This is a genomic window from Mesorhizobium sp. M1312 (assembly GCF_040318115.1).
Taxonomy (GTDB): Bacteria; Pseudomonadota; Alphaproteobacteria; order Rhizobiales; family Rhizobiaceae; genus Mesorhizobium.
In genome coordinates this window covers 1-47,354 of the sequence record NZ_JAMYLQ010000041.1, presented here as the reverse complement: position 1 = coordinate 47,354, position 47,354 = coordinate 1, and the positions used below count along the sequence as shown (strand labels likewise).

Genomic DNA, 47,354 nt, shown 5'->3' with positions numbered 1-47,354 from the left:
TGCGCGAATCGAAACCGCGCGGATCGACGAGTCCACTACATCTCGTGTCCCTTAGGGCATGGCCCCACCTTTCGGAAAAACACCCACTCAGCCCTGTCCAGATCTGGCGCTCCTTGCTCGCTCCGCTGGCCTACACAGTTGATTGCGAACGACCCAGAACGGCTCTCGAAAACGAGCGTCGAACGAAATCAGATCACCGTTTGTTCTCCCTTAGCGTTGTTTGGCGTACTTTAATCGCGATGCCCTCCAGTGTTGGATGGTCCAAATTACGCAAGCTCGGTCGAGTGATCGCGGAGAAGGTTAATGTCGACTACATCGAAATTCATGGAGCGGTTCGGACAACGGGTGCGAACCCGGGACGTCGTGCCGGTGTCGTCAGGCTCTCCCGTCCGACTGAGCCTCGGTTTTCTTCACGGCGCGAATACTCCTGAGGCCGCCCGCATTCGCGGTAAGAGACAGCTGCCGCTCAGGACGGCCCACGCGATACTCACGGAGATGGTCGATCACGGCAAGGCGTTCGTGACGGTTCCTTGCGTCGACGACCTGTTGGCACTGAAGAATGAACTGTCGTCCGCAGGCGTGATCGCGAAGGTTCATGCGCCGCGGCCGATAAGTGTTCGCGAAGTCCGGGATCGCACGAAGCTGTCTCAGGAGGCATTCTCCGTGAGGTATGGCCTCGATCTGGCAACGCTTCGAAACTCGGAGCAAGGTCGCTCGAAACCGGATGTAGCGGCGAATACTCTCCTTTGGACCATCGCCCGGAATCCGAAAGCGGTCGAAGAATCGCTGGACATGGAGGACGGAGTGGCTGCCCCATCACCCTGAGGGGGCCGGTCACTCCGGCGCTCGGCTATTCGGCCGCCAGCGCGATAGCCGGCCGCCGCGGGGTATCGACAGCGCGCGAGCCTCAAACGTCCGACGCCTTCCTTGGCATGTCGCACGCCAGATCCCAAACATGGTTCCACCGCAACGAGGTGGTGACGGAAGCAGTGTCTGCACTTTGGAAACGAGCCAGGCCTTTGCGTCCTCATGTACGTCGCGATCGTCTCGTCCCAGTAAAAGTCGCAATCATTGTCGATGCGACGTTCCGCGCCAGCTGGCCGTTTATTTTCCTAAGATCTGCGTTACAGGCCGGGGCGTTGTCGCCGTTTCGGCGGGTAAAATGGGATAGGCGAGCTCGGGTGCCTTTCCGGTCAGCGAGTTGAGGAAGGCAACAAGCAGGTCGACTTCTTCGTCCGCCAGTACCACGCCAAGCTGGGTGGTTCCCATGATGGCAACGGCCTGTTTCAGATCCCAAACCTTGCCCGAATGAAAGTATGGCGCGGTGAGTGCAACGTTGCGCAGCGGCGCCACGCGGAAAACATAGGAATCGTCGGCAGTATTGGTGACCGCAAATCGGCCCTTGTCTTTTTCCGGCAGGACCTCGGCGCTGGGCTGTTCCACGAGGCCGAATGGGTAATAGGCTTCCCCACCAACGTTGATACCGCCATGGCAGGACGAGCAGCCTTTGTCCATGAAAAGCGCCAGGCCCTGTTTCTGTTCGGAAGTCATGGCGGCGTCATCGCCATTGAGGAAGCCGTCGAAGGGGGCCGGCGTGACCAGTGTCGCCTCGAAGGCTTCGATCGCCTTGGCGACGTTGTCGAAGGTGACGCGATCGGCTTCAGCCGGAAAAGCTGCATCGAACCAATCGACATATTGCGGCATCGACTTGAGGGTGGCGATGACTTGACCCGGTGTATTGGCCATTTCGACGCCGGCTTGGACCGGTCCCTTCGCCTGAGCCTTCAGGTCTTCGGCACGACCGTCCCAGAACTGGGCGATGTTGAAGACAGCGTTCAGTACAGTCGGCGCGTTGCGCGGTCCCTTCTGCCAACCATGGCCGATCGAGGTTTCGTGATTGTCGTCGCCGCCGGTGGCCAGGTTGTGGCACGAGTTGCACGACAAGACGCCTGACGCCGAGACGCGTGGATCGAAGAACAGTGCCTTGCCGAGGGCGATCTTCTCCGGCGTGATCGGATTGTTAGCGACTGCCGGCGTGGTGGGTGGCAAAGCCTTGAAAGTGGCCAATGCCGTTTCTCTGAGGTCTGCGGGGATCGAATCCGCAGCAAAAGCGGTGGCTGCCAGCAAGGCGACAGCCATCGTACTGAATAGGATTTTCATAAATGATCTCGCTGCGTGGTGCACGCAGCCACTCTGGGATATGCGGCTCATGAACGCCCTGCGCTAGATCAGCTGCGGGAGAGGACCGGGGATCCGACACCTCTCGCGGCAGAGATGGGACCGTCTCGGAAGTGAACGCTCTTCTCTATTGGATTTCATGGAGGCGGAGGATCGCTGCTCGCCAAGCGGCGGTGCCGGAGCCGTGCTCCGGTTCTCTCTGCGCCTTCTACCATGAAGAAATCGGGTCCGCCGCCGTGTCAGATTTCGGTTCGGGGCCGATTATCTGTTCCTCTGCAGGTCGGCTCGATTTCCGGCGTGCCTTCGCCAGATCGACGTTGGCCCAAATCGATCCGCGATCGCGTCTTGCAGCACCCTTTGCGGGACAAACTTATTTCGACTGTGGAGGGCCGTTCGGGGTGAGCGAAATTAAACGAATTTCAAAGGGCGCCCGAGTAGCTGTTTTGATTGGTTTGTGAGGCCTATAGCCTCCATCGAGCGAATATTAGCAGACGACGGAGCACAATCTTTGCTTCGCCTTCAATCGGACAACTGCTTTGCAATAATTACAGGGTAATTTGCCATCATGAATTTGAGAGAATCAAGTGACACGCAGTTGATTTTCACACGATGCGTTGCAGTCCTGTCGCGAGAAGCTGATTTACAAATACAACAAGATAATTAACATCGCCATAGCGACAAAATATTCTTTGTTCGCTATAGTACGCTCCAGATGCCGGCGGAATCTCGATACAATAACCTCGACGGCGTAACCCGCTCCAGCCTCACACACGACTGCGACGCCTATACTTGCGCTTTTCCACTGCCCGACATGCAGGCAGCGAGCCATTGCATCGCGGAGGTTGCATCTTCCAAGATGGCGACCTGTTGCGCAAAGCACAAAAAAGTCTTGCGCGCTGCGCTCGCAGGTTTTCGTCCGTTGTATGCATCAAAGCACGCCCTGAGGGCGTCTTCGTAGATCCGGTCTCTGCGATCTTCTGGCCATTCGTTGAGAAAATCGATAGCATCCGCAGGACTGGCAATCTCTTGCACGATGTGCGCTGCACGCCTTACGAAAAGTGGGCTGCTGAAACTCCCTGAGCTCATTGGTTCCTCCCGACCTGCTGAACCGCTGGTTGCGTGAACAAGCGCCGCCTCTACACCCGCCCACCATTGCGGAATGTGTTGTCACACCCATAGCGGTTCAATAGCAAAGCAGCGGCGTGATGTCCTCGGTTTACCAGCGGGCCAATCCCTAACATCCTGCTGCGAGAGCGGCTCACTGGATGAATCTACATCGTTTCGACCATTGCGAATCAAGACTTGATAGTTCCTCCACGCGCCACCAGGAGCGGCCAGTGCTCTGCCACCGATTTCACAGCCAAAGAGAGGATGGCGAAACAGAAATAGCCCGCTTCGTTTCGAGATTACTTGGTCATTTCGGCGCAAAGCTTACGGCCGAGACGCCCTGAAAATGCGCAAGCACCGCGGCAGGTCGCCAACAACGGACGGATCAACGGTCACGACGGCGGGATACCGCGCTATAGATCTCGCTGCTGGACGAGCATCCCAATAATCCTGTCGAGACCTTTGTTGCTTTCAACGGCGACCGCCACTATGAAGCGACGCTTCGCCGACTGTGTTTCACGCCGCCTGGAGAGTTTCATGACAGAAGAAGCCGAAAAAAACATCGACACCCTCATCGAGCTCACCGCCGATGTCGTCTCAGCCTATGTCTCCAACAATCCGATCCCGGTGGGGGATCTCCCTGCCCTCATCGGCCAAGTGCACGCGGCTCTGAAAGGGACGGCCGGAGGTGTCTCTGTAGAAGAGCCGGTTGCCCTTACGCCTGCAGTCCCGATCAGGAAGTCGGTGACACCAGACTACATTATCTCCCTTGAGGACGGGAAGAAATTCAAATCGCTAAAGCGCCATCTGTCGACCCACTATGGGCTGACGCCGGATGGATATCGGGCCAAATGGGGCCTGGCGGCGGATTATCCCATGGTCGCGCCGAACTACGCCGCAGCGCGCTCGGCATTAGCCAAGACGATGGGCCTCGGCCGCAAACCGAAATCGCCGGAAGCGCCGGCGCCGACGAAGCGAACCCGCAAGAAGGTCGCAGCTTGATTTCGGCAATCGAGATACGTTCTGGAGCGTTGCAGCCATCGGCTTAATCTGCGCGTCATATAAAAAGGCGGGGCCAACCCCGCCTTTCTTTCAAACAACTTTGTTCATGAGGAATTCGCGACGCCTTGCAGCAAACTGCTGCCCCTCAGTTTTGCTCGCCCCTATCGAGCGGCCGTGAGGACCTCCGGACCTACGCGCCCACTCTTGCCAGGACGCAGGAGAAAATTTCAACCAGCTTTGCTGAGGCTGCCAGCGGAGGATTTGCCAGTGCGTCGGTCCTGCTCGATCTCATAGTTGATCTTCTGGCCGTCAGCGAGGGTCGAGAAGCCCGCGCGTTCGACAGCTGAAATGTGGACGAAAACATCCGGACCGCCATTGTCGGGCTGGATAAATCCAAACCCCTTGGTGCTGTTGAACCACTTTACCGTTCCAGTCGGCATATACGTATTCCTCTTTAACAATTGCAACGTGGGCAGGCCATTAGGCCTGCCCGACTCATAGCCGAGACTTGGCCGCAGCAAAAAGCGAAAAATTGTTAAGCCCCGATCAGCTGGCGCACTCCATTGTGGCCGTGGTCGCCACCAAGCATTGTCCTACACTACCGCTCGAGCATGGCCGGAAGCACCCCATCCTTCCAACGCTCCTCAGCGCCACGTCTATTGCTGGTGCTTGGAGGCACGGGACGTATGGCCGACCGCTGCTCGTGCCGCCAGGTCAAGGCCGGGTAGTTCACGGAGCTACCTTCGTGCATAACGGCTTGGCAAGCGCTGTGAAGGAGTTTCGAATTGGATTGTTTCAAGAGGGTCGAGGGGTTAATCGATGCCATCAGCGTGGAAGCGATTGATAACGCGCGCGTATTGCTGAACCGATTCAAGGGCAAGTCAGAAACAATCGCTCAAGCGATCGACGACTTCCTACTTGATTTCATGACCTTGCTGTTTGTGGTAGAAGCTACCCGCGAGCGGTTCCACAATCCGGCGAGGCGGTTGGCGCGATCAGATTGAGCAGGATCAGGCTGTTACTCACCCGATGCTCTTGACCTAAGGGACCACGCCGCCAGCGATTCGTTTGCAGCCGCAAAGAAGGCGAAATCTGTTCGCCGGCAAACCGAGCACAGCCAGGCGGTATTTACGCAGATGAATTCGATCGCGACCGCCAAATTCTCCTGTTAGGTACCCAGCGACGACGGCAAGCCCGGACAGCTTCCGTGCTGCTGTCCTCCAGCGACAAACGTGCCTGCATGTCCCCATCCACGGCGAGCTCGACGGTCGTTTCTTACGTTTGACCAAGGTCCCGCGCAAACACTCCCCTTTCCCGCAGCAACTCATCACGCTCAACGGCCTCGCGGCAGGCGCATTACGCCAGAAGCGCGCAACCTCATCGTTTTTGTCCCGCCCGATTCCTCGATCTTCGTTTTCCAGCGCCTCGCGGATATCGCCCAACTCGCCGATCTTTGATCAGATCCGTCTTCGCGCGCGAGCAGGCTCCGCGCTTGAGTTCGCTGCGCTGCTCACGCCTCTGCCGTTCAGCATCGACCCGGTCTTGCTGTGGAGGACGGGAGGCCGCGGGGCGACCAACATCTCCATTCTCACCGTCAGTGCAGCGGCCAGCGAAGCGCATCCTATGCCCCTCCCCCGGCAGCGCGCCCAATCGTCTTCCGAACGAAGAAGATATCCTCAGCCGCGCGCGCGTCTCGTTCGGCCCTGTCCGATGTCCGACAATGTCGGATGCGCAACATGGCAGAGCCCGATTTGTCTACACGCCTCGACGGTTTTCTGATCTGGCACGGTGCGTGCTTGGTCATCCGCAAGGCGACGCGGACCAAGGAGAATCCGTCCCATGATCACCTCACCAAGAAGTACGGCCGCAGGTCTCCTGGGTCCATCCAAAGATGAGGCTCGAGTAAGGCCTGGCACCGTGAAGAGCTTATTCATCTGGCTCGGCGCTGCCCGCAGATCCTCCCACGGGGGGAGACTGGGACGCAGCGCCTTCATCAAAATGAGGAACAAATCACTTTGCCCCGAACCTTGCTTTTCGACCAGCCACCAAAACCGGAGCCATCGATCGTCCCCCTGGCTGCGCAAGGCGTTCATTGCCACCGCGCTGGCCCTGGTTACGACCTCTCCGGCTCTGGCCGCCACTGACGACGGCAAAGTGACGGATTTCCTGCTCGACAACGGCATGGAAGTGGTCGTCATCCCCGATCACCGCGCGCCGATCGTCACTCATATGGTCTGGTACAAGATCGGCAGCGCCGACGAGCCACCCGGCAAATCCGGCCTTGCCCATTTCCTCGAGCGTCTGATGTTCAAGGCGACGACCAACCACGCCGCCGGCGCGTTCGACCGAGCCGTCTCAGCCATCGGTGGCTACAATAACGCCTTCACCGCCTATGACTACACCACCTTCCTCGAGACGGTGGCGCCCTCGGCGTTGGGTGAGATGATGGACTTCGAGGCCGATCGCATGTTCAACCTCATCCTCAACGACGATATCAAGACCGAGCGCGACGTGATCCTGGAGGAGCGCCGTTGGCGCAGAGAGATGAACCCGCAGGCTCTGCTGGACGAGGAGGTCAACGCGACGTTGCGGCAGAACCAGCCCTACCGCATTCCGGTCATCGGCTGGACGCAGGAGATAGAGAAGCTGAACGGCACCGACGCATTCACGATCTACAACAAATACTACCGACCGAACAACGCCGTGCTGGTGGTGGCCGGCGACGTAGAGCCTGAGACGGTGAAGGCGCTGGCCGAGAAGACCTATGGCAAGGTTGTGCGCGGGCCGGACCTGCCCCCGCGCAACCGCCCGGTCGAGCCGGAGCAGAACACCAGGCGCACAGTGACGCTGACCGACGCGCGCGTTTCGGTGCCGAGCTTTTCCACTCGATGGGTGGTGCCGTCCTATCATACGGCAGAGCCCGGCGAGGCCGAGGCGCTCGACCTGCTGGCCGAGATCCTCGGCGGCGGTAACCGCAGCCGGCTATATCAGGAGCTTGTCGTCAAGCAAGGCATAGCCTCGGCGGCCGGCGCCTCCTTCCAGGGCACCATGCTAGACGACACCAATTTCACCATCTCCGGCTCGCCGCGCGGCGATGCAAAGCTCGTCGATCTCGAAGCGGCGGCCGTTGCCGAAGTCGCCCGGATCGCCAAGGATGGCGTCACCAGCGACGAGCTGGACAAGGCCAAAGACGGCTATATCCGCTCGGTGATTTTTGCGCACGAGCTGGACCACATCGCCAACATTTATGGCAAGACGCTCACCACCGGTGGCAATGTGAAGGACGTGCTCGAGAGGCCGGACCGCGTCCGCAAGGTCACCACCGACGAAGTCAAGGCGGTCGCCGCGCGTTATCTGGTGCTCGACCATTCGACGACAGGCTATCTTTTGCCGCAGCAACAGGCGGGGAATTGATCATGAGTTCCATCCCCATGCAAATGCGCCGGCCGGTCTTCCCTCGGCGCGCCTTCGCCACCCTGTTGCTCTCCATCCTCTTTCTCATCTTGCGGGCGCTCGCCGGGTAAACGGGATCTGTTTAAAGCCGCGAGGAGCGGTTTTCGCGGGCCTTGCCAGGCATTTGCCGGTTCAGGCGTCATTATTGGGGTGCGCTCCTCCTCAGGCCAGCCTCTCTTCGAGGGGATAGAGTCGCCGATTCGTGGTCCGCAGATTGTAGGCGCAGGCCACCAGCTTCCACTCCGCGCGGCTGGCGAAGCCGATGTCCGTTGTTCAATCGTTCGACTAGTAGAACCGCGAGGCATCTTCTAGCGTATTCAGGTATTCTCCCTGTCCAGTCGGGTACCGTGGTCCACCAGCTGTCTGGCCGAGGCCCTATAAGGAACCCGGACGTCGCGGAGTACACACCGCACCTGCTATATATACCTGCTGCGTTGAGGAGGAATCCGGTATTGCCCCTGCGCCTGCCGATGATCCGTCACCTGAGATCCTCCGACCTGTTTGGACCCATTGATCGCCTGCCGGCACTTGGCACGCGGATTAGCGAGCGGACATTCGAGGTCCTCAACCCGTCGACTGGCGAAGTGCTGGCAGAACTACCCGACATGGGTGTCGAGGAGACATGCGCTGCGGTCGACAAGGCCTATGTCGCGCAGCTTGGATGGGCAGGGCTGACCGCACGTGAGCGCAGCGACGTTCTATGGCGATGGCATCAGTTGATCATCGACCACGCCGACGATCTCGCCGCGATTCTTACCGCGGAGATGGGCAAGCCGCTTGCCGAAGCCAAGTCGGAGATATCGCATGCTGCGGCGTATCTGCAATGGTACGCCGAGGAGGCCAATCGCGTCTATGGCGAGACGATCTCCGCGCCATCGATGGACCGCCGAATGCTGGTAATCAAGCAGCCCATCGGAGTTGTTGGCACGATAACGCCATGGAATTTCCCGGCCTCGATGGTGGCGCGCAAAATCTCGCCAGCCTTGGCGGCGGGCTGCACGATCGTCCTCAAGCCCGCTGAACAGACGCCGCTCGTGGCGGGAGCAATGTTCGCCCTCGCCCATCAGGCTGGCTTTCCCGAAGGCGTCGTCAACCTGATCTATGCGTCCGAAGGTGACGCGGTCGGCCGCGAACTTTGTACCAATCCCAAGGTCCGCAAGATCAGCTTCACCGGGTCGACTGAGATCGGGCGCCTTCTCATGCGCCAGTGCTCGGACCAGATCAAAAAAGTCAGCCTTGAGCTCGGCGGCAATGCACCTTTCATCGTCTTCGATGATGCCGATATCGATGCCGCGGTTGACGGTGCGGTCCAGGCGAAGTTCCGCAATGCCGGCCAGACCTGCGTTTCGGCGAACCGCCTTTACGTCCAGTCGGGCGTTCACGACGAGTTCGTCGAGAAATTCGTGCAACGGGCTCGCCAACTTCAAGTTGGTGACGGTTTCGCTCCCGGAGTGGACATCGGACCGCTCATCGACAAGCACGCATTGGCCAAGATCGAATCCCATATTGCCGATGCCGTCGCCAAAGGCGGCGCAATTCGATGCGGGGGCAAACGCATCGGCACGAACGGCACGTTTTTCCAACCGACAGTCCTGACCGGTGTCTCCAGCGAGATGACCGTCGCGCAAGAAGAGACATTCGGGCCACTGGCACCGATTATTCGCTTCAAAGATGCGGATCAGGTCGTGCGTGAGGCCAACGACACGATCTACGGCCTCGCGGCCTACTTTTATGCCTCCAACCTGAAGCGTGTCTGGCGTGTGGCCGAGGCCTTGGAATATGGAATGGTCGGGGTAAATACCGGCCGGATGTCTTCGGAAGCGGCGCCGTTCGGTGGGATAAAACAGTCCGGCATCGGGCGGGAGGGATCCCGCCATGGCCTCGAGGACTACCTCGAAATGAAATATCTCTGCATGGGCGGCGTCTGAATTTTCGGCTTGCAGGGTTCACAGCCGGGTAACCTAGCGAGCGATCTCCAAATATGTGAATTGTAGGATCGCTCCTCGATTGGGAACTGAGGGGCGGCTCCGTACCCGAGCAAACACGCAATCCTGAAGGAGCACCCTGGCTGGACTTATCTCTCGACGAGACAAGCGTCTGCATTGTCGGCGAAGACGGCGTGCATGTGACGGAGGAGGATACGCTTGCGAGGGATTTGGCGGCCCTCGCCGACTATCTTCAGGCGACGGGCTGTCGTTGCGCGGGTATGGTTGGAAGCTTGTGCACCATCCCGATCGTGAACGCTGGTTGTGCGCGATATCCGGTTTCTGGGGCAGAATTTTGAACCTGCTACCTTCCGATTGTCAGTAGCTCAGTTGTTCTTCGGCCGACTGCCGCGCCGAGTACAGGCTCGGACAGAATCGAAGATACCATCAGGCAGGCATTCGCATTCGAGATTTCCGGTGATCGGCGCACGGTCCAGGGCGCGCCAGGTTGACCAAGCGCCTCGAACCGCATGACAGTCTTGACCGGCTGGAGGACGGAAATCCCGCGATGCCGAAGAGGTTGGTCAGCGCAGTCGAGCCCACACGGCATTTGCGGCACGAAACAGCAAGGGCTGTGAAGCGACGGCCGAGCGGTCCTCGAAGGCGCGGGCCAGGGTGTCGACGATGCGTTGGTTCAGGTCCGCCAATCTGGTCTCTACCGTCTGATAGCGGGTTCGGTCGCCAGTGACAGCGAGCAAAGATATTTGGCATCATCGGCTTTGATTGCCGCGCAGATCTGGTCGAGATTGGGATAGCTCACTGGTGCACCTTTGGGCTCATAGTGCTTCCTCCTCATCGAGATGAGGATTACCGGATTTAGCGTAGAAAACCAACACGGGTCCGAGATCAAAGCGCGTCCCGGGCGCAAGGCGCTGGACGGACCGGGGCCATGTTTCGGTTGAGACGCCATCGATGCCTCGCGCCAGCGTTCTGGCGAATCGGGGCATCAGCGGAGCGAGTGTCGGTGCCAGGATCGCAGCGGCCGTCGTCTGAAGGGCTAGCGAAGTCCGATTGCGGGCGGGATAGAAATGTCGCGCCGCCGCATAGTCTCGCGCCCGACGGTAGATCACGCAATCGCGCACGAAATCGCAGACCTGAGCGGCCGCGCGCCGGACCGAGAAGCCTTCGTCCGAATAGGCGCGCTCCATCGCCGCGCGATAGATCGCTATCCGAGCAAAGAAGGCGCGGTCGGCCGGGCTCCAGTCGCCTGCATCGGGTACACGGCCGCCAAAATCCTGCTTGATTTCCTGGTTCAACGCATCGAGCCAGTTCAGCCAGATCCCTTGGAACACCTCGTTCTCGGTGCGGCGCAGCGCGTCCGGGGTGAAATCCGTCCGCTCACCTTCCGGGCGTGTCAGGCCCAAATGGAGGCGCACGACGTCGACTGTCTCTGGGCTCAGAACCTCCTTGCCCCAAACCGCATGGCGGCAGCTGGTTGAGAACTTCTTGCCGTCGAGCAGGTAGAACTCGTTGACGTGATAGTGGATGCGTGGCGTCCAGTGGGAGAAAACCTCGGCGTAAAGAGCGGGGTAGAGTAGCGCGTGGTAGAAGGAATTGTCGAAGCCGAAGAAATGGACAATCTGCCAGTCATTGCCGGGCATGGCCGCCTTCCAGTCGCGACCCAGCGAGCGGCCGAGCGCCTGGATGTTGTAAAGAAAACCGAAGGCCATTTCCGGCCAGACCCAGATCACTTGCCCCGGGAACCCTTCGGCCGGCAGGCCCCAGTCCGAGGGGTGGGTAATGGGCACTGAAAAGTTGCCGCGCCGGCGTAGGCGCGCGAAGAGATCCAAGATCCGTAGCGGGACGCCCGACGCCGTTAGATGCCGGTCGATATTGGCGTAGCATCGGTCCAGCGCAAGTTCAGCGCGGCGGACGGAGCCGACCAGCGGCGCCTCGTCAGACTGCCGTGACCGGGCTGCACGCAGGTCGTGGCAAAGGTTTGGGGCGCCGCATTCCTCGCAGATGTTTCCGCCGGCGGACCCGCCGCAATCAGGGCAGAGGCCGCTAACATCCGGTTCGTAAAGATAATGACCTGTCACGGCATCGAAAAGCGCAGGGCTCTGGCGCAGATCTATCGCCGTGCTGCTCAGAAGACTGCGGAAACACGCGGCTTGAAACTCGCCGTAACCGTCTTCGCCCGTCGTGAGTTGGAAGCTGTGGACCTCACAATCGAAAAGTGCAAGCGTGGCGCGAATCTCGTCGGCGTAATAGCGCGCCACCTTTGCAGACGTCGATTGAGCGGCATCAGCGCGCGCGGCGACGTAGCTTTGGTAATCATCGCTTCCAGTCAGATGATAGGCTTCGACCCCTTTCATGCGCAGGAAACGCGTGTAGACGTCGGCGCCAAAATAGGGGCCAGAAAGATGCCCCAGATGCAGATCGCCATTTGGCGTCGGCGGTGTGGAGAAGACGAAGGTCGGCCCGCGGGGAGCCGTGACCGTTGCAGCGACATGATGAGCGGCATCGTCGTCTCGCCAGCAGACATCGACGAAATTTAGGTCTTCGTCCCCATCGTTGTGCAGCACATGCGCTTCAAAAGGGTGGAACAGAACGACATCGCCCGCCTCGACCGAGATTTCCCCACGGTCGGTCGTGACCTTGCCCGCGCCAGAGAGGACCACGAAGGCCTCGATTTCGTCGTGCCGATGGGGCTCGGATGTGACGCCGGGTCCAACCTTTCCGAATGAAAACCCCGTGCGAGCGCTTCCCGTTCCAAGCGTGGCCATGTCGATACCGAACGCCCGCGACAGCTCCGTTCGAGAAAACCTGTATTTGCGCATGACGAACCTAAGCTGTTGGAGCAGTGGGATCTTCGGCTGCCAACGCAACAGCCTCTTGTGCAGTTGCGCAGAGAAACGGTAGCCCGACCCGTTGGCGGCCCCGGCCAGGATAATTCAGCTCTGGGCCGCCAAGCGGGTGACGAGGGGGGCGCCAGTCGGGCTGTCGTCACAGAAGACCGCCCTGCGACCACCTCCACAATCCACGTGCCGAAGCGTCGTAACGGGCTGCGGTCGATGCTCCGCGAGCCGGCAAATCAGGACGCCATACTGTCCGCGCATTTTTGAGAGGTCGATCAGTTTCGTGTGCATGCCTCCACCTGGCTGCGTGAGCTCAATCGCGATAGAAAATGCCATTTGGGGGCTTGAGTTTGTCGAGATCGGCCACTTTGCCCTCGGGCGGGTTAAGGGCGCGCTTAAGCACGTTATATTCAGCGCGGGTCGGTCCACCGGTTGAAGCACGCTGGAACACCAAGTAGAGTGTCCGGCGCGAACGATTGCTTTTGTTCGGTCGTGAGTAGTGCGGTGCGTAATCGTCGAAGATGAAGATGTCGCCAGCCTTCCATACTATGGGTTCCCAGGAGAACATTTCGGCGACTTGAGGATCGATCACCCCACCGGCATCCATGGGAAATACCCCCTTCTTGTGGTTGCCGGGGCTGAAGAAAAGCCCGCCGTTTTCCGGGTCGGAGTCGTCGATGCCTATGGCAACCACCGCATGGACCATCCGGTCGGGGAGTTTGTGTGGAATGTGATAAATGTCCTGATGCGGGCGATAGCCGCCGCTGTCGGGGTAGTGGAAAATCAGCAACTCCTTGAGCCTGCGCGAATCTTCGCCAAGCAAATCCTCGACCGCTGACTTTATGCGCTGATCTTCTAAGAGCAAACGACGCAATGGATCATGGAAGTCGAGAAAATTCTCGATCTTGGAGATGATCTTTCGATTGTCCGTCGTCTTCTCGAACCACATGAGCCATTTATCATCGCTGACATCCCAGCGTGACATATCTTCGACAAAAGTAGAGATATCTTCCTGAGCCGCTGGAGCGAAGAACCTTTCGAGCCTGACGTATCCGTCTTTCTGCCACTTTTCTCTTTGTGCATCAGTCAACATGCGAAAAGCCTCCTGTTGGAAAGACTGGTTGGGCGGACATCCCAATTAGGGCAGTCGGGCGCTGGTCAAGTTGCGGGTCCACGGAGACGGACTCACTTCATGTGGGACGGCGATGCTAAGTGCGTTCCGCTCCGGCGGATTTTGTCCGCAGAAGCTCGGCGCGAGACTGCCTATGTCAGGCTCAGCCGGGTCCAGGGGTTCCGTAAACTGGGCCGGATCAATCGCTTCATCCGGTCCAGCCACGACACGCATCGCTAAAGGCCGGCACCATCCGCTGACCGCCGACCCAGCCATGGCCGCCAAGACCACGGCGCTCTTTCGAGTGAGCGACCTAGTACGGTCTTGACAACCGTAGGGGAAATGCACGCCCCCAGAATAATGCGATGCGCCGCTTGGTCCAAGGGCTTGTTCGGTCACGATGGTTTCGGAGAAGCCTCCGGCCTTCGCCGCAGCGGAGGCGGACATCATTCCTAGGATGGTACCGCCGATAATCAAAAGTCTACGAGTCATATCCCGCTGCCCATTTCTTCGGCTGCGGGGGCGGGCCAGCTCTCGATCGAGGTATGGCTGATGAAGCCAGGATGCTCGGGGTTCGCGCATGGCGCGCGCCCAAGAAGGCTATCGAGGATGCGGCGCGCGCGCCAGGCCAGCAGGCTTAGGTTCGGATCGGCCAGGCCGCGCTGCCCGAGGCTCGCGTTTTGTACGAAGATGCGTCTGTCACGCGGTCCGTCCCAGCTCACCGAAAAATCCTCGCGAATAGCTAATTCATTGTCGATCTGCTCCAGCCGATGCGCGATGGGTTCCAAGAAGTCTGGCACCGCGTTCTCGTAACCGGTGGCCAGGATGACGATGTCAGCCGTGACTTCTTCGACCTCGACCATGCCGTGCTGCAGGGTCAGCCTGTGACCCGGTCCGGCGTTGATGCAGTGCGAGACGGTGCAGCCTGGCCGCAGTGTGATTTCGCATCGGTTTAGCTCGAAAAATGCGTGGCGGTATAGCGCCTGATAGATCGCGCGCAACGTCCTTTCCGAAATGCCGTCCGAGGCAAGCACGAAAAGCCGCAGGAGCAGCTTACGCTGCGACTCGCTCATCGCCGCGAAACGATCCGAGAAGCAGGGCATGAACAACTCGTTTGTGAACGGGCTGTTGTCGAGAGGCAGGTAGTTCTCACGCTGCGAGACCCAAGTGATCGAGGCAGGCCGCCGTTCTTTCGGCAGGCCGACAAGGTGCAACATCACCTCGGCTCCCGACTGGCCTCCGCCAACCACGCAGACATGCTTTCTCCGCACTTCAGGATGGATGTGCAGTAAAACAGATGAGTGGAACAGGTTGCGTCCAGTCCAGCCCTGAAACTGAGGCGGAATTTGCGCCTGCTTGCCAATGCCGACCACGACGTTTCTGGCGCCGAGAGCCGCCTTATCCGTCCGCACCCGAAACTCGCCGTCAAAGCGGATTTCGCGCACCGTCTCGCCGCCACGCACAAGCGGGTTCCTGTGGAAGGCCCAGTTCAGATATTGTTCGAACTCAACTCTGAGCACGGCTTCGAACTGTGCGTTCAGGAAGTGGTACAGACGTCCGTTCTCGTACAGGTAGTTTACGAAAGTGTAGGCTGATCGCGGATTCACCAGCGTGACCAGATCCTTGAAGTGGCTCACCTGGAGCTCTGAGGAATCGAATGCGATGCCTGGATGCCAGCGGAAGTCGACCTGCCGATCCAGGAACAGTGCCCCCTGCCCAACTTGCTCGTGTATCTGACACGCAAGGCTCAAATTAGACGGCCCGGCACCGACCCCAACGCAAGATAACTCCACTGCTTTCCTCCTATAGAGTCTTCCCACTAGCCGGCTTGTTCGCGGCGAATATCGGCCATAGCCTTTGGGCCCCTCGCGGACGTTTTCGAGCCTTGGTCCCGACCAGTTCGCGAGAATTTGTCCAGCGCGTTCGGATCGTCGAATGTAGACCCAAGCATTCCAGCGCGGTGACAATCGAGGGTCATGCCGGCGACGTGGGGCAACAACGTATGTCCTATCCGCCCGTCTGGATGCCCGCGTCGCCGTCACGCGAGACGCTTTCCAAGCCCATGAGATGTTGAAGCCGGCGCAATCGCCCCGCCTCAACCATCACGCCTTTCGGGGCTTGATGGCAGGCGAGAGCGCGGTTTTCACTGCGGCGACGGCATTTTCGGTGCGGATGATCATGGACGACCTCTCTTTGATGCAGAGTCCCCTGCATCGGCCGTGCCAAAGACGGAACATTTTATTAAACAATGGGTTGGCGGATTTGCGATCCTGTCGGAAATCCGACATTGAGGGGGACGCCTCACGGCGGCGCCCGATTTGCACGTCGATGTCGCCTTTTCCGAATAGCTAATCGGGGCACCTTCTGCACCAGAATACTTCTCTTATGGAGACCAGCAGGAAGTCTTCATGAACGGACAGTGCAGAACCTTGTGTCTCTGCCGGACAGATCGCGATTTCCTTCTCCCATCGAGGTCGGCAGTTGCAAGAGCTGCCAGATCCTTCGCCCTATCGTGCCGTTCACTGGCTCGATCCCGACATCCTCGGAGCCCGCGATCATGAAGAGTGGCGCACTCTCATGTCCGCCGCGACGCCTCTCTCATGGGGAAGCAATTCTCTATGTTGGTGTCGGATCGATGCTCTTGATGAGATGGTTGCGGATGGGGGCATGCCCAGACCTAAGCACATCAATGATTGGGCGATATGGGACCTTCACCAACTGGATTGTCGAATCTCTGGAACGATAGCCGGAAGACAATTGCGTGATGACCACTCTGCCGGTTCCAAAAGCACGTGCGCCGTTCGGTCCCTCCGACTCAATCCAGGCGGAGGGATGAGGCCGCAAAGCAGTCCTTTGCGCGCCCACCGGTGGGCCAGGATGGAGGCAACGTAAACGCAGTTATTCGATGATCGCGCCGCGGTGTCCTCAGGCTGTGCCGCGCCCGACACCGGCGACGCAGTGGCCGTCGATCGCCGCGTCGCCGATGTCGATCCGAAGTTCGGCCAGTTTCGCGGTGAGCTTCACTGCATATTCCGCAGTGCCCACCGATCTGGCACGGGAGGTTCTATCAGGCGGTCACGGCTGCATTCGTTGTCGGATGTTCGACGCTGTCGGACATGAGACACAGCGTCATCAGGGTGATCGCATTGTTTTGAAACGATTTTCTTATTTGGCACGACTCCTGCGAGGCTGTCCGCAAAACGCGCTGCGGCACGGACAGGGGAGAAATCATTACATGATCATGCGCGCCAAACATGCGGTCGCAGCCGCGAAAGCGGAGCTTTCCCGGGCCGACGGAAGACTTTGCGCCTGTTTTCCAGGCGACTTCACTCTTCGGGTTAACCGGACATGACCGCATTCGATTGCCGCCCAACGCTGAATGCTCCCGACGATGATCCCTATCTTTGGCTCGAAGATGTAGAAGGCGAACGGGCACTTGACTGGGCCGCCAGCCAGTCTGCCAGGACCCTGGAGCAGTTCGGTGGATCGCAATTCGAGCGGGACCATGACGCCCTGACAGCGATTTTCGATCGCCCTGACCGGATTCCCTTGAGCAGGCGCCACGGCCAGTACCTCTACAATTTCTGGCAAGATGCCCGAAATCCGCGCGGACTGTGGCGCCGGACCACCCTTGCCGCCTACATGAATGTTGATCCCCAGTGGGAGCTACTGCTCGATCTGGACGCCCTCGCCGCTAGTGACGGAGAGGACTGGATCTGGGGCGGCGCGTCCCTTGAGCCGGAGAGACGGGAAAGAGCCGTTCTGCGCCTGTCGCGCGGCGGCAGCGACGCGGTCGTGCATCGCGAATTCGATCTGGGATCTCTTAGCTTCGTCGCCGATGGTTTCAACCTCGCGGAGGCCAAGGGCGAGGTCAACTGGCTCGACCCTGACACGCTGCTGCTTTCCAGTGCGCTTGGTGATGGCATGGCCACCCGCTCCGGCTACGCGCGCACCGTGCGGCTGTGGAAGCGTGGCGCGGATCCGCTCACCGCGCCGGTAATATTCCAAGCCGGTTCCGAATCCATCCGCGTGTCCGGCCATCTGGACCGCACCGCCGAGAGCGAGCGCCTCTGGTTCATCGAGGGGTCGACCTTCTTTGAGACGATCGTCAGAATCGGCGACAGGAGCGGGCCGAAGATGCGGATCGACCTTCCTCGGGACGCCTGGTGGAGCGGCTTCGGCGACTGGCTGGCGGTAAAGCCGCGCAAGCCCTGGACAGTCGGAGGGATGACCCATGCCGCGGACGCGCTGATCGGCATCTCGCTTTCCTCCTTCATCGCCGGCGAGCGCAGTTTTGCCATCCTCTTTGAACCAGGCGACAGGCGCTCCCTGCAATCATTCTTCTGGAATAACGGGAAGCTCGTTATCTCCTACCTCGTCAACCTCGATCCACGTTTCGAGATGTTCACCCCCAAGGGCCACGAATGGACGCGCCGAGCGCTGGACACCGTGCCCACCGAAGGGACTGTTCACCTTTGGTCGCTCGATGCTGAACCTCACGAGACCAATGGAGAGGTCCTCATTTCGGCTCAGGACCCGATCACGCCGCCGAAGCGTCTCCTATTAGACCTCAATGCCGCAGCGCCTCTCGGCGCTCCAGTAATCCTGAAGCGCGATCCGGAGAATTTCGACGCGTCAGGGCTGGTGGTGACGCGCCACGAGGCAGTCTCGACCGATGGTGAGATGATCCCCTATACGCAGGTCGGTCCGGCGAATGGGAACGGGGATGCCCCGGTTCACCTCACCGCCTACGGCGGGTACCGCAAATCGGTCCTGCCCCACTACAACTCCTCGCTCGGCAAACTGTGGCTCGAACGCGGCGGCACGTGCGTGGTGGCGAACATCCGGGGCGGCGGCGAGTTCGGCACCCGTTGGCACGAGGCGGGGCGCAGGGCGGGCAAGCGTCTCACCCATGACGATTTCGCGTCCGTTGCCGCCGACCTCGTGCGAAGAGGCATTACGCTGCCGAGGCGGATTGCCGCCCAGGGCGGCTCAAATGGCGGCCTTCTGATTGCCAATATGCTTACCCGCTATCCTGAGCGTTTCGGCGCGCTGTTCTGCAGAGTCCCGGTTATCGATATGCGCCGCTACACCAAGCTTTTGGCGGGCGCGAGCTGGATTGACGAATATGGCGATCCCGACAAGCCGGAGGAATGGATTTTCTTAAAGGAAATCTCGGCCTATCACGCCGCGACGCCGGGACAGCCCTATCCGCCGATCCTGCTTGCCACCAGGAAGCGGGATGACCGCGTCCACCCGGGCCACGCGCGTAAGATGGCAGCAAAGCTGCAGGCTCTTGGCTATCCCGCCTACTTCTACGAGCCCGGCTCGGGCGGGCACTGCTCCGGCAAGAACAATCAGGAGCGGGCCGCATTCATTGCCCTGGGCACCAATCTCCTTCGCAGTGCGATCGGCTGGCAAGCCGATGGCGTTCGATAGGGGGACGGAGACAAAGGGCAACGTTTCAACAAGTGAGTACAGATCGATGATTGCGAGCACGGCGCAAATAATGTGTGCGCTGTCCCACGCAAACTGCGCACGAGCGCTCCGTCGATTCCAGCAGGATTTCATAGTGCATCGCATCATTTCTGAAGAGCAAGGAGAGAATAGCATGGCGAAAAAGCGAATGGGCGTGGCGCGGGGGGTAACAGCGGCCGTCATCCTCATGGTGGTGGGACAGCAGGCCGTCGCGGCGGACCTTGCGCACCCCGCGTGCGTCCCGCAGGAAGGAGCCTTGGTCACTGAAGCGCCAAGCCCTTGGCAGATCCGCCTGCGTGCGTTGGGGGTCGTCACTGAGGATTCGGGCTACGTCAATGCCATGCCCGGCTCCGGTCTTTCTTATTCAAACACTGTGACGCCGGAACTCGATATCTCCTATTTCTTCACGGACAATATCGCCGCGGAGCTTATACTCGGCACCACCTATGCCAACATCGAGGGCCAAGGAACGATCGGCGGACTGGGCAATATCGGTAAGGTTTGGCTGCTGCCACCCACGCTCACATTGCAGTATCATTTTACCGATTTCGGCGCATTCAAGCCCTATGTCGGTGCCGGCGTGAACTACACGATCTTTTATAACCAGGACGTCGGCAGTGCAGATGCTCTCCATGTTAAGAACACGTTCGGCACCGCGCTGCAGGTCGGGTTCGACTACATGGTGGATCAGCACTGGGGCGTCAACTTCGACGTGAAGAAGGTTTTCCTCAAGCCAGACTTCGACGTCACGGTGGACGGCGCGAAGCTGACGGGGAAGGCGAACCTCGATCCCTGGTTGATAGGCGCAGGTGTCACCTACCGCTTCTGATAGCGAAAGGCGAAGCGGATTCGCCATCCGAGCTGAAATGAAGGGCGCCTTGTGCGCCCTCTGCCGTCGGCCATGCCTCTAAGTACCGAAAAGACCGTTTCCCCGGCGACTGGCGCTCCGCGGGTACTAGGACGCCTGTCAATGCCCCCGGGCGGCCTGCACCCAGTTTGCCGATCCCTTCGGCAACTTGTCGGTAGCAGCCGACGGGTGCTCACGCTCGATGAAGCCTTGGCGACAGCGCGGGAACCTGCATCCTCCCCAACGCTGGAAAGCGTCCTGTGATGAACCTGCCACCACTTGCCGCAATCATGCTAGAGCCTCTGGTGCGGGCAGCACTTCTGAACGATCTCGGCCGGCGGGTGATGTGACGACCGACGCGATCGTGCCGAAGACCCATAGCGACGACCGTACTGGCAGCGCGCCAAGCTGGAGTTGTCGCCGGTCTCGATCTGGCGATGCCGGCTTTCAAGCTGATCAACCAGAATGTCGAGATGACAGTGGAGAGAGCGGACGGCAGCGACGTCGCGCAAGGTGAGGCAATTGCATCGGTCAGCGGTTCGGCCCGGGCCATTCTCACCGCTGAATGGACCGCGCTCAATTTTTTATGTCATCTGAGTGGGATCGCCACGGCGACCGCTTCGATCCAAGCGGATCGTCATCACCGGAACAGACACCGGAATTGGCAAGACGGTGTTTTCGGCCGGGCTCGCCGGGCTGCTCGACGGTTTCTACTGGAACCCGGTGCAATCGGGCCTCGACGGCGAGACCGACAGCGAGGTGGTTTCGCGACTTGCCGGCCTGCCGTCGGGGCGCGTGCTGCCGGAAGCCTACCGCTTGAAGAGCCCGCTTTCGCCGCATCGTTCGGCCGAAATCGACGGCGTTTCGATCGAGGCTGCCGATCTTTCATTTCCGGTCCTGCCGACACCGCTCGTCATCGAATGCGCAGGCGGGCTGATGGTGCCGCTGAACCGACAGACAAGGTTCATCGACATATTCGAGCAATGGCAGTTGCCGGTCATTTTGTGCGCCCGCACCGCGCTCGGAACAATCAATCACACCCTGCTGTCGATCGAGGCCCTGCGGGTGCGCTCCATCCCGCTGGCTGGCGTCGCCTTCATCGGCGATGAGATGACCGATACGCAACGGACGATCGTGGAATTCGGCGACGTGCCGCAACTCGGCAGGCTGCCGCACCTCGACCCGCTGACGGACAAAACGCTGAGACAAGCGATGATTGCCGGCTTCGACCTCGCTTTGATTGCCGGAGGCGAATGATGTCGCATTCCCGTGTGTGGCATCCCTTCACCCAGCACGCGCTCGAGCCGGCGATCCCTGAAATCGTGCTGACGGAAGGCGCCTATCTCCACAAGATTGACGGCACGCGGATCCTGGACGCCATTTCGTCCTGGTGGGTCGTGACGCATGGCCACCGCCATCCCCGTATCATGAAGGCCATCGAGACGACCGCCTCGAGCCTCGACCAGATCATCTTCGCGGGCTTCACGCACAAGCCGGCCGAACGCTTGGCCAAGGCCCTTGTCGGACTCGCTCCCCCCGGACTCGACTGGGTGTTCTATTCCGACAGCGGCTCGACCTCCGTCGAAGTGGCGCTGAAGATGGCGCTCGGCTATTTCCGCAACATCGGCGCGCCGCGCTCGCGCATCGTCGTCATGGAGCACAGCTATCACGGCGACACGATCGGCACGATGAGCGTCGGTGCCCGTGGCGTGTTCAACGCCGCCTACGAACCCTTGCTGTTCGAGGTCGACACCATTCCCTTCCCGGCCGCCGGCCGCGAGCAGGAGACGCTGGATCGTTTCGAGGCTGTGACCCGCGATCGGCGAGCCGCAGCCTTGATCGTCGAGCCGCTGGTGCTGGCTGCCGGCGGCATGCTGATGTATCCAGCATCGGTTCTGGCCGAATTGAAGAGGATCACTGAGGCCTCCGGCACGCTGCTGATCGCCGACGAGGTGATGACCGGCTGGGGGCGCACCGGAACCATGTTCGCCTGCGAGCAGGCATCGATTTCTCCAGATATCCTGTGCACCTCGAAAGGCTTGACCGGCGGCACCATCCCGCTGGCCGCCACGCTTGCCACCGATGCCATCGTGGCATTCTCGGCGCTTCGGGGATTCAGACGGCTCGCGCCACGGGCTGATCCAGATTCTTGCGGGAGGAAGCAACAAGCCGCGGCGACCTTGACATCGGGCAAACCCGGAAGACGATCACCGACGGCCTTGAAGTGTTTGCCAAGGCCGTCGAGATGATGACTGCCTGCTCGCAAGACTCCCTCGCCGCAGCCCAGATGCAGCCGCAGAACATCGATCGGTTCGTGCCGCATCAGGCCAATGCCCGAATTTTCGATGCGGTCGGGAGGAACCTCGGCATAGCAGACCAAGCAATCGTCAAGACGATCGCCGAATACGGCAACTCTTCCGCCGCGACCACCATCTACGGTCTTGCAGCCTACTTCTACGCCTCCAATCTCAAGCGTGTCTGGCGCGTTGCCGAAGCCCTCGAATACGGCATGGTCGGCATCAATACGGGACGCATGTCCTCCGAGGCCGCACCCTTTGGCGGAATGAAGCAATCAGGGATTGGCCGGGAGGGGTCGCGCCACGGCCTCGAGGATTATCTCGAAATGAAATACCTCTGCATGGGAGGCCTTTAACACCGCAGCATACCCGGGCCTATCGACAGCTCCGTTGCAGCCGCAGGCGACCCGATCATCCGGAGCCATGGCGTCGAGTCCGGCCGGAGGCGGCGCGCATTGTTAGATGTCCACCCCTCCCTCTGCAACGTCTCAAGAATGGCGATATCAATCCTGTCGAGCGGCATTTTTGCGAATTCCTGCGACAATTCCAATGTTTTGCGCAACGATTATCGAAGAGTCGCCTCTCAGGCAAGCGCATTCGCAAACACTTATCGAGCGATTCGTGGTTCACTATCTCTAGACAGGGAACGAGCCCCAAGGGCCGGATCAGGAGAAAAAAGATGCGCGTCGATTGCCCCCGGGAAATCAAAAATCACGAATACCGCGTCGGCCTGACACCGGGCTCGGTCCGCGAGTATGTCGCGCATGGCCATGAAGTGCTGGTCGAGACCGGCGCCGGTGCAGGCATCGGCGCCGATGACAACGCGTATCGCGCTGCCGGCGCCACGATCGCCAAGACGGCAGCCGACGTGTTTGCCAAGTCCGACATGATCGTGAAGGTCAAGGAGCCACAGCCCGACGAATGGGTTCAGCTCCGCGACGGCCAGATCCTCTACACCTATCTCCATCTCGCGCCGGATCCGGAGCAGACCAAGGGCCTGCTGGCCTCGGGCGTGACGCCATCGCCTACGAGACCGTCACCGACGACCGCGGCGGCCTGCCGCTGCTGGCGCCGATGTCGGAAGTCGCCGGCCGCCTGTCGATCCAGGCCGGCGCCACCGCGCTGCAGAAGGCCAATGGCGGTCGCGGCGTGCTGCTCGGCGGCGTGCCCGGCGTGCTGCCCGGCAAGGTCACTGTGCTCGGCGGCGGCGTCGTCGGTCTGCATGCCGCGCGGATGGCGGTCGGCCTCGGCGCCGACGTCACTATCATCGACCGCTCGATCCCGCGCCTGCGTCAGCTCGACGACATCTTTGGCGGCCGCGTTCACACCCGCTACTCGACCGTCGAGGCGCTGGAGGAAGAATGTTTTTCGGCTGACATAGTCGTCGGCGCCGTGCTGATCCCGGGGGCAGCAGCGCCCAAGCTGGTGACGCGCGAAATGCTGTCGGGCATGAAGAAAGGCGCCGTGCTGGTCGACGTCGCCATCGACCAGGGCGGCTGTTTCGAGACCTCGCACGCCACCACCCATGCCGAGCCGACCTATGAAGTCGACGGCATCATCCATTATTGCGTCGCCAACATGCCGGGTGCGGTGCCGGTCACCTCGGCCCACGCGCTCAACAATGCGACGCTGCACTATGGCCTGCAGCTCGCCGACAAGGGCCTCAAGGCGCTGGTAGACCACCACCATCTGCGCAACGGGCTTAACGTCCACAAGGGCAAGATAACGAATCGCGCGGTGGCCGAAGCGCTCGGCTATGAGTTGGTCGAGCCGAAGGCCGTTCTCGCCGCCTGATTCCAGTTACAACCGTTTCCTCCCGTCTCGCCCGCCGGTTCGTTCCGGCGGGCTTCTCTTTTGGGGCTGGGTTTGTCAAGCAAGGGATCCTCACCGTGGCATACCATGTGCGGCGTTGGTCGTGGTGTTGACGGCTGATGCGGAAACGGTTTCGGTGCGCCGGAGATGATGAGTGCCCGCCAGGGGTCTGGCTTCTCTTCGAAGTCGGCGCGCGACCGCTCCATGATCGGGTCGGTGGAGAGGCATCTCAATCTTTTTGCCGAAACTGTCAGCCTGACCTGACGTCCAAGCCCGCCTCGAGATTGCCTACCCACTCGTCCCTGAACGGGACCTCTATCCGCGCGGCGACGCGGAACCCTTAATTCGAACTCTCAGGCGGCATTGGCCTCCCAGCGATAGGGTATGTTGTCGACCCACATCCGATGCAGGATGATCGCCAGACGCCGCGCCACCGCCACGGTAGCCTTCGCCATACCTCGCCGGCGAGCGACGGAGAGACCCCACGCCTTCAGTGGCGAACTCCGCTTCGAGGTACGCAGAAGAATCCCGGCGGCTTCAACCAATACCCATCGAATCCTGGCATCGCCGCACTTCGAAATGCCCCTATCCTGGTTGATCTCGCCGGATTGATAGCGCGAGGGCGTCAATCCGAAGTGGGCTGGAACGGAGCGCGATCGGCTGAACCGCGCCGGTTCGTCGACGCCGGCTCGGAAACTCAGGGCGACCATCGGTCCGACACCGGGGGCAGTCATGAGCAGTTTGCAGGTGTCGTCGCTCTCGGCCAGCCGTTCCATTGCCTTGTGTAGGCGCTGGAACTGCTCTCTCAAAACGCGACGGACTTCCAGCAGGGGGTCGATCACCAAGTGCAGATGCGGGGATTGTTCGAGCAACTCGATAATGCGCCGCTCGAACTGCAGCCGGGTTACGGCTCCGACCTTGAGGCCAAAGTTGCGCAGCAGGCCTCGCAGGTTGTTCTCCGCATCGAGAATCTTCGTCTGCACGAACTTGTGCGCAGTGAGCAGCATCCGGATCTCCTGGCTCCGGACGGTCTTGACATGAACCGGCTTGTAGAGCCCGACGCGCATCATCTGTGCGATGCCGCGGGCATCGTTGCGATCGGTCTTGTTGATCTGAGCCGAGATGCGCGGCCTTCATGTGCCGCGTCTCGACGCAGATCACCGGATAGTCTGCGGCCGACAGGCCACTGTAGAGCCATTGCGAAAGCGGACCGGCCTCAAGGCCGACGCGCTTGTAGGGGCCGCCAATCGCGTGGAGCAGGGCGCCGATCGCCTCCAGCTCGGTCTCCACCTTGCTCTCTCGAATGAGTTTACCACCCGTGTCCATTACGCAGACGCTGGTGGTGCGAACGGAAACATCAAGACCGACGAACAGTTCCATGGCAGACCTCCTGACCGGTTGAACCGTTGGAGCCTGCCCGGAAGACCGACCTCCCGCTACCCCCATGCAGGGAGGCCGCCGGAGCCCCAATCATCCGATCTTTTTTTGCCGACGATCGGCCAGAGGCGTCGTCCCTTGCCGTTTCCGTCAATGTCCGCGGTGAAGCTCGTCGGCGCGGCCCGCTGGTCGACGATGAAGCTGAACGCCTGTCGGAGCGGCGGACCTGCTCCGTCCTCAGTCGCAAGATGATCCGCTACCAGTCCCGTTGTTAAACCCCGTCGCCATTCCTGAGAAAACGTCGGGCAACCAACACCTACTGTCGTGTCTGTCGAATCCGCGACACGTTTTCGGCCTGGGTGCCTGCTGCGCTCGGGGTTAAGTCATTGTGCAAAACTCAGAAAAATATTTCTAAGGCTCCCTCGGCGCAATTGGCATGATTTTTGAGGAGGCCTCTTCGTGAAACGCGACACGCACTGGTGTTCGCCTGGGAGGATTCGGATGGTCACTTATAGCCAGAGCTTCTCGGAGCCACGCAACGTCCAGTTGCTGGGAATGACATTCCGAAGACCGGCGAAGATTAATGCAGCCGATGTATGGGAAATAATCGGGAAGTGTCCGCAGCTAGACCGCAACTTACTGTATTACGAGCTGCTGCTTGCAGTGATTTCGCCGCCACCTGCGGGCTTGCTGAGGGGGATGGTGAGGTGGTTGGCTGGTTGTCGGCCTACCCACGGCCGAGCGACCGCTCCACGGTCTGCATTTGGAATTGCTGTGCAACCTAAGCTACGCAACATGCGCTTGGGCAAGGAACTCATCCTCTCAGCCCTGAACGAGCCGGCTTGCGAGGGCGTGACGCACATCAAAGGCACGGTGACGCTCCCGAAAGGGGATCTAAATTTCTTCGCAGTTGTGGCTCGGGACTTGGGTGCGCCAATCCGGCAAGCTCTGGTTCGACCGCGAGACCAAGGGACAGCGTGAGAGCGAGTACATGATAGCCATCAGTCCATCGAACGCTCCATCAGCCCTGCAGGCATTCCCGCCGGTCTGCCTACCTAATACCCAAATAAGGAGGCAACGATGACTCACCAAAGTGCACCGGATCGCGAGGAGGAATTCGCGATCTTCAACCATCTCGAGTCTGAAGTGCGCAGCTACGCTCGCAGCTTTCCAGTCGTTTTCGCGAGGGCACGGGAGGCGCAGCTGTTTGCGCGAGATGGAACAGCCTATCTCGACTTTCTCATGGGCTGCTCAAGTTTAAACTATGGGCACAATCCTCCAGAGCTGAAATCCGCACTCGCAGATTATATTGCGGGCGACGGCATCACCCATGGCCTCGATCTGTATAACGAAGCCAAGGAGTCTTTTCTGCGAGAATTCCACGAGACGATCCTTAGTCCGCGACAACTAGACTACGTCGTACAGTTTCCCGGTCCCACCGGCGCCAACGCGGTCGAGGCTGCCCTCAAGTTAGCGCGCAAGATCACTGGTCGGTCCAACATCGTAGCCTTCACCAACGGCTTTCATGGCGTGAGTCTTGGCGCACTCTCTTGCACCGGCAACCGATACCACCGGGCTGCCGCCGGCCAGCTGCTCGGCGGCGTCGCGCGGCTCCCCTATGACGGCTATCTTGGGTCCAGTGTAGACACCGCCGATTACCTTGATCGCCTGCTCTCGGACCCCTCCAGCGGCGTGGACGCCCCGGCGGCGGTGATTGTCGAGACAGTTCAGGGCGAAGGCGGCCTGAATGTCGCCGGCACGGAGTGGCTGCGCAAGGTGGCGGCCATTGCGCGCAGTCACGGAGCTCTCCTGATCGTAGATGACATTCAGGCGGGGGTTGGCCGGACCGATGCATTCTTCAGTTTCGAAGGTGCCGGGGTTCGTCCTGACATCGTCACAATGGCCAAATCGATATCGGGGTATGGTCTGCCAATGGCCATCGTCCTTATTGATCGAAAACTCGACAGGTGGGAGCCGGGAGAGCACAACGGAACGTTCCGCGGCAACTGCCATGCTTTCGTCACCGCGCGCGCAGCCCTACAGCACTTCTGGCGGACGGACAGCTTTGCAGCGTCCGTCGAGGAGAAAGGCAATCTGCTGAAAAGCCGCCTTGAGCAGATCGCGCAGAAATACGACCCAAGCCGCGTGTCAGCTAAGGGTCGTGGCATGATGCGGGGCATCGATCTGAAGTTTGGCGAAGTTGCCAGTCAGGTCGTCTGGACCGCCTTCCAGAAAGGCCTCATCGTCGAGACCGCTGGTCCGAAAGGCGAGGTCGTGAAGTGTCTGCCACCTCTTGTCATTGGCGAGGATCAGCTTAGCCAAGGCCTCGACATCCTCGAGAACGCTATCGACAGCGTGATCGGCCACACAGCGGCCACGGCAGCATAAGAGGTGAATCATGATCGTAAGGGATTTCAATAAGGAGAATCTGACTGATTTCTTCACGACCGGGGTTGAACTTCAACGCCGAGCGCGGTGAAATCAACAAACACCGTCTCGCGATGTGTCTGGCGCATCACGTCGGTCGCGTGCGCCGTTTCCAGTCCTCGAAGGTCCAAGTATAGTCAAAGCCGTCTGGATTGGCGGCGCGAATCTCCTCTCACAGTAGGACGACCATCGACATCTTCGACCCCATCAATGGCGAAGCGCATATACGTCAGCAGTTATGACCAACGATCCTGATCCAGCCGACCTGTTGCAATCGGGCGGGGCAGATGGGGTTGCACCGCTGTCTCAGCAAAGTGCGTCGTCCACATTGAAAGCTCGTCCGCGGAGCTCCATCATGCGGCGACTGTTGTCGACCGCAAAGACAACCATGCACCCGGCAGCGTCGTCTCGACGCAATTACATGCTTGACGTCCCAGCGGCGATTAGACAACCACATCAGGTCACAACCGACAAAGACCGTTAGTTTGTCGCGTTCGCGACGCAGTCGTGGTTCAGGCAAAATCGGTGTAGCCCGCACTTTTAAGCCGTTAAATAACATTCAGATGGTTATGGGAAGCTGGCACAATTTTTGAAGCCTCCTCGTCGCAGGCGGAAGGAACTGCCATGCAGTTTGTCTCGTGGGGCGAGCGTGGACCTTACCGCCCCTACCAGTCGCTTCTCAACTAATCAACATACGGACTAGGCATATGTATCATGTAATTGATAGATCCGGTCGCCAGTGCTCCCCGGTAAGGGCCGAATTAAGTGGCGAAAGGATGAATACCTGTGTTGCGTCACTTAATCTCGCTATTGGGCGCATGAACGGGTTGATGGAGGGAGCTTGGCGGGTGCTCCCTAGAAAGCTTAGGTAGGAGCACACGTTTTGCTCAACCTCACGCCCCCTGTTCGCAGCGAACTTCGACACCTTCCAGCGCATCGGGTCGTCGAGTACGCGCTACTGCAGGTTGGCCTACTCGACTCCTGGACGCGCCGTGAATGTTGAGCGACTTCGACGCTTTTGAGGCCGGAGGAACGCTTGTCTCGATCGCTGTACGGATACCTTCGTCAAGGGACTGATACCAGCAGTGGGCGTACGGACGAAGACGATTTGAGCTCCGGCATATTAATTGCCGGATGAGAATCAGACCCTCAGGAGGAGGCCGCGTCCGACCTGGGTGTCGCGGCCTTTCAGTACCAGCTGCTCCTAAGTGTCTGGCAAATGCGGAAGGTTGGGGACAAAAGATGATAGGTTCGCCTGGAGGGTTGTGGATGGCTGGTGACAGACAGGGCCGATCCGACGGCCAGTCGGAGCGGGTGACATTCCGAAAGCCGACCTACAATCATGCAGCCGATGTGTGGGCTCTCATCGCGCTCTGCCCGCAACTAGCCCGCAACTCGCTTTACTGCGAACTCCTGCTTTGCACTCATTTTGCAGACACTTGCACAGTCGCGGAGCGTGCTGGGGAGGTGGTTGGCTGGCTGTCGGCGTATCGACTGCCCAGCGAGCCCTCCACGCTCTTCGTGTGGCAGATTGCTGTGCATCCTGCGGTGCGCAACACAGGGGTGGGCAAGGGACTAATCATCTCAACCTTCAACAGGCCATGTTGCAAGAGCGTAACGCACATCAAGGCCACTGTCGCGCCCACCAACAAGGCTTCCAATTCGCTCTTTGCTACTCTGGCTCGGGACCTGGGCGCGCCAATCCGGCAGGCTCTCTGGTTCGACCGTGACGCCGATTTTAAGGGACAGTATGAGAGCGAGTACATGATAACCGTCGGTCCCATCAAACTGCGCTCGATTTAGACCCTGCAGGCATAACAGGGTCTTGTCGGGCCAAGCCTTCGTCCGACAATCTCGCCGCATAAACCCTTGAAAACTCGCTTCCGATAAAGCGAGCTGCGTTGCAGATGTCCTCTCCTTCGCGCCAATCGCGACGGAGAGACCCTAATATAATCTATCCCGATTTAGCTGCGACTCATGAAAAAATTAGAGGAAAGGAAACACATCCGCTCGGCATAGTTCGGCGGTCGGCAAAGACCGCCAAGATGAACCAGGTCGATCCGCACGCCTGGCTCACCCAGACCCTCGAGCGCATCGCCAATGGCTGGCCAACCAGCGATATTAACGCCCTCATGCCCTGGAATTACCAGAGCTGAACGGCCTCAGCTGCCCGCTTACATCAGCGCACTCAGGCGCTGGCGGTCAATCGACGAAACGGTGAGGGATATTCCTGTGCGCATACGGCAGACTCGCACGCGCGCAGCCCGAAGGGAATCCCCAGCAGGGACTCTTAATTTTAGGCACGAACCGTCACAAAGGAAGTACAGTGTTCGCCACTAAAATTATTCCGACTGTCGGATACGACGCAGCCGCAACGCTCGTAAAGGAGGGGCCACAGATAATCGCCGATGGAATTCCGAACTTGCTCTCCTCCAACATAGCGCTACCTCGCTTAAGAAAGATCCAGCTTAACATTTCTCCTACCTATCCACAATTTGGAACAAACATACGGCGTATCTTCGCTCAGAATCCGTCCAATGGTGTGCCGGATTCAAGCCATGCTGCATGAATATCTCATTAAATGTATGAAGATTAACTTTGCGCATGATCTCCGTCATAATCATCTCTCCTTTTTCTAGGCACAGCGAGAATTGTAATTTCTCTAGATTGACGGATTGGGCCTGCATGGCCTCCAAGTGGGATTCCATTCGGCAGAGGGATTTATTGTGAAATGCTACATGTCGAAACTGGAAGACATTAAAATTACCATCAAATCGCCAATTTAAATGCTGAAGAACGCACAGGTTAGTCAGAATAGCACTTTGGTTATTATAGGCCGCCTCTAAGATATTCGAATTTTTATCCAAGTCTATACCGACTAGAAAATAGTCCCCGAGAGCGAACAACGTGCGCACCGAGTGAAGCAGATCGTGCAATTCGTCATCGTACATGTTTCCCACTGAGGCGCCGAGGCAAACTAAAAGCTTTGGACCTATGACCGTGGCAGCCTGTTCCAATCCGGTTTGGTAGACCCCAATGATGCCCGTAAAGTTCAAATCTGGTGTCATCGAAAGGAGGTTTTCGGCGGCCTTCTCCAGAATTGAACGGTTGACGTCAATAGCGGCGTAAGAAGTTGGGCCGTGGTTCTCTACGTAGGCGTCAATCAACAGCCTCGTTTTTTGCGCGTTTCCAGACCCCAACTCGACGAGAGAGGCAGGACCTGTCATATCGGCAATCGATTTGGCGTACTGCGCCAGGATCTCCCGCTCGGCCCTGAACAAGTAGTAAGAGTCTTCTTTGCAGAGTCGCTCAAACAGCGCTGATCCTGTGTCATCATAGTAGTACATGCAGCCTATTGAACGCGGAGACCCCGATAACGACTGTATCAACAAGTCGCCACGAAAGATTTCCGTTTCGGGTAGATCGGCACCGATAATGGTACACCTTTGGCGATCGTCTAGTTTGCGCTTGCTTGGAAGTCGTTGGGGCATGCCGATACATTCCTAAATAGAATACTGCACCCTGAGGGCATGGCGCCATCAGCCGCGACTGGAGAGTTTCAAGAGTTGTGCCAATTGCGGAGACCAAGCCGCGATTAGGCAGTTCCTCCCGTTAAATCAATGAGTTAAGCCGAAATGTGCAAGAACGGGGTAGCGCCACTCCGGTGTCGCGACCTCGACAAACTCGACGAAAGGGGCGTAAAGGCGGCCGTCACCAAGTGCTGTGCGCCTACATTGCATTGGTGCCACTTCCCTTCATGAGCAACCTACTGGCCCATGCCGGAGAAAAGCGGCCGCAGGATTGTCTCAGTCTTCATCGCCACCGTTTTCGCCCAGGATCCAGCACACGGTATTAACCGCCGTTTACAATAAATTCACGCAATCTTCACGACCGCAAATCGCCGGCGATGATACCGTCACGACAAGGTCTGAGATTAGGCGCGTCAAAAGGGGCTGACGTCGATTTACGCTTCAGACTGAGGCACAGCATACAACTCGGGATCAACAGCCAATGGCAAAAGAGTGCTTATCCTGGTTGAAGGCTCGAGGACTGGTCTGTTGTCCGTCGAAACGGCCCAGCGTCTTGGCCTTCATCCAATTACCCTGACGGCTGATTCATTTCAGCATGACTACATTGCGGCGGAACGGGTTGAGGCAATCCATGTCGATAAAGCCAATCTCGATGCCTTAATCGGCGAATGTTCGCGGCTGCTGCGACCTATGAATTGCCGGCATCACCTGCGCCAAGGAGTCGGTCCATGCAATAAGTGGACAAGCTCTGCCGGTATTTCGATCTACCAGGACCGAATCCTACATCGATTGAACGATGTTGCGACCGTTCTGTAGATTTTGGGCCAGGATATACCCAGGATGTACAATGTGACGAAATACACTTCGGACGCACGAATGTCCCCGATCGTCTTTGGATGCAAAAGTTGTCAGCGGTTGCGCTATGTGCAGACTCGCCGTCAGTTTCAAAAATGCCGTTTTGAGCTTGATCTATCGTGTGCAAACGCGGTCCTGGGCTATGACCCTTGTCGCGAAAGGAAACGTGGGTTCTTTCCGAGAGGACCGGGCTGCCAGCCTGGAACCGCTGACGACAAATGTCCGGCGCCTGGGTCCCGAAGAGCCCGTCGTGTGTCGGCAACCAAGAAGCGGTCGGCTCAGCCGACGGCGGTAATCAAGCGGGTTGCCTAAGTCATGAGGGCGCAGGACGGTGTGCCAAAATCGGTTGTCGCAAGGCAGTCACCAGCGCAAGGCATCGCGATGTATGCCGGCGGCGTGTTCGTCCTCTGCATCATGGATGCCATAATCAATGATTGTCGGCCGACTATTCGATTGCTCAGATCGTGTTTTTCCGCGCTGTTATAGGGCTCGTTCCGACGTTGGCGATGCTACTGAGGCCGCCCGGGCTGTTGTCGTTGAAGACCCGCAGGTTCGGTGCGCATCTGCTGCGTGGGCTTGTCAGTATGGTCGGCACGTTCGGCTTTTTCTGGGCCCTGGCGGTGATGCCGTTGGGCGCCGCCTACGCCATCGGCTTTGCCGCGCCAATGTTTATTATTACTGTCATACAGTGCCAATTCTGCACGAGAGCGTGGGCTTAAAGCGCTGGTTGGCAGTGCTTGTGGGGTTTGCGGGGTCCTTATCATGATCCGTCCCGGCGTCAATGGCGCCTTTGGCGGGGGCGCCATAGCGCTCGTCGCCACCGCTGCGTACGCCTTGTTAATGGTGATGATCCGTCTTTACAGTCGCACCGAGAGCAACGTTGCGATGATCTTTTACTGCAACATCGTCGTCATAGCCGCAACTGGTGTACAGATGCCCTTTCTCTGGCTGACGCCGGGATGGGGGGACGGCGGCCTTCTTGCCCTGGTCGGCACTCTTATGTTGGCGCAGGCCTACCGTATGGCGACGCCATCGATTGTTGTGCCGTTCGAGTATACGGGGATGATATGGGGCGTTGCGCTCAGTTTTTTTATCTGGGGTGATATCCCTGACCTTTGGACTTGGATCGGGTCTCTCGTTGTCGTAGGCAGCGGCCTTTACATGCTGCATCGGGCGATGAAAGTCACATCACTGCCGTCGCGCCGTTAGATTTCGCTGACTCGCCGGGCGAAATCGGGGGTCGGCCTCCATGAGCGAGCTACAGTGAACAGCCCGCTCCCTCGGCTCGTTACGCTTGTTAGGATCGCAAACGACTACGGGACTCACAATCCCAATCGCCGCTGTGAGCTAGAGCACGTCCTGTTTAATCAGGTTCATATCCTGCGGCTTTGAAGTAGTTGGCGCATTCGGCTGGGGTGAAGAGGTCGACGACCGCGCCGACCGCGTCCCAGAGAGCCTTGATGGTTCTCTCGGCCTTTGCTCGCAGCAGCGCCTTGAGTTTGGCGAAGGCGTTCTCAATCGGATTGAAGTCGGGACTGTAGGGCGGCAAGTAGAGCAGGCTCGCGCCTGCGGCCTCAATCGCGTCGCGCACGCCGGCGGCCTTGTGGGCGGGCAGGTTGTCCATAACGACTACGTCGCCCTCCGACAATGTAGGGACCAGCACCTGCTCGACATAGGCCAGGAACACGTTGCCGTTCATGGCGCCGTCGTAGACGAAGGGCGCAGTCATGCCCGTCAGCCGCAGCGCTCCGGTGAAGGTCGTGGTCTTCCAGTGATGGGGTGGACGCCCCCGACGGCATCGATGTGCCAGAGTGGAGGTGTTCTCAGCCACTTAAAGGAGGCGCCCCATGACGGAAGTTAGCACCATCGGCCTGGATCTGGCCAAGAATGTCTTTCAAGCACACGGAGCGAGCTCTGCCGGAGCGGTCATCTTCCGCAGGAAGCTGCGGCGCGACCAGGTGCTGGCTTTCTTTGCCGCCCAACCACCGTGTTTGGTGGCAATGGAGGCATGCCCGGGTGCCCACTACTGGGGTCGGGAGATCGGGAAGCTCGGCCACACCGTGCGGCTGATCGCACCCGCCTATGTGAAGCCTTTCGTCAAACGGCAGAAGAACGACATGTCCGATGCGGAGGCGATCTGCGAGGCGGCGCAGCGCCCGACCATGCGCTTCGTGGCTGTGAAGAGCGAAGCCAAGCAGGCCTCCGCCGTGATCTTCCGGACCCGTGATATCCTGGTCGGCCAGCGCACTCAACTCATCAACGCGATCCGCGGCCATCTTTCCGAATACGGCCTGATCGCGCCGCAAGGACCTTTTCATATCGGACGCCTCATCGCTCAAATCGAGGATCCCACATCGAGTGTGCCGGAAGCTGCTCGCTCCTGCCTTGCCCTTCTCGCCGAGGGGTTGCGCCATCTGCAGAACCAAATCGCCGCGCTGGATACGGAGATCTCTGCCCGCGCCAAAGCCGACGACGCGACTCGGCGTCTGATGAGCGTGCCTGGGATCGGCCCCCTGATCGCCACCGCCATAGAGGCGCTCGCGCCGCCAGCGGAGACGTTCCGATCGGGCCGTGACTTCGCTGCCTGGGTAGGATTAACGCCGGTTCAGCGCTCTACGGGCGGCAAGGAACGACTGGGCCGAACATCTCGGATGGGAGAGCGCACACTGAGGCGGCTCCTTATTATCGCAGCGAGCGCCGTGGTGCGGTGGGCCAAGCGCAAAGGGGTGCCTAGAGGATCCTGGCTCGGCCGGATGCTCGAGCGCAAACCGCCGATGTTGGTGATCGTGGCGCTGGCGAACAAGAACGCCCGAATAGTCTGGGCGCTGTTAACGAAGGGAGAAAGCTATCGGGCTCCGGTCGTGCCCGCTTGAGCGGGACGGGCGCGAGGCCGTTGGCGGCGTGAGGAGGTCAAAGGACAGGTATGGCGCAACGTCGGTGAGGCGGGATCAGGAGAACCAGGCGCATGGGGAGCGCTTCCAGCGCGTTCCAGTGATGTGGACCTGATCCTCGAACTCCCATACGGGCCCGCGGCCATGACGAGCCGCAAGAGAGGCCGAACACATGGCAGCACCCGATCACGCGCAACAGCCTGTACCAAAGATTCTTCTTGCGCCCGAGGGGGCGTCCACACATGGCCATGCGGCACGCCGGCCCGGCAGCGCTCGCCGCGCGGCGCTCTTCCACGCAGGCGGGCCATCTTTGTGGAGAGGCCGGTCTCATCGATGAACACGAGCTTCGCCGGATCAAGATCGAGCTGGCCGTCGAACCAGTCCCGGCGCCGCTTCAGGATGTCGAGGCGACCCTGCTCCAGTGCGTGCGCGGACTTTTTTTGAATGTCCAGCCGTGACCGCGTAGCCAGGCGTCAAGGCGCTGCGGCTGATCCGCACTGACTGCTCGGCGACGAGCCGCTCCACCATCTCGTTCAGCGTGATGTCCTTGCGCTCCTCGATCAGCCCGACGATGAAGGCTTCGTGCGCATCGAGGCTGGAGGCGCGGCGGCGGCCCTGCGGGCGTGGCGCCAGTTCGCCGATCTTCGCCCGCGCAATCCAGCGGATCGCGCTGGACACTCCCACGCCGAACCGCGCCGCCGCTTGCCGCGCCGACATGCCCTCGTCCGAAGCCTTCAAGACCCGCGACCGAAGATCACCGCTCAATGCTCTTCCCATCGTCCACCTCCATCGAGGTGGATGTTGAATCAGCACAAAACGCAGCCGTCACATCACAATCGATTCATCGATCACAGGACGTGCTCTAGAAGCTTATGCCAACCGCCGAAGATCGCAATCCGGCGATCTCCCGTCCATGCACCATGGATCTACCCCCCGCCTCACAGGAACGCTCTATCCGATCGGCCACGTTTGTGGGCGCCGGCTTTTTGGTGGGGTCGCCAGGTCAGGGTGGCGCGCACCAGACAGACGGAGGGGATTGAGCCATGATGATAACGAGGGACATGCCGCTTATCTTCGAGACATTTCTGGCACAGCTGGCGGAGAGTGTCGACGAGGCAGATTTCCGGAATGCCATGGTTGGGCGGCCGCAGGACTTGATCTGCTCACCTTTGCCTACCTGTTCTTACATCACAATCATTCGGCAAACCCAGGGTGCACCTCCAACCCGGTCCGGAGATTACCGGAAAGCCTGTCCGGACTTTTCCGAAACCCGCAATCAGCGCCACGTCGTGTATGGTCTGAAACAGAAAGCGCCGCGCCAACTCGTGAAACCAGCCGTAGACCGTCTGACAGGCGCCGAAATGGATCGGCAGCATCCGCCAACCGCAACCGGAGCGGACCAGGTAGCGCACGGCGTTGACCACCTCCCGGAAATTAACCTCGCGCGGACGGCCGCGACGCCCAGGCTTGGGCATCAGTGGTGCGAACTGCTCCCACTCCTCGTCCGTCAAATCAGACGGGTCGCGCTTGGTCTTCTTGGCAATCTGGGCCATCTGGCCACATCCAGAACTTGAATCATAACCCAGCCTCAAACGGAACCTATAGTACCCCGATTCAAAACGGTCTCTTACACTCGTTATTGCGCGCAGAACCGTCTCGTCCAATTCCTGTCGAGTGCGCCCTGGATCTGGAACTCGGACTGATCGTCCGAGAGACTGTAGAGCGCCTGCAGAACCAGGACCTTGAACATCATCACCGCATCAAAGGGCGGCCGGCCGCATTGGGCGCCATCGGAGCGCTTCAGCGCCTTGTCCAGCGGTTTCCGGAAAAACCTCCCAAGGGACCACCGCGTTCAGCTTGTCCAGTGGATCCCAGGCCTGGCTCAGCCGGACATAGCGCTCGTCAATGTCCCAGAACCCAGCCTGGCCTCGCATCCAACGCCTCCGTGCAAATTACCAGGCGAAGTGAATTAAGATGTGTTCTCGATTGCCAGGTTTTTCGAGGTGGCTATCTGGTTCAGGCAGGAGTGTTTTGTGGCTTCGCCGCCATGCAAGGTCCGCCGATGCAGCTCGAAACCCGATCCTCATTGTTCAAGGCCGACCCTTTCCAGATGTGGAAAGGTCTTTACGAGCCGTCCGAATTTGTGCTCTCCGCAGATGACGGGCAAATAGCGCGAGGGGTTCGATGGAGACACGTATCTCTCAAGGGGCTGGACCACGGCATCGTAGTCTGCATCGATAAAGAATGGAATCGAATAACGCTCGCGCCCGAACGTGTTCACAACCCGATGATAGTTGGCGATGTATAGGCCGTTGGTTAGTATCTGCAAAAGCTCACCGATGTTGATGACGAAAGTCCCGACAATAGGCGCTCCTTCAACCCAGACCCCTTCACGATTCATGACCTGAAGCCCTCCTACACTGTCCTGGGCAAGTATCGTGAGACTGCCGTAATCGACGTGCGCGCCAATGCCGATAATTCTCTCCTCCACCTGTCCCAACTGCGTCGGGTAGCGAAGCAAGCGCTGATAGGTGATCGGATCCGTTACCCTGGAATCAAAAAAGTCCCGGGGCAGGTCGAGGCTGAGCGCAATCCCACGAAGAAGTTTTGTCGCGAGGTCCTTCATCGCCTCGTGATATGCAGATACAGTCTCACGAAACCCGGGCAGCGTCGACGGCCACTGGTTCGGACCGAAGAAGGGCCGCTCAAGGGTAGGTCGTTCAGGGCCGATATCAAAACACTCTTTCAAATCCTTTGTGTTCGCAGGATCCGCATTTTCACCAAAAAACTCCACGTAACCGTGCATTGCAACTCCCGAATTGGCCATGTGAAGTTTCATCTTCTCTTCAAGCGGCTGGTCAAAGAACGCACGGGCTTGGGCGAACGTATCGTCTAACAATTGTGCCGGCACGCCGTGGTTCTTCACATACATAAAGCCAACGTTCTCGAATGCCCAGCGAATGTCCTTTGCCACGCTCGGAACGCTGCTGTTATCCAGAAGCGGCCCTACATCGACAATAGGTATTTTGTCGAACGATTGGCGCTGCGCACGAAGGCTGTCGTTGGGATCGGATTTGGTTGTCATGGACATTTTCCCATTATTTCTGAGGAGGACGAGCACAGTCGAAAGAGCAAAAGTCGCGCCAACTCAAAAAGCTATTTTCTTTGAAGAGGTTGTCATCCCGTGCCCGTTAGGGGTGCATAGGGCGAAATTTTGTAATGCTTCCGACAATAGAGAGCCTGGTAGATTTGCGAAAAGCACCGGGTCTTGCGCGCAGAGTGCAAAAGAGGAGTTGAGCGACAACCTTCCTGACCCAGTTAGCCCGGAAAATTCATGGTAGGCGCCCGGCAGGCCCTGCTCTGGTTCCTCGAGCATGGGCTGGATTTGCCAGTTAAGCGCAACAACGGTGACGTGGTCTGGCGTCGGCCAAATTATGCGACCATCCACCGGATGATCGAGAACCCGATCTACGGCCGCCTACGCCTATGGTAAGAGTCGTGTCGCGACAGGATGTGATGCAGCGGGAGTGATCCGACCCAGGAGCCGCCGTAAGGCGCGAGCCGAGTGGCTGGCTCTGATCCCGGATGTCCATGAGGGTTATGTCAGTTAGGAACGGGCGGAGGCGATCGGCAAGAAGGTGAGCGACAACGTGCCCACGGGCCGGCATCACGGGAGCGCCCAAGCATGGTGGCGCTCTGCTCGCCTGCCTTGTCCGCTGCCGGCGCTGTGGACGCAAGCTGACGGTCCGCTACACAGGGACCAGACATAACATTCCGCGCTATTCCTGTTGGCGGGGCTTGCTCGACATTGGTGAGCCGCGCTGCATCGCATTCGGAGGGTTGCGCGTCGACGACGCCATCGAGGAAGCTCTTCTGCGGGTTGTCGAGCCAGGAGCGATTACCGCGGCCCTCGAGGCCGAAGCACAAGCGGCCAGTCGCCACGATCACGTTCGTGATGCGCTGGTGCGCGATCTCGAGGCGGCACCCTACAGCGCTGATCGCGCATTCCGGCAGTACGACGCCATCGATCCGCAGAACCGGCTGGTCGCGGCGGAACTGGAGTTGCGATGGAACCGGGCGCTCGCGCGTGTCGGCGAGATAGAGAGCAGGATTGCCGCGCATGATGCCTCGACATCGGAGCCATCACTACTGTCGCCAATACACGCCGTCGCGCTCGCCGCCGATCCCAAGGCTGTCTGTCGGCGCCGACGACCAAGAAGCGCATCGTGCGCACCGTCATCCACGAGGTGGTCGCCGATATCGATGAAGAAGCCTCAGAGATCGTTCTCCTGATCCATTGGATTGGCGGCGTCCACACCGAACTGCGCCTGCCGAGGGGGCGGCGCGGACAGCGCAACAGCACTTCGGCCGACATCCTGGCCGCCGTCCGGCAACTGGTGCGGCGCGGCAATCAAAGTGAGAGCGCGTATTGCCTCGCCCAAGGGTGTTCCCAAAGAACAATGCCGTTGCCTCACTCGGATGTTCTCGATTGCCTCACTGATTGTTCCCGAGATTTAGCTTCTGCCGATCCTGTGTTGCTCGGGATGATCTCACCGCACGACCTCTACAATTTCCGTCCTCGCGGCATCGGCGAATGGCCCGAACACCAACGCATTGGCTTGCGCACTGCGCCAGATCTTCATTCGACGCTGCACGGTCCGGATGAGGCCATCGGGATACACGCCGGGATATTTGACCTGCAAGCATTCAAGCAACTCTCGTGGTGTTCGCCAAGGCTCTGCCTCGAACCATTCCTCAAGCTCGGCAGTGACAGCAAGGAGAGGATCGGGTCTGCGCCTCTCCCGGTTGACCGCCGGCTTGGGGCGGGCGGTCCACACCCATGCCGATGGCCTCTTGCCAGGTCGGCTCTGAGCACCAGGCGAACGTCATGATCCGAAAGGGGCCAAACGTTGAGCGAGCTGAACCGAATAACCCATCTCTTCACTGAAACGGTTGCGCTCATTCTCTGGTCCTCGCGTTGGGCCAGAGCGAACTTCAAACCGGATTAAGCCAAAGGGGCAACGTCACTCGCTATTACGCAGCGCCAGCCGACGATAGCCGACGAAGCTGTACATTCGGCCGCGCAGCCGTACCCCGAAGCGAACCGTGTAGGCGGAATTGCACTGGATGATCCGCTCCGCCAAGCCTTTGGGCAAATCGAGGAATGACATGGCATGCTGGAAATTGTGACCGACGCTTTCCAGGAAGTTCGATCACTGAGTTTGTGCGGCCTGATCCACGACCTATGCTCCTGCGAATTCTGACGTTTAGGCCTGAGGCGATACTAAGCCGTTCAGGCGGTACGCTGCTGTGATTGTGTTTGCCATCAGCATGGCGATGGTCATCGGCCCGACACCGCCGGGAACCGGCGTAATTGCTCCGGCGACGTCAGAGGTTTCTGCATAGGCGACATCGCCCACAAGCCGGGTCTTGCCCTCGCCCCGCTCCGGCGCATCGATCCGGTTGATGCCTACATCAATCACCGTGGCCCCCGGCTTGACCCAGTCCGCCTTCACCATCTCCGGCCGGCCCGCCCCAGCCACCAGAATTTCGGCGCCACGCGCTACAGACGCCAGATCCTTCGTGCGCGAATGCGCGGTCGTCACCGTGGCATTGGCATTAAGCAACAATTGCGCCATCGGCTTGCCGAACAACTTGGAGCGGCCGATAACGACCGCCATCAGGCCTGAAAGGTCCTGGCCGTGAATGGAGCGCACCAGCAGCATGGCGCCGGCGGGGGTGCACGAGATAAGTCCGGTCGCCAGATCGCCGGTTGCAAGCTTGCCAGCATTGACGACATGGAGGCCGTCAACATCCTTCTCCGGCCGGATAGACTGGATGATCCCATCCGCATAGAGATGCTTCGGCAGCGGTAGTTGCAGCAGTATACCGTGAACGGAGGGTCTTCGTTCAACGAGGCGACCAGACTTGCGAGCTCGCTCTGTGTGGTCTCCGCCGGCAGGGTGAGCTGGATGGAGTTGAAGCCGCATTCCTTGGCCATGCGGCCCTTGGCGCCGACATAAGCGTGGCTGGCCGGATCATCGCCGACGATGACGACCGCAAGCCCGGCTCTCACTCCGGCTTGCCTCTCAAGCTCAGCCGCCGACGCCCTCACCGCATTGACTACCGCGGCTGCCACCTTCTTCCCGTCGATTACTGTTGCGAGCGCCAAATGTCTTACCCCATCCGCTCGGACACATATGAGCCGGGGCTTGGCGGGAAAACGATGGTTCGCTTCCCGTTGAGGAAGGTGCGGAAATGGATATGCGCATGGATGGCGCGCGCCAGCACCTGGCTCTCCACATCGCGGCCGATCGAGACATAATCGTCGGCCGACTGTGCATGGGTGATGCGTGCCGTGTCCTGCTCGATGATCGGACCCTCGTCCAGATCCGCCGTCACATAATGCGCCGTCGCCCCGATGAGCTTCACGCCGCGCTCATAGGCCTGCTTGTATGGGTTCGCCCCCTTGAAGGACGGAAGAAAGGAGTGGTGAATGTTTATGATGCGGCCCGACATCTTCCGGCACAGCGCATCCGACAGAACCTGCATGTAGCGCGCTAACACCACGAGCTCGGCATCCGTCTGGTCGACGATCTCTTCGAGCTGCGCTTCGGCCTGCGGTTTGTTCTCCTTCGTCACCCTTATGTGGTGGAACGGGATGTCGTGATTGACCACCACCTTCTGGTATTCGAAATGATTAGAGACCACGCCGACGATGTCGATCGGCAGGGCACCGATCTGCCAGCGATAGAGAAGGTCGTTCAGGCAATGGCCGAAGCGCGAAACCATCAGGAGCACCTTCATGCGCTTCCTGCCATCGTGGATCTTGGCATCCATCGCAAACTTCTCGGCGACCGGCTTGAAGCCGGCCACTAGGGCTGCCTCGCCCACCCGCTCCTCGGAGATGAAGGAGACGCGCATGAAGAACTTGCCCGTGTTGAGATCGTCGAACTGGCTGGAATCGACGATGTTGCAGCCCTGCTCGGCCAAGTAGCTCGATATCGCCGCGACGATACCGCGAGCTGATTTGCATGAGACTGTAAGCACGTAGTGGGTCATCATTAAACTCAAATTTTCCGGAATACTCGGTCGATTTTTTGCATTTCTCTGTCTTGTGAACAGAGCGTTGGCCATTGCTCGTCTCAAACAGGAGTTTCATTTTAAATGGGGGCTGCGGGGTGGCTAACCGCGATTGAGACAAACGACCTTCGGCTGGGTCATCTCCTCGTAAGCAAATCGAACGCCCTCGCGGCCCATGCTGCCATATTTGAAACCTCCGAACGGCATGGCGTCGAACCGGTAATCTGAGGAGTCGTTGATCAATACGCCACCAGCCTCGATCCTGTTTGCGGCCTCGAGCGCGACATTGAGATTGGTGGTGAAGATGCCGGCATGCAAGCTGTATTCCGGATAGTTGGCTATCTCGATAGCTTCATTGAGTGTGTCGAATGGAGCAAGCATGACGACGGGTGCGAATACTTCTTCTTGCCACAGTCGGCAGGTCATAGGGGTGCCTTCAAGCACCGTGGGGTAATACAAGGAACCTTCGCGACGGTTACCGCACAGCAGCTTAGCCCCTTCTGCAATCGCTTCGTTGACCGCTACTTCGGTGAGCCCGGCGGACCTTTTCGAGATCATCGGACCGACATCGGTGTCCTCACGCAAGGGATCGCCGGCCCGAAGTTTCTTCGTTGCCGTGACGAATGCATCACGGAAACGCTCATAGAGTTTGGACTGTACTAGTATACGTTGTGCACCTATGCAGTTCTGCCCAGCGGCCCAGAACGCGCCGGAGACGCAAGCCTCAACCGCTTTGTCGAAGTTGCAATCACCCATCACGATCACCGGGGCATTGCCACCCAGCTCCATGGCAAGTTTCTTGAGGCCTGCCGACCGACAGATTGCCTCCCCGGTAGCAAAGCCGCCGGTGAACGATACCATGCGCACCTCGCGGCAAGTGACCAGTGCCTTTCCAAGTTCGGTATCGCCAACCGCTACAGTGATGATCTTCTCAGGCAAGCCTGCTTCCCGAAGTGCTTCAACAAGGTTGATCGCCGAAAGCGGAGCCAATTCCGATGGCTTCAATAGGACCGCATTGCCTCCGGCAATTGCAGGCGCGAGCTTATGAGCGACAAGGTTCAGCGGATCGTTATACGGAGTAATGGCCGTGATGATGCCTAGCGGCTCACGCGTGAACCATCCCTGGCGCTGCTCCGAGCCCGCATAAGCATCGAAAGCCACGACCTCTCCAGCATTGCGCTTAGCCTCCTCGGCCGAGAGCTTCAAAGTGTTGACACAACGAAGCACTTCTTTTCGCGCCTGGACAATCGTCTTACCAGCTTCGCGAACGATGGTTTCAGCAAATGCGTCTTTGCGTCTCTCGACTATTTGGGCAGCACCTTCAAGAATGCTCGCACGCCGGTGCCTAGGCAAGCTCCGCGATAGCTCGGCTCCACATCGAGCCATCGCAATGAGGGCGCTGATCTCGCTTGCCACTCTGGCGTCGACCGTTCCCACAAGCGACCCGTCATAGGGGCTGTGGACAGAGATATGCGACGGCCCAGTCCGGATTTGGCCTTCGGCAGCGGTCATAGGCCAGCTTCCCTTTCCGTGAAGATGCGGTCCTGCGCGATAGTTGAGTTTGTCGGGTTGGGCACGGGCAGGCTCCCAGCCCTGCAATTTCGTTGGTGAAGATTGATGCCGATCTGAATGGCTGGGTTCGGCCCCCGGCCCGTCCAGGCGGCCACACTTAGATTTCGCTCAGACCTTCTCGCCCTCGCGGACAAGCTCATCCATAACGAAGCGCACCGCGCTTTCAGCAATACCAACGATCTCCTCGGCTTCAGCCTTGGTTGTCACCAAGGGAGGAGCGAAGCCCAGAATGTCCCCATGCGGCATGGCGCGAGCGATAAGACCGCGTTCACGCGCTGCCTTGGAAATTCGTGCACCAACCTTGAGCGTGGGATCAAAACGCCTTTTCTTGTCGCGATTGGTCACGAACTCGATTGCGCTCATCAGGCCGACGCCGCGCACTTCGCCGACGATCGGCAACTGCGCGAATTTCGCCTTCAACTGGGCTTGGAAGAATGCTCCGACCTCGCGAGCGTTCCCCGGAAGGTCTTCTTTCTCGACAATGTCCAGTACCGCGTTGGCCGCGGCAGCTCCGATCGGATGACCTGAGTAGGTGTAGCCGTGCGAGAATGCACCAACCTTGTCTGCGCCGTCCTCCAGGACCTTGTAGACCCTCTCACCGACGATTGCCGCGGAAAGTGGGAAATAGGCCGAAGTCAGACCCTTTGCGATTGTTATGAGGTCTGGCTCGATGCCGTAATGCTGCGAGCCGAACATGGAGCCAGTCCGGCCGAAGCCGGTTATGACTTCATCTGCAATGAGCAGCACATCGTGCTTTGTGAGCACGGGCTGGATTGCTTGCCAGTAACCTTCCGGCGGAGGCGTGATGCCGCCAGTGCCGAGAACCGGCTCGCCGATGAAGGCGCCAACATTGTCCGGGCCCAGGCGTTCGATCAGCTGGTCAAGTTCCTTGGCGCGCCGCGCTGAAAATTCGCGTTCGGACTCGCCTGGGTTCGCGCCCCAGTAGTGGTGTGGAACACCGGTGTGAACGATCTGCGGGAGCGGAAGATCCATGTGGTCGTGATAGAAGCTCATGCACGTCATCGAGCCAGAGACGACGCTGCATCCGTGATAGCCGCGTTCACGCGAGATGATTTTCTTCTTGTTCGGCTTGCCACGCAGATTGTTATAATACCAGACAAGCTTCGCCTGGGTCTCGTTGGCGTCCGAGCCGGACATCCCGTAGAACACCTTGCTCATCTTGCCAGGCGCCATCTTCACAAGGCGATCGGAGAGGATCGCGAGCTCGTCCGTCGTGTGCGCGGCATAAGAGTGATAATAAGCTAGGCGATGAGCCTGACGCGAGATCGCTTCTGCCACTTCGGTGCGGCCATAGCCGACATTGACGCAGTAGAGACCGGCAAAACCATCGATAAATTTGTTGCCATGCGCATCTTGAATGCGGATTCCCTTCCCGGTCTCGACGATCGTTGGCTCGCCAAGCTTGCCGGTGGCAAAGTCCTTGAGCTGCGTGAAAGGATGCAGGACAGAGTTCCTGTCCTTTTCACTGATTTCCTGAGTGTTGATAGACACTTCAACTCACCTCATTGCAGCTTTGCTACCGAAACAAATTAATACTCCAAGAGCCGGATACCGCTGCAACAGCACAGCACCCGTAGACAGCCGGAAGCACATTCTACGTTCTGGATTACCCTTGCTCCACACGATGCTTTATTCCGCACCAAGCTGCAGCGAATAGAGCAATAGTCTTGGTTACCCTCAACAATGACGGAATGCTTACACGCTCATCAATGGCATGAATGTTCTCGGCAACCGGTCCGTAGACCAGGCTGGTCATGTTGCCGTGCAGGGCAAAGACAGCGGAGTCGAGGTAGCAAGGCATAATGAAGCGCTGAAGGTCCGTCCCTGAACCGTTTGCAAATGAGTGCGCCTTTGCCAAGAGTAATTCTGCTTCGCTTCCTTCGGCAAGAACATATCCTCCTTGCTTAGCGCCGAGCCACTCAATGTACGGCTCGGGGCATCCTTCCAGCTCCGGGTCATTGAGAAACGCCTTTCTGAGAAAGCTCTCAAAGGATTCCACGCGCGCCTCTGCCTTATCGCCGGGGTAGAAGCCGATGCGACCTTCAAAGCGGCACTCGCTCGGCACCGATGCAATCCACTCGCCTCCCGATATCGTGCCGATCGTCAAAGCTATTGCGTTGTCGACGTCGGCGAAATCTGATGGACGCTGTGCAATCCACTCTTGTTCGAGCTGACGCAGATATTCGATGGTCCGGAATGCGATGTCGATTGCGCTTCTACCCCTGGCGACTTGGAAGGGGTGAGCGGGAACGCCTTGGACTGTGATAGTGAACTTCATTATGCCGGTATTCGCGCTGACTACCTGTTCGCCGGTGGGCTCAGGTATCAGAACAGCATCAGCGCGGAAGCCCTCCGCGAGAACCATTGCCGATCCATTGCCTGTGATCTCTTCTTCGATGACCGACTGAAATTGAACCTCTCCCAGCAGATCGAGACCTGCGGTTGCCAATGCATCGAGCGCGAAGAGATTTGCAGCCAGGCCGGCTTTCATGTCGCCCGCACCACGGCCGTACAGCCAATCACCGTCACGAGTAGCTGAGAAGGGCTCGTATTTCCAACGAGCGCTTGTGCCAACTGGCACCACATCAACGTGCGCATTGAGTGCCAGAGACCGACCGCCTTCTCCCGATGCGGGCTTCAAACCAACAACAACGCTGGAATCCTTGAGGTCAAATTTGGTGGGAGAAAAAGCCGGGTCCACGCCGATGCGAGCTGGATCGATTGCGAAGCTGCGAACATCATAGCCTCGACTTGCGAGAGCGGCGGAGACAATCTTCTGAACGCCAGCTTCATTGCCCCGAAGCGAGTCAGCACGAACGAGCTGTGTCAAAAATTCGATCTGCTCATCGAAGCGGGCCTCCACTGCTTGGATGATGCGTTCGATATCCGCGGGTGCCAATAGACCTGTGTCGAGTGCAACCTCCTTAGCGGAATGCCGCAGGGATGTGGGTTCGTTCACGTCGTCCTCCTGAAATTCAGGAGGAACGCATATCGCTGTCCTGTGTCAGACGTAAAGCCAACGTTTGCTATCCAATTGCCAGATTCTTTGCGCAAAGTGTCACATCTAAGTAACCGTTGTGTAGCATGGCTCTTACGCGCACGACCTTGATCGACAACTGTTGTGTTGCGCTTCTCGGAACAGACGGCGGCGTGCCAGCCGCAAGCCTGGCTTCAAAATCACCCACGTTCAGAGGTCTTTTGGTAATACCTGCCGTAGCGATGCGATCCGAACACAAGGCCACAATCACGGCTGCCGGTGGAATGCCGGTGGCGGTTGGCGCTGTGACCTTGCCCCATTTTGCCGACTACAGAGGATCTAGGGAGCCGATGGCCCCGAGACACATGGGCCGGATTGGAACGATGCTCGAGGGGCGAGGCAGATAACACCCGTTCTATGGTGTGCCCTTCTCTGTGCTCCGCGAAGGGTCAGTCCAATGGTACGCCTCCGGCGAGGGCCGCCTTGCGCGAGCAAGTTACGATAGCGAGGCTGCGCTCTTAAGGTCGTCCTTACGAGCGTAGTTAGCAGCACA

29 protein-coding genes and 15 pseudogenes are annotated in these 47,354 nt (G+C 59.1%); 23 read left to right on the top strand and 21 right to left on the bottom strand.

The window, feature by feature from the left end; translation table 11 throughout:
- Positions 1 to 303 precede the first annotated feature (303 nt).
- A complete protein-coding gene (locus tag NKH36_RS31320; protein WP_352965713.1) occupies positions 304 to 825 on the top strand; it encodes a helix-turn-helix domain-containing protein in 522 nt (173 codons plus the stop codon).
- Positions 826 to 1,104: 279 nt separating this feature from the next.
- Here NKH36_RS31320 and NKH36_RS31315 read toward each other — a convergent pair whose 3' ends face one another.
- Together NKH36_RS31315 and NKH36_RS31310 are read right to left on the bottom strand one after the other, a co-directional pair.
- Complete coding sequence (locus tag NKH36_RS31315) at positions 1,105 to 2,160, bottom strand: cytochrome-c peroxidase (protein ID WP_352965715.1); 1,056 nt, start codon at positions 2,158 to 2,160, stop codon at positions 1,105 to 1,107.
- Between the two features lie 801 nt (positions 2,161 to 2,961).
- On the bottom strand, positions 2,962 to 3,264 hold the full coding sequence (locus NKH36_RS31310; protein ID WP_352965717.1) for a DUF982 domain-containing protein: 303 nt from the start codon (positions 3,262 to 3,264) through the stop codon (positions 2,962 to 2,964).
- A 558-nt stretch (positions 3,265 to 3,822) separates the two neighbouring features.
- Here NKH36_RS31310 and NKH36_RS31305 point away from each other — a divergent pair.
- On the top strand, positions 3,823 to 4,287 hold the full coding sequence (locus tag NKH36_RS31305) for a Ros/MucR family transcriptional regulator (protein ID WP_352965719.1): 465 nt from the start codon (positions 3,823 to 3,825) through the stop codon (positions 4,285 to 4,287).
- Positions 4,288 to 4,514: 227 nt separating this feature from the next.
- Here the strand turns inward: NKH36_RS31305 and NKH36_RS31300 are convergent, their stop codons facing one another.
- Positions 4,515 to 4,727, bottom strand: coding sequence for a cold-shock protein (locus NKH36_RS31300; RefSeq protein ID WP_352965720.1), 213 nt, complete (start codon positions 4,725 to 4,727; stop codon positions 4,515 to 4,517).
- Between the two features lie 345 nt (positions 4,728 to 5,072).
- Here NKH36_RS31300 and NKH36_RS31295 point away from each other — a divergent pair, with 345 nt between their 5' ends.
- The 3 genes from NKH36_RS31295 to NKH36_RS31285 all read left to right on the top strand — a co-directional run bounded on the left by NKH36_RS31295 (position 5,073) and on the right by NKH36_RS31285 (position 9,668).
- Positions 5,073 to 5,291 carry a hypothetical protein gene (locus NKH36_RS31295; RefSeq protein WP_352965721.1) on the top strand — a complete coding sequence of 73 codons (219 nt, stop codon included), beginning with the start codon at positions 5,073 to 5,075 and terminating at the stop codon, positions 5,289 to 5,291.
- A 994-nt stretch (positions 5,292 to 6,285) separates the two neighbouring features.
- Entirely contained in the window at positions 6,286 to 7,701 is a 1,416-nt protein-coding gene (locus NKH36_RS31290) for a M16 family metallopeptidase (RefSeq protein WP_352965723.1), read from the top strand.
- A 491-nt stretch (positions 7,702 to 8,192) separates the two neighbouring features.
- The gene (locus NKH36_RS31285) at positions 8,193 to 9,668 is read left to right on the top strand and encodes an NAD-dependent succinate-semialdehyde dehydrogenase (RefSeq protein ID WP_352965725.1); all 1,476 of its coding nucleotides are present in this window, start codon (positions 8,193 to 8,195) and stop codon (positions 9,666 to 9,668) included.
- 581 nt (positions 9,669 to 10,249) lie between these two features.
- Here the strand turns inward: NKH36_RS31285 and NKH36_RS31280 are convergent.
- From NKH36_RS31280 to NKH36_RS31265, 4 genes are all read right to left on the bottom strand, one after another.
- Complete coding sequence (locus NKH36_RS31280) at positions 10,250 to 10,372, bottom strand: hypothetical protein (protein WP_352965728.1); 123 nt, start codon at positions 10,370 to 10,372, stop codon at positions 10,250 to 10,252.
- Between the two features lie 129 nt (positions 10,373 to 10,501).
- Entirely contained in the window at positions 10,502 to 12,451 is a 1,950-nt protein-coding gene (locus NKH36_RS31275) for a class I tRNA ligase family protein (RefSeq protein ID WP_352965859.1), read from the bottom strand.
- 385 nt (positions 12,452 to 12,836) lie between these two features.
- A complete protein-coding gene (locus NKH36_RS31270; protein WP_352965731.1) occupies positions 12,837 to 13,616 on the bottom strand; it encodes a phytanoyl-CoA dioxygenase family protein in 780 nt (259 codons plus the stop codon).
- Between the two features lie 506 nt (positions 13,617 to 14,122).
- The gene (locus NKH36_RS31265) at positions 14,123 to 15,427 is read right to left on the bottom strand and encodes a lysine N(6)-hydroxylase/L-ornithine N(5)-oxygenase family protein (protein ID WP_352965850.1); all 1,305 of its coding nucleotides are present in this window, start codon (positions 15,425 to 15,427) and stop codon (positions 14,123 to 14,125) included.
- 1,555 nt (positions 15,428 to 16,982) lie between these two features.
- Here NKH36_RS31265 and NKH36_RS31260 point away from each other — a divergent pair.
- The 8 genes and pseudogenes from NKH36_RS31260 (at position 16,983) to ald (ending at position 24,050) form a co-directional block, all read left to right on the top strand.
- Complete coding sequence (locus tag NKH36_RS31260; RefSeq protein WP_352965737.1) at positions 16,983 to 19,073, top strand: prolyl oligopeptidase family serine peptidase; 2,091 nt, start codon at positions 16,983 to 16,985, stop codon at positions 19,071 to 19,073.
- A 172-nt stretch (positions 19,074 to 19,245) separates the two neighbouring features.
- A complete protein-coding gene (locus NKH36_RS31255; protein WP_352965739.1) occupies positions 19,246 to 19,941 on the top strand; it encodes an OmpW/AlkL family protein in 696 nt (231 codons plus the stop codon).
- Between the two features lie 281 nt (positions 19,942 to 20,222).
- A pseudogene (locus NKH36_RS31250) lies at positions 20,223 to 20,591 on the top strand (nicotinate-nucleotide diphosphorylase); the annotation flags it as partial.
- A complete protein-coding gene (bioD, locus tag NKH36_RS31245; RefSeq protein ID WP_352965847.1) occupies positions 20,557 to 21,216 on the top strand; it encodes a dethiobiotin synthase in 660 nt (219 codons plus the stop codon). The pseudogene NKH36_RS31250 and the gene bioD, both read left to right, overlap by 35 nt.
- A pseudogene (locus NKH36_RS31240) lies at positions 21,216 to 22,049 on the top strand (aminotransferase class III-fold pyridoxal phosphate-dependent enzyme); the annotation flags it as partial. The gene bioD and the pseudogene NKH36_RS31240, both read left to right, overlap by 1 nt.
- Positions 22,034 to 22,387: pseudogene (bioZ, locus tag NKH36_RS34960) on the top strand (3-oxopimeloyl-[acyl-carrier-protein] synthase BioZ); the annotation flags it as partial. The pseudogenes NKH36_RS31240 and bioZ, both read left to right, overlap by 16 nt.
- Positions 22,379 to 22,612, top strand: a pseudogene (locus NKH36_RS34955) (aldehyde dehydrogenase family protein); the annotation flags it as partial. The pseudogenes bioZ and NKH36_RS34955, both read left to right, overlap by 9 nt.
- A gap of 323 nt (positions 22,613 to 22,935) precedes the next feature.
- A pseudogene (ald, locus tag NKH36_RS31230) lies at positions 22,936 to 24,050 on the top strand (alanine dehydrogenase).
- Positions 24,051 to 24,421: 371 nt separating this feature from the next.
- Here ald and NKH36_RS31225 read toward each other — a convergent pair.
- Positions 24,422 to 25,448 (bottom strand): annotated as a pseudogene (locus NKH36_RS31225) (IS110 family RNA-guided transposase).
- A gap of 1,077 nt (positions 25,449 to 26,525) precedes the next feature.
- Here NKH36_RS31225 and ectB point away from each other — a divergent pair.
- The 3 genes and pseudogenes from ectB to NKH36_RS31210 form a co-directional block, all read left to right on the top strand.
- Positions 26,526 to 27,833, top strand: coding sequence for a diaminobutyrate--2-oxoglutarate transaminase (gene ectB / locus NKH36_RS31220; RefSeq protein ID WP_352965623.1), 1,308 nt, complete (start codon positions 26,526 to 26,528; stop codon positions 27,831 to 27,833).
- 1,308 nt (positions 27,834 to 29,141) lie between these two features.
- Positions 29,142 to 29,675 (top strand): diaminobutyrate acetyltransferase, encoded by a 534-nt coding sequence (ectA, locus tag NKH36_RS31215; protein ID WP_352965622.1) that lies wholly within the window; start codon positions 29,142 to 29,144, stop codon positions 29,673 to 29,675.
- A 230-nt stretch (positions 29,676 to 29,905) separates the two neighbouring features.
- Positions 29,906 to 30,028: pseudogene (locus NKH36_RS31210) on the top strand (transposase domain-containing protein); the annotation flags it as partial.
- A gap of 324 nt (positions 30,029 to 30,352) precedes the next feature.
- Here NKH36_RS31210 and NKH36_RS31205 read toward each other — a convergent pair.
- Positions 30,353 to 31,363 carry an L-histidine N(alpha)-methyltransferase gene (locus NKH36_RS31205; protein ID WP_352965620.1) on the bottom strand — a complete coding sequence of 337 codons (1,011 nt, stop codon included), beginning with the start codon at positions 31,361 to 31,363 and terminating at the stop codon, positions 30,353 to 30,355.
- A gap of 537 nt (positions 31,364 to 31,900) precedes the next feature.
- On the opposite strand from NKH36_RS31205, the pseudogene NKH36_RS31200 reads away from it, so the two are divergent.
- The 3 genes and pseudogenes from NKH36_RS31200 to NKH36_RS31190 form a co-directional block, all read left to right on the top strand.
- Positions 31,901 to 32,211, top strand: a pseudogene (locus NKH36_RS31200) (ATP-grasp domain-containing protein); the annotation flags it as partial.
- A gap of 480 nt (positions 32,212 to 32,691) precedes the next feature.
- Positions 32,692 to 32,976: a DMT family transporter gene (locus NKH36_RS31195; protein WP_352965616.1), complete on the top strand. Its 285-nt coding sequence runs from the start codon at positions 32,692 to 32,694 to the stop codon at positions 32,974 to 32,976.
- A gap of 43 nt (positions 32,977 to 33,019) precedes the next feature.
- Positions 33,020 to 33,466: a DMT family transporter gene (locus NKH36_RS31190; protein WP_352965614.1), complete on the top strand. Its 447-nt coding sequence runs from the start codon at positions 33,020 to 33,022 to the stop codon at positions 33,464 to 33,466.
- A 154-nt stretch (positions 33,467 to 33,620) separates the two neighbouring features.
- Here the strand turns inward: NKH36_RS31190 and NKH36_RS31185 are convergent.
- A pseudogene (locus NKH36_RS31185) lies at positions 33,621 to 34,058 on the bottom strand (IS630 family transposase); the annotation flags it as partial.
- Between the two features lie 46 nt (positions 34,059 to 34,104).
- Here NKH36_RS31185 and NKH36_RS31180 point away from each other — a divergent pair.
- Positions 34,105 to 35,130 carry an IS110 family RNA-guided transposase gene (locus tag NKH36_RS31180; RefSeq protein ID WP_352516388.1) on the top strand — a complete coding sequence of 342 codons (1,026 nt, stop codon included), beginning with the start codon at positions 34,105 to 34,107 and terminating at the stop codon, positions 35,128 to 35,130.
- A 260-nt stretch (positions 35,131 to 35,390) separates the two neighbouring features.
- On the opposite strand, the pseudogene NKH36_RS31175 reads toward NKH36_RS31180, so the two are convergent.
- The 4 genes and pseudogenes from NKH36_RS31175 to NKH36_RS31160 form a co-directional block, all read right to left on the bottom strand.
- A pseudogene (locus NKH36_RS31175) lies at positions 35,391 to 35,925 on the bottom strand (helix-turn-helix domain-containing protein); the annotation flags it as partial.
- 497 nt (positions 35,926 to 36,422) lie between these two features.
- A pseudogene (locus NKH36_RS31170) lies at positions 36,423 to 36,701 on the bottom strand (transposase); the annotation flags it as partial.
- A gap of 83 nt (positions 36,702 to 36,784) precedes the next feature.
- On the bottom strand, positions 36,785 to 36,952 hold the full coding sequence (locus tag NKH36_RS31165; protein WP_502912153.1) for a transposase: 168 nt from the start codon (positions 36,950 to 36,952) through the stop codon (positions 36,785 to 36,787).
- Positions 36,953 to 37,231: 279 nt separating this feature from the next.
- Complete coding sequence (locus NKH36_RS31160; RefSeq protein WP_352965610.1) at positions 37,232 to 38,233, bottom strand: isopenicillin N synthase family dioxygenase; 1,002 nt, start codon at positions 38,231 to 38,233, stop codon at positions 37,232 to 37,234.
- Positions 38,234 to 38,482: 249 nt separating this feature from the next.
- Here NKH36_RS31160 and NKH36_RS31155 point away from each other — a divergent pair, with 249 nt between their 5' ends.
- From NKH36_RS31155 to NKH36_RS31145, 3 genes and pseudogenes are all read left to right on the top strand, one after another.
- Positions 38,483 to 38,641 carry a hypothetical protein gene (locus tag NKH36_RS31155; protein WP_352965608.1) on the top strand — a complete coding sequence of 53 codons (159 nt, stop codon included), beginning with the start codon at positions 38,483 to 38,485 and terminating at the stop codon, positions 38,639 to 38,641.
- Positions 38,642 to 38,814: 173 nt separating this feature from the next.
- Positions 38,815 to 38,937: pseudogene (locus tag NKH36_RS31150) on the top strand (hypothetical protein); the annotation flags it as partial.
- Between the two features lie 9 nt (positions 38,938 to 38,946).
- Positions 38,947 to 39,441 carry a hypothetical protein gene (locus tag NKH36_RS31145; protein WP_352965605.1) on the top strand — a complete coding sequence of 165 codons (495 nt, stop codon included), beginning with the start codon at positions 38,947 to 38,949 and terminating at the stop codon, positions 39,439 to 39,441.
- Between the two features lie 257 nt (positions 39,442 to 39,698).
- Here the strand turns inward: NKH36_RS31145 and NKH36_RS31140 are convergent.
- The 7 genes and pseudogenes from NKH36_RS31140 to NKH36_RS31110 all read right to left on the bottom strand — a co-directional run.
- Positions 39,699 to 39,980, bottom strand: a pseudogene (locus tag NKH36_RS31140) (transposase); the annotation flags it as partial.
- Positions 39,981 to 40,175: 195 nt separating this feature from the next.
- A pseudogene (locus NKH36_RS31135) lies at positions 40,176 to 40,319 on the bottom strand (glutamate dehydrogenase); the annotation flags it as partial.
- Between the two features lie 96 nt (positions 40,320 to 40,415).
- Positions 40,416 to 41,320, bottom strand: a pseudogene (gene folD / locus NKH36_RS31130) (bifunctional methylenetetrahydrofolate dehydrogenase/methenyltetrahydrofolate cyclohydrolase FolD).
- A 5-nt stretch (positions 41,321 to 41,325) separates the two neighbouring features.
- On the bottom strand, positions 41,326 to 42,210 hold the full coding sequence (purU, locus tag NKH36_RS31125; protein WP_352965627.1) for a formyltetrahydrofolate deformylase: 885 nt from the start codon (positions 42,208 to 42,210) through the stop codon (positions 41,326 to 41,328).
- A gap of 123 nt (positions 42,211 to 42,333) precedes the next feature.
- Positions 42,334 to 43,743, bottom strand: coding sequence for an aldehyde dehydrogenase family protein (locus NKH36_RS31120; protein WP_352965600.1), 1,410 nt, complete (start codon positions 43,741 to 43,743; stop codon positions 42,334 to 42,336).
- 168 nt (positions 43,744 to 43,911) lie between these two features.
- A complete protein-coding gene (locus NKH36_RS31115) occupies positions 43,912 to 45,315 on the bottom strand; it encodes an aspartate aminotransferase family protein (protein ID WP_352965597.1) in 1,404 nt (467 codons plus the stop codon).
- 115 nt (positions 45,316 to 45,430) lie between these two features.
- Positions 45,431 to 46,783 carry an ArgE/DapE family deacylase gene (locus NKH36_RS31110; protein WP_352965594.1) on the bottom strand — a complete coding sequence of 451 codons (1,353 nt, stop codon included), beginning with the start codon at positions 46,781 to 46,783 and terminating at the stop codon, positions 45,431 to 45,433.
- Positions 46,784 to 47,354: the final 571 nt, after the last annotated feature.

What these genes read in the sequence shown, in the direction of transcription:
- NKH36_RS31260 (WP_352965737.1), top strand. Translation starts at nt 16,983, where the DNA reads ATGACCGCATTCGATTGCCGCCCAACGCTGAATGCTCCCGACGATGAT.
- NKH36_RS31270 (WP_352965731.1), bottom strand. Translation starts at nt 13,616, where the DNA reads ATGTTGACTGATGCACAAAGAGAAAAGTGGCAGAAAGACGGATACGTC.
- NKH36_RS31160 (WP_352965610.1), bottom strand. Translation starts at nt 38,233, where the DNA reads ATGACAACCAAATCCGATCCCAACGACAGCCTTCGTGCGCAGCGCCAA.
- NKH36_RS31300 (WP_352965720.1), bottom strand. Translation starts at nt 4,727, where the DNA reads ATGCCGACTGGAACGGTAAAGTGGTTCAACAGCACCAAGGGGTTTGGA.
- NKH36_RS31305 (WP_352965719.1), top strand. Translation starts at nt 3,823, where the DNA reads ATGACAGAAGAAGCCGAAAAAAACATCGACACCCTCATCGAGCTCACC.
- NKH36_RS31120 (WP_352965600.1), bottom strand. Translation starts at nt 43,743, where the DNA reads ATGACCGCTGCCGAAGGCCAAATCCGGACTGGGCCGTCGCATATCTCT.
- ectB (WP_352965623.1), top strand. Translation starts at nt 26,526, where the DNA reads ATGACTCACCAAAGTGCACCGGATCGCGAGGAGGAATTCGCGATCTTC.
- NKH36_RS31290 (WP_352965723.1), top strand. Translation starts at nt 6,286, where the DNA reads ATGAGGAACAAATCACTTTGCCCCGAACCTTGCTTTTCGACCAGCCAC.
- ectA (WP_352965622.1), top strand. Translation starts at nt 29,142, where the DNA reads ATGGCTGGTGACAGACAGGGCCGATCCGACGGCCAGTCGGAGCGGGTG.
- NKH36_RS31310 (WP_352965717.1), bottom strand. Translation starts at nt 3,264, where the DNA reads ATGAGCTCAGGGAGTTTCAGCAGCCCACTTTTCGTAAGGCGTGCAGCG.
- NKH36_RS31255 (WP_352965739.1), top strand. Translation starts at nt 19,246, where the DNA reads ATGGCGAAAAAGCGAATGGGCGTGGCGCGGGGGGTAACAGCGGCCGTC.
- NKH36_RS31155 (WP_352965608.1), top strand. Translation starts at nt 38,483, where the DNA reads ATGGTAGGCGCCCGGCAGGCCCTGCTCTGGTTCCTCGAGCATGGGCTG.
- NKH36_RS31320 (WP_352965713.1), top strand. Translation starts at nt 304, where the DNA reads ATGTCGACTACATCGAAATTCATGGAGCGGTTCGGACAACGGGTGCGA.
- NKH36_RS31275 (WP_352965859.1), bottom strand. Translation starts at nt 12,451, where the DNA reads ATGGCCACGCTTGGAACGGGAAGCGCTCGCACGGGGTTTTCATTCGGA.
- purU (WP_352965627.1), bottom strand. Translation starts at nt 42,210, where the DNA reads ATGACCCACTACGTGCTTACAGTCTCATGCAAATCAGCTCGCGGTATC.
- NKH36_RS31180 (WP_352516388.1), top strand. Translation starts at nt 34,105, where the DNA reads ATGACGGAAGTTAGCACCATCGGCCTGGATCTGGCCAAGAATGTCTTT.
- NKH36_RS31315 (WP_352965715.1), bottom strand. Translation starts at nt 2,160, where the DNA reads ATGAAAATCCTATTCAGTACGATGGCTGTCGCCTTGCTGGCAGCCACC.
- NKH36_RS31205 (WP_352965620.1), bottom strand. Translation starts at nt 31,363, where the DNA reads ATGCCCCAACGACTTCCAAGCAAGCGCAAACTAGACGATCGCCAAAGG.
- NKH36_RS31190 (WP_352965614.1), top strand. Translation starts at nt 33,020, where the DNA reads ATGATCCGTCCCGGCGTCAATGGCGCCTTTGGCGGGGGCGCCATAGCG.